This is a genomic window from Citrobacter sp. ANG330, from assembly GCF_047467925.1.
Lineage (GTDB): Bacteria > Pseudomonadota > Gammaproteobacteria > Enterobacterales > Enterobacteriaceae > Citrobacter_A > Citrobacter_A amalonaticus_G.
Map to the genome: position 1 here is coordinate 798862 of NZ_JASJUI010000001.1, position 57671 is coordinate 856532.

Annotated in this window: 51 protein-coding genes and 1 pseudogene (2 of these 52 only partly in view); 18 read left to right on the plus strand and 34 right to left on the minus strand. The window is 55.3% G+C overall.

The genetic code is table 11. From position 1 onward, the window contains the following. From QNN88_RS04005 to gyrA, 4 genes are all read right to left on the minus strand, one after another. Positions 1 to 865, minus strand: the 5' portion of a protein-coding gene (locus QNN88_RS04005; protein WP_414239055.1) for a PTS sorbitol transporter subunit IIB. The gene continues 152 nt to the left of window position 1, outside the view; only the first 865 of its 1017 coding nucleotides appear in the window; it begins with the start codon at positions 863 to 865; its stop codon lies beyond the left edge, outside the window. Beyond that, positions 846 to 1244 (minus strand): PTS glucitol/sorbitol transporter subunit IIA, encoded by a 399-nt coding sequence (locus tag QNN88_RS04010; RefSeq protein WP_414239056.1) that lies wholly within the window; start codon positions 1242 to 1244, stop codon positions 846 to 848. The genes QNN88_RS04005 and QNN88_RS04010 overlap by 20 nt, the downstream gene beginning before the upstream one ends. Before the next feature lie 9 nt (positions 1245 to 1253). Continuing rightward, on the minus strand, positions 1254 to 1775 hold the full coding sequence (locus QNN88_RS04015) for a PTS glucitol/sorbitol transporter subunit IIC (RefSeq protein ID WP_042317872.1): 522 nt from the start codon (positions 1773 to 1775) through the stop codon (positions 1254 to 1256). A 354-nt stretch (positions 1776 to 2129) separates the two neighbouring features. Beyond that, positions 2130 to 4766 carry a DNA topoisomerase (ATP-hydrolyzing) subunit A gene (gyrA, locus tag QNN88_RS04020; RefSeq protein ID WP_414239057.1) on the minus strand — a complete coding sequence of 879 codons (2637 nt, stop codon included), beginning with the start codon at positions 4764 to 4766 and terminating at the stop codon, positions 2130 to 2132. A gap of 146 nt (positions 4767 to 4912) precedes the next feature. Here gyrA and ubiG point away from each other — a divergent pair, with 146 nt between their 5' ends. The 4 genes from ubiG (at position 4913) to yfaE (ending at position 9895) form a co-directional block, all read left to right on the plus strand. Next, positions 4913 to 5641: a bifunctional 2-polyprenyl-6-hydroxyphenol methylase/3-demethylubiquinol 3-O-methyltransferase UbiG gene (ubiG, locus tag QNN88_RS04025; RefSeq protein WP_414239058.1), complete on the plus strand. Its 729-nt coding sequence runs from the start codon at positions 4913 to 4915 to the stop codon at positions 5639 to 5641. A 469-nt stretch (positions 5642 to 6110) separates the two neighbouring features. Next, on the plus strand, positions 6111 to 8396 hold the full coding sequence (nrdA, locus tag QNN88_RS04030; protein ID WP_414239059.1) for a class 1a ribonucleoside-diphosphate reductase subunit alpha: 2286 nt from the start codon (positions 6111 to 6113) through the stop codon (positions 8394 to 8396). A gap of 114 nt (positions 8397 to 8510) precedes the next feature. Further along, positions 8511 to 9641, plus strand: coding sequence for a class Ia ribonucleoside-diphosphate reductase subunit beta (gene nrdB / locus QNN88_RS04035; protein WP_042317865.1), 1131 nt, complete (start codon positions 8511 to 8513; stop codon positions 9639 to 9641). Continuing rightward, positions 9641 to 9895, plus strand: coding sequence for a ferredoxin-like diferric-tyrosyl radical cofactor maintenance protein YfaE (gene yfaE, locus QNN88_RS04040; RefSeq protein ID WP_414239060.1), 255 nt, complete (start codon positions 9641 to 9643; stop codon positions 9893 to 9895). The genes nrdB and yfaE overlap by 1 nt, the downstream gene beginning before the upstream one ends. Before the next feature lie 6 nt (positions 9896 to 9901). Here the strand turns inward: yfaE and inaA are convergent, their stop codons facing one another. The 3 genes from inaA to glpT all read right to left on the minus strand — a co-directional run bounded on the left by inaA (position 9902) and on the right by glpT (position 13206). Then, positions 9902 to 10552 (minus strand): lipopolysaccharide kinase InaA, encoded by a 651-nt coding sequence (inaA, locus tag QNN88_RS04045; protein ID WP_414239061.1) that lies wholly within the window; start codon positions 10550 to 10552, stop codon positions 9902 to 9904. A gap of 214 nt (positions 10553 to 10766) precedes the next feature. Further along, complete coding sequence (gene glpQ, locus QNN88_RS04050) at positions 10767 to 11843, minus strand: glycerophosphodiester phosphodiesterase (RefSeq protein ID WP_414239062.1); 1077 nt, start codon at positions 11841 to 11843, stop codon at positions 10767 to 10769. 4 nt (positions 11844 to 11847) lie between these two features. Next, positions 11848 to 13206: a glycerol-3-phosphate transporter gene (glpT, locus tag QNN88_RS04055; protein ID WP_414239063.1), complete on the minus strand. Its 1359-nt coding sequence runs from the start codon at positions 13204 to 13206 to the stop codon at positions 11848 to 11850. A 272-nt stretch (positions 13207 to 13478) separates the two neighbouring features. Here glpT and glpA point away from each other — a divergent pair, with 272 nt between their 5' ends. From glpA to QNN88_RS04075, 4 genes and pseudogenes are all read left to right on the plus strand, one after another. Then, positions 13479 to 15107 carry an anaerobic glycerol-3-phosphate dehydrogenase subunit A gene (gene glpA, locus QNN88_RS04060; RefSeq protein WP_414239064.1) on the plus strand — a complete coding sequence of 543 codons (1629 nt, stop codon included), beginning with the start codon at positions 13479 to 13481 and terminating at the stop codon, positions 15105 to 15107. Further along, positions 15097 to 16356 carry a glycerol-3-phosphate dehydrogenase subunit GlpB gene (glpB, locus tag QNN88_RS04065; RefSeq protein WP_414239065.1) on the plus strand — a complete coding sequence of 420 codons (1260 nt, stop codon included), beginning with the start codon at positions 15097 to 15099 and terminating at the stop codon, positions 16354 to 16356. Before glpA ends, glpB begins: the two co-directional genes overlap by 11 nt. Then, on the plus strand, positions 16353 to 17543 hold the full coding sequence (gene glpC / locus QNN88_RS04070; protein WP_414239066.1) for an anaerobic glycerol-3-phosphate dehydrogenase subunit GlpC: 1191 nt from the start codon (positions 16353 to 16355) through the stop codon (positions 17541 to 17543). Before glpB ends, glpC begins: the two co-directional genes overlap by 4 nt. 119 nt (positions 17544 to 17662) lie before the next feature. Next, a pseudogene (locus QNN88_RS04075) lies at positions 17663 to 18088 on the plus strand (Rpn family recombination-promoting nuclease/putative transposase); the annotation flags it as partial. A 45-nt stretch (positions 18089 to 18133) separates the two neighbouring features. Here the strand turns inward: QNN88_RS04075 and yfaU are convergent. From yfaU to QNN88_RS04105, 6 genes are all read right to left on the minus strand, one after another. Next, the gene (gene yfaU / locus QNN88_RS04080) at positions 18134 to 18937 is read right to left on the minus strand and encodes a 2-keto-3-deoxy-L-rhamnonate aldolase (protein WP_414239067.1); all 804 of its coding nucleotides are present in this window, start codon (positions 18935 to 18937) and stop codon (positions 18134 to 18136) included. Between the two features lie 25 nt (positions 18938 to 18962). Continuing rightward, positions 18963 to 20252, minus strand: coding sequence for an MFS transporter (locus QNN88_RS04085; protein ID WP_414239068.1), 1290 nt, complete (start codon positions 20250 to 20252; stop codon positions 18963 to 18965). 56 nt (positions 20253 to 20308) lie between these two features. Continuing rightward, a complete protein-coding gene (gene rhmD / locus QNN88_RS04090) occupies positions 20309 to 21514 on the minus strand; it encodes an L-rhamnonate dehydratase (RefSeq protein ID WP_414239069.1) in 1206 nt (401 codons plus the stop codon). Between the two features lie 14 nt (positions 21515 to 21528). Beyond that, positions 21529 to 22311 carry an IclR family transcriptional regulator gene (locus tag QNN88_RS04095; RefSeq protein ID WP_414239070.1) on the minus strand — a complete coding sequence of 261 codons (783 nt, stop codon included), beginning with the start codon at positions 22309 to 22311 and terminating at the stop codon, positions 21529 to 21531. A 211-nt stretch (positions 22312 to 22522) separates the two neighbouring features. Then, positions 22523 to 23719: a nicotinamide mononucleotide deamidase-related protein YfaY gene (locus tag QNN88_RS04100; RefSeq protein WP_414239071.1), complete on the minus strand. Its 1197-nt coding sequence runs from the start codon at positions 23717 to 23719 to the stop codon at positions 22523 to 22525. A 114-nt stretch (positions 23720 to 23833) separates the two neighbouring features. After that, a complete protein-coding gene (locus QNN88_RS04105; protein WP_414239072.1) occupies positions 23834 to 24376 on the minus strand; it encodes a YfaZ family outer membrane protein in 543 nt (180 codons plus the stop codon). A 312-nt stretch (positions 24377 to 24688) separates the two neighbouring features. Between QNN88_RS04105 and nudI the strand changes: the two genes are divergently transcribed. Next, positions 24689 to 25114: a nucleoside triphosphatase NudI gene (nudI, locus tag QNN88_RS04110; RefSeq protein ID WP_414239073.1), complete on the plus strand. Its 426-nt coding sequence runs from the start codon at positions 24689 to 24691 to the stop codon at positions 25112 to 25114. 48 nt (positions 25115 to 25162) lie between these two features. On the opposite strand, the gene QNN88_RS04115 is transcribed toward nudI, so the two are convergent. Next, positions 25163 to 25768, minus strand: coding sequence for a histidine phosphatase family protein (locus tag QNN88_RS04115; RefSeq protein WP_414239074.1), 606 nt, complete (start codon positions 25766 to 25768; stop codon positions 25163 to 25165). Positions 25769 to 26048: 280 nt separating this feature from the next. On the opposite strand from QNN88_RS04115, the gene arnB reads away from it, so the two are divergent. The 7 genes from arnB to arnF are packed head-to-tail and all read left to right on the plus strand — an operon-like array spanning position 26049 to position 33422. Further along, positions 26049 to 27188: a UDP-4-amino-4-deoxy-L-arabinose aminotransferase gene (gene arnB, locus QNN88_RS04120; RefSeq protein WP_414239075.1), complete on the plus strand. Its 1140-nt coding sequence runs from the start codon at positions 26049 to 26051 to the stop codon at positions 27186 to 27188. A gap of 2 nt (positions 27189 to 27190) precedes the next feature. Beyond that, complete coding sequence (gene arnC / locus QNN88_RS04125; RefSeq protein ID WP_414239076.1) at positions 27191 to 28174, plus strand: undecaprenyl-phosphate 4-deoxy-4-formamido-L-arabinose transferase; 984 nt, start codon at positions 27191 to 27193, stop codon at positions 28172 to 28174. Next, positions 28171 to 30153: a bifunctional UDP-4-amino-4-deoxy-L-arabinose formyltransferase/UDP-glucuronic acid oxidase ArnA gene (gene arnA / locus QNN88_RS04130; protein WP_414239077.1), complete on the plus strand. Its 1983-nt coding sequence runs from the start codon at positions 28171 to 28173 to the stop codon at positions 30151 to 30153. Before arnC ends, arnA begins: the two co-directional genes overlap by 4 nt. Further along, entirely contained in the window at positions 30150 to 31052 is a 903-nt protein-coding gene (arnD, locus tag QNN88_RS04135) for a 4-deoxy-4-formamido-L-arabinose-phosphoundecaprenol deformylase (RefSeq protein WP_414239078.1), read from the plus strand. The genes arnA and arnD overlap by 4 nt, the downstream gene beginning before the upstream one ends. Next, on the plus strand, positions 31049 to 32704 hold the full coding sequence (arnT, locus tag QNN88_RS04140; RefSeq protein WP_414239079.1) for a lipid IV(A) 4-amino-4-deoxy-L-arabinosyltransferase: 1656 nt from the start codon (positions 31049 to 31051) through the stop codon (positions 32702 to 32704). The genes arnD and arnT overlap by 4 nt, the downstream gene beginning before the upstream one ends. After that, complete coding sequence (gene arnE, locus QNN88_RS04145; RefSeq protein ID WP_414239080.1) at positions 32701 to 33036, plus strand: 4-amino-4-deoxy-L-arabinose-phosphoundecaprenol flippase subunit ArnE; 336 nt, start codon at positions 32701 to 32703, stop codon at positions 33034 to 33036. The genes arnT and arnE overlap by 4 nt, the downstream gene beginning before the upstream one ends. After that, on the plus strand, positions 33036 to 33422 hold the full coding sequence (gene arnF / locus QNN88_RS04150) for a 4-amino-4-deoxy-L-arabinose-phosphoundecaprenol flippase subunit ArnF (protein ID WP_414239081.1): 387 nt from the start codon (positions 33036 to 33038) through the stop codon (positions 33420 to 33422). The genes arnE and arnF overlap by 1 nt, the downstream gene beginning before the upstream one ends. Positions 33423 to 33425: 3 nt before the next feature. Here arnF and pmrD read toward each other — a convergent pair whose 3' ends face one another. The 9 genes from pmrD to QNN88_RS04195 all read right to left on the minus strand — a co-directional run bounded on the left by pmrD (position 33426) and on the right by QNN88_RS04195 (position 41715). Continuing rightward, positions 33426 to 33689, minus strand: coding sequence for a signal transduction protein PmrD (gene pmrD, locus QNN88_RS04155; protein ID WP_414239082.1), 264 nt, complete (start codon positions 33687 to 33689; stop codon positions 33426 to 33428). 98 nt (positions 33690 to 33787) lie between these two features. After that, a complete protein-coding gene (gene menE, locus QNN88_RS04160; RefSeq protein WP_414239083.1) occupies positions 33788 to 35158 on the minus strand; it encodes an o-succinylbenzoate--CoA ligase in 1371 nt (456 codons plus the stop codon). Then, positions 35155 to 36117, minus strand: a complete 963-nt coding sequence (gene menC, locus QNN88_RS04165; RefSeq protein ID WP_414239084.1) for an o-succinylbenzoate synthase — start codon at positions 36115 to 36117, stop codon at positions 35155 to 35157. The genes menE and menC overlap by 4 nt, the downstream gene beginning before the upstream one ends. Then, the gene (gene menB / locus QNN88_RS04170; RefSeq protein WP_414239085.1) at positions 36117 to 36974 is read right to left on the minus strand and encodes a 1,4-dihydroxy-2-naphthoyl-CoA synthase; all 858 of its coding nucleotides are present in this window, start codon (positions 36972 to 36974) and stop codon (positions 36117 to 36119) included. The genes menC and menB overlap by 1 nt, the downstream gene beginning before the upstream one ends. Positions 36975 to 36988: 14 nt before the next feature. Then, positions 36989 to 37747 (minus strand): 2-succinyl-6-hydroxy-2,4-cyclohexadiene-1-carboxylate synthase, encoded by a 759-nt coding sequence (menH, locus tag QNN88_RS04175; RefSeq protein WP_414239086.1) that lies wholly within the window; start codon positions 37745 to 37747, stop codon positions 36989 to 36991. Then, entirely contained in the window at positions 37744 to 39414 is a 1671-nt protein-coding gene (gene menD / locus QNN88_RS04180) for a 2-succinyl-5-enolpyruvyl-6-hydroxy-3-cyclohexene-1-carboxylic-acid synthase (RefSeq protein WP_414239087.1), read from the minus strand. The genes menH and menD overlap by 4 nt, the downstream gene beginning before the upstream one ends. An 81-nt stretch (positions 39415 to 39495) precedes the next feature. Beyond that, positions 39496 to 40797 carry an isochorismate synthase MenF gene (menF, locus tag QNN88_RS04185; protein WP_414239088.1) on the minus strand — a complete coding sequence of 434 codons (1302 nt, stop codon included), beginning with the start codon at positions 40795 to 40797 and terminating at the stop codon, positions 39496 to 39498. 97 nt (positions 40798 to 40894) lie between these two features. Continuing rightward, a complete protein-coding gene (gene elaB, locus QNN88_RS04190; protein WP_414239089.1) occupies positions 40895 to 41200 on the minus strand; it encodes a stress response protein ElaB in 306 nt (101 codons plus the stop codon). Between the two features lie 53 nt (positions 41201 to 41253). Next, positions 41254 to 41715 carry a GNAT family N-acetyltransferase gene (locus tag QNN88_RS04195; protein WP_414239090.1) on the minus strand — a complete coding sequence of 154 codons (462 nt, stop codon included), beginning with the start codon at positions 41713 to 41715 and terminating at the stop codon, positions 41254 to 41256. Positions 41716 to 41781: 66 nt separating this feature from the next. On the opposite strand from QNN88_RS04195, the gene rbn reads away from it, so the two are divergent. Both rbn and QNN88_RS04205 read left to right on the plus strand, forming a co-directional pair. Next, positions 41782 to 42699 (plus strand): ribonuclease BN, encoded by a 918-nt coding sequence (gene rbn, locus QNN88_RS04200; RefSeq protein WP_414239091.1) that lies wholly within the window; start codon positions 41782 to 41784, stop codon positions 42697 to 42699. A 63-nt stretch (positions 42700 to 42762) separates the two neighbouring features. Next, entirely contained in the window at positions 42763 to 43767 is a 1005-nt protein-coding gene (locus QNN88_RS04205; protein ID WP_414239092.1) for a chemotaxis protein, read from the plus strand. 56 nt (positions 43768 to 43823) lie between these two features. Here the strand turns inward: QNN88_RS04205 and nuoN are convergent, their stop codons facing one another. From nuoN to nuoC, 11 genes are all read right to left on the minus strand, one after another. After that, positions 43824 to 45281, minus strand: a complete 1458-nt coding sequence (nuoN, locus tag QNN88_RS04210) for an NADH-quinone oxidoreductase subunit NuoN (RefSeq protein ID WP_414239093.1) — start codon at positions 45279 to 45281, stop codon at positions 43824 to 43826. Positions 45282 to 45287: 6 nt separating this feature from the next. Further along, positions 45288 to 46817, minus strand: coding sequence for an NADH-quinone oxidoreductase subunit M (gene nuoM / locus QNN88_RS04215; protein WP_043000021.1), 1530 nt, complete (start codon positions 46815 to 46817; stop codon positions 45288 to 45290). A gap of 289 nt (positions 46818 to 47106) precedes the next feature. Then, complete coding sequence (gene nuoL / locus QNN88_RS04220; protein WP_414239094.1) at positions 47107 to 48948, minus strand: NADH-quinone oxidoreductase subunit L; 1842 nt, start codon at positions 48946 to 48948, stop codon at positions 47107 to 47109. After that, complete coding sequence (gene nuoK, locus QNN88_RS04225) at positions 48945 to 49247, minus strand: NADH-quinone oxidoreductase subunit NuoK (protein ID WP_000612644.1); 303 nt, start codon at positions 49245 to 49247, stop codon at positions 48945 to 48947. The genes nuoL and nuoK overlap by 4 nt, the downstream gene beginning before the upstream one ends. Next, the gene (gene nuoJ, locus QNN88_RS04230) at positions 49244 to 49798 is read right to left on the minus strand and encodes an NADH-quinone oxidoreductase subunit J (RefSeq protein ID WP_414239095.1); all 555 of its coding nucleotides are present in this window, start codon (positions 49796 to 49798) and stop codon (positions 49244 to 49246) included. Before nuoJ ends, nuoK begins: the two co-directional genes overlap by 4 nt. An 11-nt stretch (positions 49799 to 49809) precedes the next feature. Continuing rightward, positions 49810 to 50352, minus strand: coding sequence for an NADH-quinone oxidoreductase subunit NuoI (nuoI, locus tag QNN88_RS04235; RefSeq protein ID WP_005129470.1), 543 nt, complete (start codon positions 50350 to 50352; stop codon positions 49810 to 49812). Between the two features lie 14 nt (positions 50353 to 50366). Next, the gene (nuoH, locus tag QNN88_RS04240) at positions 50367 to 51344 is read right to left on the minus strand and encodes an NADH-quinone oxidoreductase subunit NuoH (RefSeq protein ID WP_414239096.1); all 978 of its coding nucleotides are present in this window, start codon (positions 51342 to 51344) and stop codon (positions 50367 to 50369) included. Further along, on the minus strand, positions 51341 to 54067 hold the full coding sequence (nuoG, locus tag QNN88_RS04245; protein ID WP_414239097.1) for an NADH-quinone oxidoreductase subunit NuoG: 2727 nt from the start codon (positions 54065 to 54067) through the stop codon (positions 51341 to 51343). Before nuoG ends, nuoH begins: the two co-directional genes overlap by 4 nt. Positions 54068 to 54148: 81 nt before the next feature. After that, entirely contained in the window at positions 54149 to 55486 is a 1338-nt protein-coding gene (gene nuoF, locus QNN88_RS04250; RefSeq protein ID WP_414239098.1) for an NADH-quinone oxidoreductase subunit NuoF, read from the minus strand. Next, positions 55483 to 55983: an NADH-quinone oxidoreductase subunit NuoE gene (gene nuoE, locus QNN88_RS04255; protein WP_046483003.1), complete on the minus strand. Its 501-nt coding sequence runs from the start codon at positions 55981 to 55983 to the stop codon at positions 55483 to 55485. Before nuoE ends, nuoF begins: the two co-directional genes overlap by 4 nt. 2 nt (positions 55984 to 55985) lie before the next feature. Beyond that, positions 55986 to 57671 carry the 3' portion of an NADH-quinone oxidoreductase subunit C/D gene (nuoC, locus tag QNN88_RS04260; protein WP_414239099.1) on the minus strand. The gene runs 117 nt beyond the window's last position, so the window shows 1686 of its 1803 coding nt (coding positions 118–1803); the start codon falls outside the window, past its right edge — the gene reads right to left on this strand; its stop codon occupies positions 55986 to 55988.

Here is a 57671-nt window from a genome sequence, read left to right on the forward strand (position 1 = left end):
CCACCTGGACGTTAATCGCGAACAGCGCCGGAAGCGCCATCAGCGGTGAAACCACCCCGCTTCCGATTAGCGTTCCCACCAGCACACCCACAACCTGCGCAATCGCCGCGCCGGGAGCCAGAATGGGCGAGATAAATGGCAGACCGCAGATAATCGCAATCACAAACAGTCCGGTTAACGATCCGGCAAGCGGCGACAGCGCATTTCCGGTCCACTGGCCAATCGCCGTCTCCTGCACCAGGGCGATCAGAACCGAGATAAAAGCCATAAAGGGGATAACGTTCTTAATGCACAACTCAACCGATTCACGCGCCGAGGAGTAGAGAAGACTGACAAAGTTACCGATCCCCGTCGCAAAACGCGTCATCAACTCCAGCGCGGTGTTGGTCGCTGAACCACGCGGTTTTACTGCCACGCTGTCATGGGCGACTGCGGGGGTGTCCCCTGCACCAGCGGGCTCAGCGAGTTCAACGATGTCCTCCTCGTTTACCGGTTGATTAATGGTCTCAATCAGCGAAAGCGATTCAAGGCTTACATCCGAAACATAGATATCTTCGGTGATATACTTCGCCAGCGGCCCCATCGCACCGGTAGGTAACACGTTGATTGTTTTGATTCTTTTCTGCGGATAGATGCCGCAGCGCAGTGAACCGCCGCAGTTGATCACCACACAGAGGATTTTCTTATCATCCGGCATGGCATCAAAGCCGTTAACCACCGTCATCTCCAGCATTTCACCCAGTTTTTTCGCTACCGGGTCAATGGTTTTCCCGGTTAGCGACAGGATCACCCTGCCAGTATCGCGATATAAATACATATCATCGCCAATCCCTGAATGACCTTTTTTAATCAGTACAGTTTTCATTGGTTTTCCTCATTATTGTCAATGGGCCAATCAATTCATTTACGGATGGAGAACAATGATTTGTTACGTGTAATGAACCATAGGCTAGTGGTTTTTCAGCCCCGTCAAATACCACCGTCACATGGCCTAACTCGCATAAATTTTGCCACGCGGCCTCCCCCCAGCAGGTTATATTCCACGTCTGGTGATTAATCTGTAAAACATAGTCTGCTGTTTTTTGTAATGGCGTCGCATCACAAACAATATTCTTAATAACCAGCACATAGTCGAGATAATCTTCCGGTGCGCGATCATTAAAGGTGATCAACATTCCATTAAGCAGTCCCTCTTCCACTTTTCTTCCAGCCTTTACGACGTCAGCCGAAAATAGTACTTTCATTGTTATCCCTTATTCCTGATTAAGTTCGCGTTTCTCCAGCCGGGTAAAGATATATTCCGTAAGAAAACCGCGGATAAAGCCAAGTAAAATACCGGCAGCGATATAGCGTAAAGCCAGATCGGCAACCGGCAGATCGAGTCGGGTAAGCCCGGCGGCTACGCCCAGCCAGATAAAGAGCTCCGAGGGAACAATGTGCGGGAACAGAGAAGTCAGCGGGTGTACGGTACTGCCCAGCGCATCCTGATAAGCGGGCTTACAGCGTTCAGGTAAGAATTTGCCCATTGTCAGCGCCCCGGGGCTGCTGAGGAAGAACCAGGCAAAACTGGGTAAAATTCCGTAGGTTAATATTTTTGATTTTCCCATCAGGGTGGCGACTTTTTCCATTCGCTGCTGACCGATTAACTTCATAATGAAATTAACCGTCAAAATTAAGGTTATCAGCATAGGAATGGTACTAACGATCATTCCAGAGAATATCTTACCTGCACTCTGAAAAAGATGGATAAAGCCTTCTGCTATTTCAACTATCATAGTTAACTCCCAAGGTGTAAATATAAGTATATTCATCCGTCAGAAGTGAACTGACAGATGAAGGCAGCCAACGCATTTTTCTTTAAAACTTCAGATTTTTTATGAAATAAATTTTGAGTTCTCCTGCCAGTCATGAATTTTAAATATCGATGTTCGGTAACAGGAAAGTTAGCGGTAAATGGCTGAACAAACAGTGAGCACCTTCACAGAGTTATAATTATTCATTACATTTTGTATTTTTATACATAAAATGCAAAACTCTCCAGACAAGGTTTTTGACGAGGGAATCGTGATATCAGGACGTAAAAAAGGGAGGCAACGCCTCCCTTTTTGTGCAGTATTTAAACCCGCAGATTACTCATCAGCGTCATCGGAAACATCGTCGTCGGTTTCCGCTTCCGGGGCGATATCATCATCCCCTTCTGCTACGCTGCCATCGATGGAATCGAGTTCTTCGTCATCCACGGGCTCTGCCACACGCTGCAGGCCCACGACGTTTTCATCTTCCGCGGTACGGATGAGGATCACGCCCTGAGTGTTACGCCCCACCACGCTGATTTCCGATACGCGGGTACGCACCAGCGTACCGGCATCGGTGATCATCATGATCTGGTCGCAATCATCTACCTGTACCGCGCCAACGACGGAACCGTTGCGCTCGGTCACTTTGATAGAGATAACGCCCTGCGTCGCACGAGACTTGGTCGGATACTCTTCCGCCGCGGTACGCTTACCGTAACCGTTTTGCGTCACGGTCAGAATCGCGCCTTCGCCACGTGGAATAATCAGGGAGACGACTTTGTCTTCGCCCGCCAGCTTGATGCCTCGTACGCCGGTCGCAGTACGGCCCATTGCACGGACTGCGTCCTCTTTAAAGCGCACCACTTTACCGGCCGCCGAGAACAACATGACTTCATCGGAACCGGAGGTCAGATCCACACCAATCAGTTCGTCACCGTCGTTCAGGTTCACCGCGATAATCCCGGCAGAACGCGGACGGCTGAATTCGGTCAGCGCGGTTTTCTTCACCGTACCGCTGGCGGTCGCCATAAAGACGTTCACGCCCTCTTCATACTCACGAACCGGCAGGATAGCGGTAATACGTTCGTCGGCTTCCAGCGGCAGCAGGTTGACGATCGGACGACCACGCGCACCACGGCTCGCTTCTGGCAACTGATAGACCTTCATCCAGTACAGGCGACCGCGGCTGGAGAAGCAGAGGATCGTGTCATGGGTGTTGGCCACCAGCAGGCGGTCAATAAAGTCTTCTTCTTTAATACGTGCAGCCGACTTGCCTTTCCCACCACGACGTTGTGCTTCGTAGTCGGTCAGCGGTTGATACTTCACGTAGCCCTGGTGAGACAGGGTCACAACCACATCTTCCTGGTTGATCAGATCTTCGATATTGATATCGGCGCTATTCGCGGTGATTTCGGTACGACGCTCATCACCAAACTGATCGCGGATCAGTTCCAGCTCTTCGCGGATCACTTCCATCAGGCGATCGGCGCTGCCCAAAATGTGCAGCAGTTCCGCGATCTGTTCCAGCAGCTCTTTGTATTCATCGAGCAGTTTTTCATGCTCAAGGCCAGTCAGTTTCTGCAAACGCAGATCCAGAATCGCCTGGGCCTGCTGTTCTGTCAGGTAGTACTGACCGTCACGCACGCCGAATTCTGGCTCCAGCCACTCCGGACGCGCAGCGTCGTCACCGGCACGTTCCAGCATCGCCGCCACGTTGCCCAGATCCCACGGACGTGCGATCAATGCAGCTTTCGCTTCCGCCGGGGTTGGCGCGCGACGAATCAGCTCAATGATCGGGTCGATGTTCGCCAGCGCAATCGCCAATGCTTCAAGGATATGCGCACGATCGCGGGCTTTACGCAGTTCGAAAATGGTACGGCGGGTCACCACTTCACGGCGGTGGCGCACAAACGCGGAAATGATGTCTTTCAGGTTCATGATCTTCGGCTGACCATGGTGCAGTGCCACCATGTTGATGCCGAAAGAGACCTGCAGTTGAGTCTGGGAGTAGAGGTTGTTCAGTACCACTTCTCCGACCGCGTCGCGCTTAACTTCAATCACGATGCGCATACCGTCTTTGTCAGACTCGTCACGCAGCGCGCTGATGCCTTCAACGCGTTTGTCTTTGACCAGTTCCGCGATTTTCTCGATCAGGCGCGCTTTGTTCACCTGATACGGAATTTCATGGACGATAATGGTTTCACGACCGGTTTTCGCGTCAGCTTCCACTTCCGCGCGAGCGCGAATGTACACTTTACCGCGACCGGTACGGTAGGCTTCTTCAATACCGCGACGACCATTAATGATCGCCGCCGTCGGGAAGTCCGGCCCCGGGATGTATTCCATCAGCCCTTCAATGCTGATGTCTTCATCGTCGATATACGCCAGACAACCGTTGACCACTTCTGTCAGGTTGTGCGGCGGAATATTGGTCGCCATCCCTACGGCGATACCGGACGAACCGTTCACCAGCAGGTTAGGGATTTTGGTCGGCATGACGTCAGGAATTTTTTCCGTGCCGTCATAGTTGTCAACGAAATCAACCGTCTCTTTTTCCAGATCGGCCATCAGCTCATGGGCAATCTTCGCCAGACGGATTTCCGTATAACGCATCGCCGCCGCAGAGTCGCCATCAATGGAACCAAAGTTCCCCTGACCATCCACCAGCATATAGCGCAGTGAGAACGGCTGAGCCATACGAACAATGGTGTCATATACCGCAGAGTCGCCGTGCGGGTGGTATTTACCGATTACGTCACCAACGACACGGGCTGATTTCTTATAGGCTTTGTTCCAGTCATTGCCCAATACGTTCATGGCGTAAAGTACGCGACGGTGTACCGGCTTCAGGCCATCTCGGACATCCGGCAGCGCACGGCCAACAATGACCGACATCGCATAATCCAGATAAGAGTTCTTCAGCTCTTCCTCAATGTTGACCGGTGTAATTTCTCTCGCAAGGTCGCTCATCTAACCGCTATCCCTCTACTGTATCCCGGATTCAAAGGTCGCAAATTATAACACAACCGCAGAGATTGAGGTAAACCAATAAGCTTTATTCACCCGCGTGGACTGATATACTTCTGCAACTAGCCCTATAAGGAGTATATGCACCGATGAATGCCGTAAAACCACCGGTAAACCGTAACGTTGATCCCGAAGAAATCGCCAGGTTTGAAGCCGTGGCGTCGCGCTGGTGGGATCTGGAAGGCGAATTCAAGCCATTGCATCGCATTAACCCACTGCGGCTGGGCTACATTGCCGAACGCTCAGGCGGCCTGTTTGGTAAAAAGGTGCTCGACGTCGGCTGCGGCGGCGGCATTCTGGCCGAGAGTATGGCGCGTGAAGGCGCCACGGTGACCGGTCTGGACATGGGTTTTGAGCCGTTGCAGGTGGCAAAACTGCATGCGCTGGAAAGCGGAATTCAGGTGGAATATGTGCAGGAAACCGTGGAAGAGCACGCCGCCAGACATGCTCATCAATATGATGTTGTCACCTGCATGGAGATGCTGGAGCACGTTCCCGATCCGCAATCGGTGGTCCGCGCCTGCGCCGAGTTGGTAAAACCTGGCGGTGAGGTGTTCTTCTCTACCCTGAATCGCAACGGCAAATCCTGGCTGATGGCCGTTGTCGGCGCGGAATATATTCTGCGCATGGTGCCAAAAGGCACCCACGATGTTAAAAAATTTATTAAGCCTGCGGAGCTGTTAGGCTGGGTGGATCAGACGATTTTGCAGGAACGCCATATGACCGGGTTGCACTACAACCCCATCACCAACACCTTCAAGCTTGGCCCCGGCGTTGATGTTAACTATATGGTGCATACTACCGCCAGGGTTGATTAACCGCTCCTGTAGGCCGGATAAGGCGTTCAACGCTGCCATCCGGCATGCTAATGGCAACACTGCCTGATAGCGCTCCGCTTATCAGGCCTACAAAGATGTGCCTGTAGGCCTGATAAAACATTGATGTCGCCATCCGGCTTACAAAATTTGCGCCAGGTCATAAGAACTTTCTACACCTTCGTTGAAGAAATCAGCACTCGATCAAATTATCTATTTTTTTTATGAATTATTGACATCCCCGCCAGGCCTTATAAGACGTGCACTTAGCGTTTCTTACCCTTTCGCAACCTCAATTTAACCTCAAAATCAACTCTTGTGCTGAAAAGAATCCCTACTAGAATACTCACCATATAGCGTTTACTTTAACACTCAACCCCTACATATAGTATTTATCCACAGAGTTAGTCACAAGGTGGCATTGTGGATAATGCAGGGGATATTTTTTCTTTCACGGACAGGTAAAAACCACATGAATCAGAGTCTGCTGGTGACAAAGCGTGATGGTAGTACAGAGCGCATCAATCTCGACAAAATCCATCGGGTTCTGGATTGGGCGGCAGAAGGGCTGAATAACGTATCGATCTCCCAGGTCGAACTGCGCTCCCATATCCAGTTTTATGACGGTATCAAGACCTCCGATATCCATGAAACCATCATCAAAGCTGCCGCAGACCTGATCTCCCGTGAAGCGCCGGATTATCAGTATCTCGCCGCGCGCCTGGCGATTTTCCATCTGCGTAAAAAAGCCTACGGTGAGTTTGAACCGCCGAAACTGTTCGACCATGTGGTAAAAATGGTTGAAATGGGCAAATACGACAATCATCTGCTGGAAGACTACACGGAAGAAGAGTTCAAGCAGATGGATTCGTTCATCGTTCACGACCGTGACATGACCTTCTCCTACGCTGCCGTTAAACAGCTGGAAGGCAAGTATCTGGTGCAGAACCGTGTGACCGGTGAGATCTACGAAAGCGCTCAGTTCCTCTATATCCTGGTGGCAGCCTGCCTGTTCTCGAATTATCCGCGCGAAACCCGCCTGGAATACGTGAAGCGTTTTTATGACGCGGTATCGACGTTCAAGATTTCGCTGCCGACGCCGATCATGTCCGGCGTCCGTACCCCGACGCGTCAGTTCAGCTCTTGCGTGCTGATCGAGTGCGGCGACAGTCTGGACTCGATCAACGCCACCTCCAGCGCGATTGTGAAATACGTTTCCCAGCGTGCTGGTATTGGTATCAACGCCGGTCGTATCCGTGCGCTGGGCAGCCCGATTCGCGGCGGCGAAGCGTTCCACACCGGCTGTATCCCGTTCTACAAGCATTTCCAGACCGCGGTGAAATCCTGCTCGCAGGGCGGCGTACGCGGCGGGGCCGCCACGCTGTTCTACCCGATGTGGCATCTGGAAGTGGAAAGCCTGCTGGTATTGAAAAACAACCGTGGTGTGGAAGGTAACCGCGTGCGTCACATGGACTACGGCGTACAGATCAACAAGCTGATGTACACCCGTCTGCTGAAAGGGGAAGACATTACCCTGTTCAGCCCATCCGACGTCCCGGGCCTGTACGACGCGTTCTTCGCCGATCAGGACGAGTTCGAGCGTCTGTACACGAAATATGAGAAAGACGACAGCATCCGCAAACAGCGTGTCAAAGCCGTGGAACTGTTCTCTCTGATGATGCAGGAACGCGCCTCTACGGGCCGTATCTACATTCAGAACGTTGATCACTGCAACACCCACAGCCCGTTCGATCCGCAGGTCGCGCCGGTTCGCCAGTCCAACCTGTGTCTGGAAATCGCGCTGCCGACCAAACCGCTGATGGACGTGAACGACGAAAATGGTGAAATCGCCCTGTGTACGCTCTCCGCGTTCAACCTGGGAGCAATCAACAGCCTCGACGAGCTGGAAGAGCTGGCGGTACTGGCCGTTCGCGCCCTCGATGCGCTGTTGGATTATCAGGACTACCCGATCCCGGCTGCCAAACGTGGTGCGATGGGGCGTCGTACGCTGGGTATTGGCGTGATTAACTACGCTTACTATCTGGCGAAGCACGGCGTACGTTACTCCGACGGCAGCGCCAACAACCTGACGCACAAAACGTTTGAAGCCATTCAGTACTATCTGCTGAAGGCCTCTAACGAACTGGCGATTGAACAAGGCGCCTGCCCGTGGTTTAACGAAACCACCTACGCGCAGGGCATCCTGCCTGTCGACACCTACAAGAAAGATCTGGATGCCATTACCAGTGAACCGCTGCATTTCGACTGGGAAGCGCTTCGTGAGTCGATCAAGACCCATGGTCTGCGTAACTCAACGCTCTCTGCCCTGATGCCGTCCGAGACCTCTTCGCAGATCTCGAACGCCACTAACGGTATTGAGCCGCCGCGCGGTTACGTCAGCATTAAAGCGTCGAAAGACGGCATTCTGCGTCAGGTGGTGCCGGACTACGAGCACCTGGGCAACGCGTATGAGCTGCTGTGGGAAATGCCGGGGAATGACGGTTATCTGCAACTGGTCGGGATTATGCAGAAGTTTATCGATCAGTCGATTTCTGCCAACACCAACTACGATCCGTCACGCTTCCCGTCAGGAAAAGTGCCGATGCAGCAGTTGCTCAAAGACCTGCTCACCGCCTATAAGTTCGGGGTTAAAACGCTGTACTATCAGAACACCCGCGACGGTGCGGAAGATGCCCAGGACGATCTGGTGCCATCCATTCAGGACGATGGCTGCGAAAGCGGCGCATGTAAGATTTAATCTGTTGCCGGATGGCGGCGAAAAGCCTTACCCGGCCTACAAAATCAATCGGATGTTGTAGGCCGGATAAGCGAAGCGCCATCCGGCATTACACAGCTGACAGGACTCACTTCAATGGCATACACCACATTTTCACAGACGAAAAACGATCAACTGCTGGAGCCGATGTTTTTTGGTCAACCGGTTAACGTGGCCCGCTACGATCAGCAAAAATATGACATCTTCGAAAAGCTGATCGAAAAGCAACTCTCCTTCTTCTGGCGTCCTGAAGAGGTTGACGTTTCACGCGACCGCATCGACTATCAGGCGCTGCCAGAGCATGAAAAACACATTTTTATCAGCAACCTGAAGTACCAGACGCTGCTGGATTCCATTCAAGGGCGTAGCCCGAACGTCGCGCTGCTGCCGCTGATCTCCATTCCGGAACTGGAAACCTGGGTCGAAACCTGGGCCTTTTCCGAGACCATTCACTCGCGCTCTTACACCCATATCATTCGTAATATCGTCAACGATCCGGCTATTGTGTTTGATGACATCGTCACCAACGAGCAGATCCAGAAACGTGCGGAAGGCATTTCCAGCTATTACGATGAACTGATTGAGATGACCAGCTACTGGCATCTGCTGGGCGAAGGGACACACACCGTGAACGGCAAAACCGTCACCGTGAACCTGCGCGCGCTGAAGAAAAAACTGTATCTGTGCCTGATGAGCGTCAACGCGTTGGAAGCGATCCGCTTCTACGTCAGCTTCGCCTGCTCATTCGCTTTCGCCGAGCGTGAACTGATGGAAGGCAACGCCAAAATCATTCGTCTGATTGCCCGTGACGAAGCGCTGCACCTGACTGGCACTCAGCACATGCTGAACCTGCTGCGCAGCGGCGTTGACGATCCGGAAATGGCGGAAATTGCCGAAGAGTGTAAGCAGGAGTGCTATGACCTGTTCGTACAGGCCGCCCTGCAGGAAAAAGAGTGGGCAGACTATCTGTTCCGCGACGGTTCAATGATCGGCCTGAACAAAGACATTCTGTGCCAGTACGTCGAATACATCACCAACATTCGTATGCAGGCGGTCGGTCTGGATCTCCCGTTCCAGACCCGTTCCAACCCGATCCCGTGGATCAACACCTGGCTGGTGTCCGATAACGTTCAGGTAGCCCCGCAGGAAGTGGAAGTGAGTTCTTATCTGGTCGGGCAAATCGACTCTGAAGTCGATACCGACGATCTGAGTAATTTCCAGCTCTGATGGGACGCGTCACGCTGCGCATCACTGGCACACAGCTGCTGTGCCAGGATGAACACCCTTCCCTGCTTGCTGCGCTTGAATCGCACAACGTTGAAGTGGAATATCAGTGCCGCGAAGGCTATTGCGGCTCTTGCCGCTGCCGTCTGGTCGCCGGTCAGGTGGACTGGATCGCCGAGCCGTTAGCCTTCATTCAGCCCGGCGAAATTTTGCCCTGCTGTTGCAGGGCAAATGGCGATATTGAAATTGAGATGTAACGCGCGTTACAGCGCGTAGTAATACGCTTTCACCTGTTCCCAGTCCGCTTTCGGGATGGGACTCAGGTACTTCTCAAGCTGAGAGAAGTCATGGTGCGCCGCTTTATGGCGACGCAAACGACGACGGCTCTTTTCCAGATCTAAAAACCCGGCTTCCACCGTGCCTTCTGTTTTTACATAGATATGGCGGACGTAGCAGCAACCATGCTGACGATTCACGCTGTGCATCTTTTTAAAGGCCAGCGCGACCGCTTTTAACATCGCATCGCGCACCTCATCAGGATACGGCGTCAGCGTGTGCTGCTGATACCACTCTTCGATGCTCACAAAACCTTTCATATCTTCGGTAATCAACAGTGCACGCCACTCACCGTTAACTTTTGTCGCGTTGCCATAGACAATTTTCGGCACGATCACGCCAGCGCGCTCCAGTTCGCGGATCACTGCGATTTCGCGCACAATCGTCGGGCGTCCGAAGGGATAGCGTACCGAGTGAAACAGGTGTTGTGTCATCCGCTTCACATACAGTTTCTTCCCGTCACGCTCGATGCATTGCACACCGCTCATCCCTTTGCGTCGATAATTCGGTTCTTCAACCCAATCGCCTTCCGTTGCCCACCAGCTCTCAAACTCATTCTGCACTGCTGCCTGCGCCATTATGACCATCCGTAACAGTAACCACATAAATTATTTATCGAACAAATATAAATCTTCTTCTTAAGGAAATCTTAAGAAATTCATGATCGGCTACGGACTTCTTGATCTGACGTGTGATTTCTTGCGTTAAAGCGGCAGGAAAAGAGATAAAAAAACTGCACCTTACTCAGCGGTTGCTCGCCTTTGGGGTGCAGTGGAGAGAATAACGTGGTTATTACTCTTTACGTAAGAACATCACCGCTTTGTCGGGGAAGTCGGTGAACAGCCCGTCCACGCCCGCTTTGTTGTAGAGGATGTCATACAGCTGATTCACATCCGTTGTGTACTCCGGCAACTGATCGGCGCGCACTGTATAAGGATGAACCGTCATCTTATTCTGGTGTGCTTCTTTCACCATATCTGTCAGGACGATATTGCCTTTCGTCGACTTCTCGTCAATCAGCATATGGTAATCCGGACCAATACCGTCCGCATACTCAGCCACCTGCTTCATCGCGCCGGGTTTGAACATCCAGTCATAATTGTAATTCACCCAACTACCGTCCGGCTTCTTCTCCTGCGTTTCATTCCAGTCGGTATACGCGATGAGCTGTACCAGGTTCAGGTTCATCCCCATTTTCGGTTCCAGCTCATTTTTGATGCGCTTAAGTTCCGCCACATCAAAACTTTGCAGATAAACTTTGTCCTGCTTGTCGCTGTAACCGTATTTTTTCAGCACTTCCAGGGTTTTCGTCGCAATGTCCTTCCCTTCCTGATGATGGAACCACGGCGCTTTGATCTCCGGATAGATACCGATGTTCTTGCCAGTAGAATGGTTCAGTCCCTGAACAAACTCGATCTCTTCAGCAAAGGTATGCACGCGGAAATCCGATTTACCCATCGGGAAACGGCCAGGATAGGTTTGCACCTTCTTGCCATTTTCCAGATCAAACCCTTCGGTAAATTTCAGAGATTTGATTTCGTCCAGCGTAAAGTCGATGGCGTAATAACGACCGTCCTGGCGCGCACGATCCGGAAAGCGCTCCGCGACATCCGTCACGCGATCAAGATAGTGGTCATGCAGGACAACCAGTTGGTCGTCTTTCGTCATCACCAGATCCTGCTCCAGATAATCCGCTCCCTGCGCATAGGCCATCGCTTTCGCGGGCAGCGTATGCTCCGGCAGGTAGCCACTCGCGCCACGGTGGGCAATCACGACTTTATCCGTGTTGCTGGCGGCCAGGGCATGGCTTCCCATTACCGCGCCCGCCATCATCAGCGTCAGACTCAGGTTTTTCAGTGCTGTTTTCATTCACTTAGCCCCCGTTGCGTTTCAGTTGCATCTCAGCATGGTGGCGTTTTTCGCCGATCATCACCACAATCAACAGAATCACCGCCAGGATGCTGCCACCGATCATCACCATGAAACCGCCGTCCCAGCCAAAGAAGTCGACGGTGTAACCAACGATGGCGCTGGCCGCCACGGAACCGCCGAGGTAACCAAACAGGCCAGTAAAGCCCGCTGCCGTCCCTGCGGCTTTTTTCGGTGCCAGTTCCAGCGCATGCAGACCAATCAGCATCACCGGACCGTAAATCAGGAAGCCGATCACAATCATACAAACCATATCGACGGTCGGGTTACCCGCCGGGTTCATCCAGTAAACGATGGTAGCGATCGTCACCAGGGTCATAAAGAACACACCGGTCGCGCCACGGTTACCACGGAACACTTTGTCCGACATCCAGCCGCACAGCAACGTGCCTGGGATCCCCGCATATTCATAGAAGAAGTAGGCCCAGGAGGATTTATCCAGTGCAAAATGCTTCACTTCTTTCAGATAGGTTGGAGACCAGTCGAGAATGCCGTAACGCAGCAGATAAACGAACACGTTTGCAATCGCGATGTACCACAACAGTTTATTCGGCAGAACGTACTGCATGAAGATCTGCTTCGCGGTCAGCTCTTCTTCCGCTTTCTCGTTGTAGTCGTCCGGGTAGTCGTTTTTGTACTCTTCGATGGGCGGCAGGCCACAGGATTGCGGCGTATCACGCATCAGCGCGAAAGCGAAAATCGCCACCAGAATGGCGCCGAACGCTGGCATATACAGGGCGGCTTTCCAGTCGTTAAACCAGGCCATCCCGAGCAGGAACAGCAGCGGAGGGATCCCGCCACCGACGTTATGCGCACAGTTCCAGACGGAGACTATCCCGCCACGTTCCTTCTGCGACCACCAGTGCACCATGGTGCGTCCGCACGGCGGCCAGCCCATGCCCTGGAACCATCCGCAAAGGAACAGCAGCACAAACATCACGGCGATGCTCGATGTCGCCCACGGCACAAAGCCCATGAACAGCATCACCGCCGCGGCCAGAATCAGACCGGCTGGCAGGAAAACGCGCGGATTCGAGCGATCCGAAACCGAGCCCATGATGAATTTCGAAAATCCATAGGCAATTGAGATCCCCGACAGGGCGAAACCTAAATCACCGCGTGAAAAACCCTGTTCGACCAGGTAAGGCATTGCAAGGGCAAAGTTCTTGCGCACCAGATAGTACGCGGCATAGCCAAAGAATATCCCCAGAAATATTTGCCAGCGAAGCCGGCGGTATGTCGGATCGATCTCCGCTGCAGGCAAGCGTGCTCTGTGCGCCGCTGGTTTAAATATACTCAACATAATGTAGCCTCCGTGGCCCGTCTTTTATAAGTAGTAAACACCGCAGGTGGTACATGCAACCCCCGCTGCTTCCGGTGTGGTCGCGATGTTATGCAAAGATACAGAACGTGAATGTGAATTACAGCACATATTGTTACAGATTTATGACGAATGTTCAGAAAGGCGCACGAAATCACGTTTCATTTTCGAATCATGAGCGAATATGCGCGAAATCAAACAAACCATGCTTTTTATGTGGCTAAATGATAAAAAACGAACTGTGAGGGAAAACAATGAAAACTCGCGACTCGCAAACCAGTGACGTGATTATCATTGGGGGTGGTGCCACTGGCGCAGGGATTGCCCGTGACTGCGCGCTGCGTGGACTCCGTGTTATTTTAGTCGAGCGTCATGATATTGCGACCGGAGCGACCGGTCGTAACCACGGACTGCTGCACAGCGGCGCACGTTATGCGGTGACCGATGCAGAATCTGCCCGCGAATGCATCAGCGAAAACCAAATTCTGAAACGTATCGCCCGCCACTGCGTTGAACCGACGGACGGTCTGTTTATTACCCTGCCGGAAGACGAACTCTCCTTCCAGGCCACCTTTATCCGAGCCTGCGAAGAAGCGGGCATTCGGGCAGAAGCGATCGATCCGCAACAGGCGCGGATTATCGAACCGTCGGTGAATCCGCAGCTCATCGGCGCGGTTAAAGTGCCGGATGGCACCGTTGATCCGTTCCGGTTGACTGCTGCCAACATGCTTGATGCGAAAGAACATGGCGCCATTATCCTGACCGCCCACGAAGTGACAGGGTTGCTCCGTGAAGGGGCGACCGTCAGCGGCGTGCATGTGCGTAACCATCTCAATGGCGAAACGCAAACACTGCTCGCGCCGGTAGTGGTGAATGCCGCCGGGATCTGGGGACAGCGGATCGCGGAATATGCCGACTTAAGCATCCGTATGTTCCCGGCGAAAGGGTCGCTGCTGATCATGGATCACCGCATCAACCAGCACGTCATTAACCGCTGCCGTAAACCTTCCGACGCCGACATTCTGGTACCTGGCGATACCATTTCGCTGATTGGCACCACCTCAACCCATATTGATTACAACGATATCGACAGCAACCGCGTCACCGCCGATGAGGTCGATATTCTGCTGCGCGAAGGCGAAAAACTGGCGCCAGTTATGGCGAAAACGCGCATTCTGCGCGCCTACTCCGGCGTACGCCCGCTGGTGGCAAGCGATGATGATCCCAGCGGGCGTAACGTCAGCCGCGGTATTGTGCTGTTTGATCATGCGAAACGCGATGGCCTGGACGGATTTATCACCATTACCGGCGGCAAGCTGATGACTTACCGCCTGATGGCGGAATGGGCCACCGACGCGGTCTGCCGCAAGCTGGGCAACATGCGTCCTTGTGTCACCGCGGACACGCCGTTACCGGGTTCGCACGAACCGACGGAAAGTACGCTGAAGCGCGTGATCTCCCTGCCTGCCCCATTGCGTGGTTCGGCGGTGTATCGCCACGGCGACCGTACGCCAGCGTGGCTGAGTCATGGCCGCCAGCACCGCAGTGTGGTCTGTGAATGCGAAGCTGTCACCGCCGGTGAAGTGCAGTACGCCGTCGAAAACCTCAACGTCAACAGCCTGTTGGATCTCCGTCGTCGCACCCGCGTGGGGATGGGCACCTGTCAGGGCGAACTCTGCGCCTGCCGTGCTGCCGGGTTACTGCAACGCTTTAATATCACCACCGCTGCGCAATCCATTACTCAGCTCTCTGACTTCCTCAATGAGCGCTGGAAAGGCGTGCAGCCGATCGCCTGGGGCGACGCGCTGCGCGAAAGCGAATTTACCCGCTGGGTGTACCAGGGATTATGCGGTCTGGAAAAGGAGCCTCGCGATGAGATTTGATACGGTCATTATGGGCGGCGGTCTCGCCGGACTGCTGTGCGGTCTGCAGTTGCAAAAGAGCGGCTTACGCTGCGCGGTGGTGACCCGAGGTCAGAGTGCGCTACACTTCTCCTCCGGTTCGCTGGATCTGCTCAGCGCACTGCCGGATGGACAACCGGTAAATGACATCACTGCCGGTCTGGACGCCCTGCGCGAACAGGCCCCAACACATCCCTACGCCACGCTCGGCACACAACGCGTTCTGACACTTGCAGAACAAACACAGGCGCTACTGGAAGCCTCCGGCGCGCATTTGCAAGGCGATGTCCGGCAGTCACATCAGCGGGTCACCCCGCTCGGCACACTGCGTTCGACCTGGCTCAGTTCACCGGAAGTCCCGGTCTGGCCACTGGCGACAAAACGCATCTGCGTGGTGGGCATTAGCGGCTTGCTCGATTTTCAGGCGCATCTGGCTGCAGCCTCTTTACGTCAACACGATCTGGCGGTTGAAACCGCCGAAATCGATCTGCCGGAACTGGACGTTTTGCGTGATAACGCCACTGAATTTCGGGCAGTGAATATTGCGCGTTTTCTGGATAACGAAGACAAGTGGGCACTGCTCTATGACGCGCTGTTGCCGATCGCAAAAACCAGCGAAATGATCATCATGCCCGCCTGCTTTGGTCTGGCGGATGAACGCCTCTGGCACTGGCTAAATGAACGTCTGCCCTGCGCGCTTACGTTACTGCCCACCCTGCCGCCGTCGGTGCTGGGGATCCGTCTGCATAACCAGTTGCAGCGTCAGTTCGTCCGTCAGGGCGGCATCTGGATGCCCGGCGACGAGGTGAAGAAAGTCAGTTGTAAAAATGGCGTGGTGAGTGAAATCTGGACGCGCAATCACGCGGACATCCCGCTGCGCCCGCGTTTCGCGGTGCTTGCCAGCGGGAGCTTCTTTAGCAGCGGCCTGCTCGCCGAACGTGAAGGCATCCGCGAACCGATTCTGGGACTGGATGTTCAGCAAGCGGCGACCCGTGCCGAATGGTATCAACGTGATTTCTTTGATGCGCAACCCTGGCAACAGTTTGGCGTCACTACCGACGAAGCATTGCGCCCGTCACTGACCGGACAAACCGTAGACAACCTCTATGCTATTGGCTCGGTTCTCGGCGGATTTGACCCCATTGCCCAGGGATGCGGAGGCGGCGTCTGTGCGGTCACCGCGTTACACGCCGCCCATCACATTGCAGCACGTGCAGGAGGTGAGCAATGAGCGATACGAGTTTTGAAAGTTGCATCAAATGCACGGTATGCACCACCGCGTGTCCGGTCAGCCGTGTTAATCCAGGTTACCCAGGCCCCAAACAGGCCGGTCCCGACGGTGAGCGCCTGCGTCTGAAAGATGGCGCGCTGTACGACGACGCGCTGAAATATTGCATTAACTGCAAACGCTGCGAAGTGGCCTGTCCTTCTGACGTCAAAATCGGCGACATCATCCAGCGCGCACGCGCGAAATACGACACCACACGTCCGTCACTGCGTAACTTCGTTTTAAGCCATACCGACCTGATGGGCAGTGTTTCCACACCGTTCGCGCCGGTGGTCAACACGGCAACGTCACTGAAACCGGTGCGCCAGTTGCTCGATTACGCACTGAAAATCGACCATCGCCGGGCGTTGCCAAAATACTCTTTCGGCACCTTCCGCCGCTGGTATCGCAGCGTGGCGGCCCGGCAGGCGCAGTACGCCGATCAGGTTGCCTTCTTCCACGGTTGTTTTGTGAATTACAACCACCCTCAGCTTGGCAAAGATTTGATCAAAGTACTGAACGCGATGGGCACTGGCGTCCAGCTATTGAGCAAAGAGAAGTGCTGCGGCGTGCCGCTGATTGCCAACGGATTTACCGACAAGGCGCGTAAACAAGCGGTAACCAACGTCGAATCACTGCGTGAGGCGATTGGTGTGAAGGGGATTCCGGTGATTGCCACCTCCTCGACCTGTACTTTTGCGTTGCGTGACGAGTATCCGGAAGTGCTGGACGTCGATAACAGCGGGCTGCGGGAACATATCGAACTGGCGACCCGCTGGCTGTGGCGAAAACTGGACGAAGGAAAAACCCTGCCGCTGAAGCCGTTGCCGTTAAAAGTGGTGTATCACACGCCGTGCCATATGGAAAAAATGGGCTGGACGCTCTACACCCTTGAACTGCTGCGCCGAATTCCGGGGCTGGAGCTCACGGTGCTGGATTCTCAGTGCTGCGGGATTGCCGGCACCTACGGCTTTAAAAAAGAGAACTACCCCACCTCACAGGCCATTGGCGCACCGCTGTTTAAACAGATTGAAGAGAGCGGCGCGGATATCGTGGTGACCGACTGCGAGACCTGCAAATGGCAGATTGAGATGTCCACCAGCAAACGCTGCGAACATCCAATTACCCTGCTGGCGAAAGCGTTAGGCTAAATGACTCGCCCGGCGGCACAATCCCCCCGGGCGTTTTTGCGCTTAGCATTCCATAAAATTGAATACGTTACCGTCGTACGTATTTATCTCTCGCCCCTCTTCGCAAAGACTCAATTTCGCGCATAGCTCTGCTGGAACTGATGCAAAAACATATCCGCGATCGTGATTTGCTGGGGCTGGTTGACCGACTGGTCACGCTGTTAATTACAGGTACTGATAATGACAGCCAGTTGCATACGCTGTTTAATTATCTGGTGCAGTACGGCGATGCGCCCCGCTTCAGCGACTTTATCCATGATGTCGCCAGACGTGTTCCCCATCACAAGGAGAAATTGATGACGATTGCAGAAAGGCTTCGGCAGGAAGGCCACCACACGGGGCTGCAGAAAGGACTACAGAAGGGTCTACAGGAAGGATTACAAAAAGGCACAAAGGAGGAGGCATTACGTATCGCGCGGATGATGCTGAAAAGCGGGATCGAATGCGACAAGGTACTGGTAATAACCGGGCTGTCACTCGACGAGATAATGGCAAACAGTCCGTAAAGCCAGACAGATAGCCCGGTGGCGCAGTGCCGCCGGGCTATGGATTTAGTAACTACTTTTCAGTGGCTGCGTGGCCTGACCGGGTTTAAACATCGCCAACCTTTTGTCCAGCGCGTCGGTATACAACATCGTATCGACGCCCACGGCGACAAAGTTTGCCCCCCACTCCAGACATTTCTGCGCCATGAGCGGATCGACGGCGAGAAAACCCGCCGCTTTTCCGGCCGCTCGAATGCGCTGGATGCTCTCTTTGATAATTCGCTGAACTTCGGGGTGTCCTGCATTATCCGGGTACCCCAAAGACGCAGAGAGATCGGCGGGACCAATAAACACGCCGTCAATACCGTCTACGTCCAGGATCGCATCCAGATTATCCAGCGCGGCTTTACTTTCAACCTGCACCAGCAGACAGAGTGACTCATTGGCCTGCGCCATATAATTTTCAATGCGTCCCCAGCGCGCCGCCCGCGCCACGCTGGCCCCGACGCCGCGCTCCCCCACTGGCGGGTAACGGGTGGCGGCGACCACCTGCCGCGCCTGTTCTGCGCTATCGACCATCGGAATCAACAGCGTCTGCGCGCCGATATCCAGCACCTGCTTGATCAGCGCTTTAGCGCCTTCTACCGGACGAATCACCGGCTGGCTGGCGTAAGGGGCAATCGCCTGCAACTGATGATAGAGATCCTGCATCGTATTCGGTGCATGTTCGCCGTCGATCAGCAGCCAGTCATAACCCGACGTCGCGGCAATTTCCGCCATATAAGAGGTGGTCGAACTCAGCCATAGCCCGATTTGTACTTCCCCTTTGCGGAGCGCGTCCTTAAAAGGGTTTGCTAACAATGCGTTCATAATGATCCTTACAACGTGGATAAACTTATTGATGCGCAGCACCCGGTTGCGACGCGGGACGGTTCACGCTCAGCGTGAAGATAATCAGTGAGCCGATAATGGCGACACCTGCCAGCGTCAGCAGTCCTGCGGCATCGCTGGCAAACATCGTTTCTGCTTTAACGCGCAGGATTGGCGCAATAAACCCGCCCACCGCGCCAAACAGGTTGACGAAACCGATGCCCGCCGCCAGCGCTGTGCCAGAGAGCAACTGGGTCGGCATGGTCCAGAACACGGGTTGTACGGCGATAAAACCGACAGCCGCCACGCAAAGCGCCAGAATCGCCACTACCGGAGAGGCCAGACCGGAGACACCGATACCAATTCCTGCCGCCAGCAGCGTCAGCGCGGCGACATTACGCCGCTCACCCGTACGGTCAGAGTAGCGAGGGATAAGCCAGGTCCCGAACAGTGCAGCAACCCACGGAATGGCGGTAACCACCGACGCCGTGAAACCCACTTTGGTTCCCAGCAGCGCAGCAACCTGAGTCGGCAGGAAGAAAATCAGTCCGTACACCGCCACCTGAATCGTCAGATAGATAATCGCCAGTTGCCAGACGCGTCCGTTACGCAGGGCATCCGTCAGTTTTGACGTCGTCTTTTTCTCTTCTTCACTCGCCAGTTGGCTAATGAGCGCCGCTTTCTCTTCTGCACTGAGGAAACGTGCCTGTTGCGGGGTGTCATCCAGCCAGAAGAAAGTGAAGACCCCAGCACCGACGGCTAACAAACCTTCGATAACGAACATCCAGAACCAGCCAGGATGCCCCATGAAACCGTGCATCTCCAGCAGGGCGCCGGAAAGCGGCGATCCCAGCGTCAACGCCAGCGGCGCCCCCATGTAAAACAGCCCCATAATGCTGGCGCGGTTACGTTGCGGGAACCATTGCGAGGTGAGATAGATCATGCCGGGGAAGAAACCGGCTTCCGCCGCTCCCAGCAGGGTACGAATGATCAGGAATTTCACCTCGGTATCCGCCCACGCCATCGCGGCGGAGAGGAATCCCCACAGCAGCGTGGTGGTGCCGATCCAGGTTCTGGCCCCCAGTTTGCGCATTAACAGGTTCGCGGGCACGCCGAGAAAGGCATAGACCACAAAGAAAATTCCCGCGCCAAGCGCATAGGCTTCGTTACTCAACCCGGTGTCAATCTGATAAGTCTCTTTGGCAAAGCCAATGTTCGAGCGGTCCAGAAACGCCAGTACATACAGTGCCAACATAAATGGGATCAAACGTGCGCGGTTTTTCTTCACCACGCCGTCAAGAAGAGTAGTACTCATAGCAAGATCCTCAAAGAGATGAGGGCGTTGCCGACGCTGCGGCAACGCACAGGTCATTAGTGGCTATAAGGCCGTTTCAGGTTGCAGTCGCGGTTAAGCTCGACACCAAATCCCGGTTTATCCAGCACTGACTTATGAATGCGGCCCTGCACCGGCACCGGTTCATCAAGCAGAATCGGGTCAAACTGCGGACGCATAGTTGAGCAATCCGGGCTGGTCATCAGAAACTCACTGAACGGCGTGTTGGTGAAGGTAATCACCGCATGATGCGAATAGACCGACGAGCCGTGCGGCACCACCAGTTGTCCACGCGATTTCGCAATCGCAGCAATCTCGACCAGCGTGGTCAGGCCGCCGCACCAGCCGACATCCGGCTGCATGATATCGATGCCAGTTTCTGCCAGCGTACGGAAGGACTGCAGCGTGCCGTGGTGCTCACCGCTGATGACCATCATGCCTGCCGGCGCATTGCGTTTCAGTTCGCGATAGCCTTCATACTGCTGCGGCGGTAAACACTCTTCGATCCACTTGAGGTTGTACGGCGCGCAGGCGTGGGCCAACTTCGTGGCGTAATTCACGTCCTGACTCATCCAGCAGTCCAGCATCAGCCAGAAATCCGGGCCGCACTTCTCACGCATCTCCGCCACCATCGCGGCATCTTTGCGGATCCCGGCATCGCCATCGTGTGGCCCCCAGTGCGTCGGCATTTTGCCGCCAATAAAGCCCATCTCTTTTGCCAGATCCGGACGAGCGCCAGTGGCGTAGAACTGAATTTCATCGCGCACCGCGCCGCCCAGCAGTTTGTACACCGGCAGTCCCACCACTTTGCCGAACAGATCCCACAGCGCTAAATCCACGCAGGAGATGGTATTCATCACCAGACCGCCAGAGCCTGAGTAGTACATCGTCGCGCCGAGCATCTGATCGTGAATGAGTTTGATGTCGCTGACGCATTTCCCTTCGATAAAGCGATTGAGGTGTTTTTCAACAATAAAGCACCCCATCTCCCCTGCCGTAGAGACCGCAAAGCCCGTCTGTCCGTTTTCGGCTTCGACTTCGACAATCAGCGTACCCAGCACGTTAATGCCGAAGGACTGGCGCGACTGTTCGTACTCACGATATTTACTCATCGGCGTGGCGATATGATCGTCAATCCAGTGATTCGCCCCCTGGTCATGATAATCACCGCCGCCTGCACCTTTTTCTGCTGTTGCTCCACCGGTAAACCAGGCGCGGACATGTTTAATTTTGGGTAGGGTCATGATGTTCTCCATTATTATGATGCGAGTGAATCGAAGGGACTTTTCCATCCCAACAGACGTGAAATACCCTTCGCGCAGGCAATGGCTTTGCCGGCAAGATAATCACGATTCTCTTCGTTGATTTCTAAGCGGGTGCCGACCACCGAAATGGCGGCGGCGGGTTCGTTATTGGCATTAAAAATGGGGGCGGCGACGCAGCGCACATCCGGATAATCTTCTCCGTTATCGAAGCTCCAGCCGCGCTGGCGGATGCGTTCCAGTTCATCGCTAAGTTGTTGAGGTTGGGTGATCGTGGTAGGCGTTGTCTGCTCCCACACCAGCTGTTCAATAATGGCGTTGCGCACGGCGGCGGGCTGCCAGGCCAGCAGACATTTCCCAATACCCGAGCGATACAGCGAAAGACTTTTCCCTTCGTGAGAGCGCACGCTGATGGTCGAAGATGATTCCACCTTCAGGATGTAATACGCGCTTTCATGGTCGATGATCCCCAGATGGCAGAGCAGCCCCGTCTCATCCATCAGTTGCGTCAGGCGTGGGCGCGCCAGTTCACGCAGATCCATTTTGCTGAGCGCATGGCCTGAGAGCTCCACCAGTTTGGTCCACAGACAAAAGTTCTCCTGGTGATCGACACTGATAAACCGCTGACGCTTCAGTTCACTCAACAGCAGATACGCCGTGCTTTTGGGAATGCCCAGTTTTTCAATGATCGTCGCGGCGCTGCAGGGGCCAATCCGCGCAATCAGATTGAGAATATCGATGGCGCGGGTGAGCGCCGGGACTTTGCTTGATTCCAACATACTGGACTCCAGTCTGAGATACTGGAATCAGTGTGATTGGTCGCGGCGGGTAAATTTGTGAAGCACATCATGTCGTCTCTTTCTTCCAACAGAATGGAGAAATTACGCGCAAAAGTGTGAGGTGACGCACGGATTTTTTCGCGGGGAGTACAACCGGTTGGACAAAAAAAGAATCAGCCCGAAAAGCGCAGCGCCTTCGGGCGATTGAAGACTACAACGTCAGCGATTCAACTACGTCAATCCAGCCATGTTCGCTGGCAATATCCTGTTCGTTGAACCAGCGACGCAGCATGTTTAGCGCCATCATCGCACAAACTTCCTGGCGCACCTGCAGACTGTGACGCGTCACGCTGAAATGGACGCGTAGCGCAAATGTGCCGTCTGGCGTGGCCAGCGCAAAATTCAGGTGATCGTTTTCCAGCCCGGAAACCGCCAGCGCCAGTCCGGCGTAATGGTTGCCACGCCGCTCTGCCGTCCAGTGCGCAGTCTGAGCCAACGTCTCTTCCTGCGAAGGCACCACTTCACTGGCCAACAGCGGGGCGCCCACGCGGGAAAGTTGTAATGCCAGCAGCCCGCCGGTGAACTGCTCGCTCAGCGTCAGGCTGAGCTGCCGTTTCTGCAACTCGCGGGCGATTTGTATCGGAAGCCCTTCGGTGCCTTCAAAAATCAGATTTTGTCCGGCAACGCGTTTGACCTCCTGCCACAGGTTGCGCATCGCTTCGCGCTGGGCATACGGTCCGGTTAATTTCAGTTCGATAATTGGCATCGAAGAACGGTAACCCAGCGTCACCCCTTCCGGTAATGAAAGCGAATCGAGGCTTTGCGCCAGGTCGCTTTCCGAACGACCAAAGGTGGTCAGACGCAGACACAGCGGCGGCTCGGTGAGAGAGAAGCGCTCGCGCAAACGCGGCAGGATCTCATGTTCCACCATCACCTTAAATTCTGACGGTACACCCGGCGTAAAGAACATCAGGCAGCGATTAAGCTGTACCGCAAAACCACAGGCGGTGCCGACGGGGTTATTGATAAATTCGGCGCTGGCGGGCAGTTCCGCCTGTTTGCGATTGCTGGGTGCCATCACTCTGCCGCGCTCGCGGAAGAATCGCTCAATTTCAGCAAGCCATGCCTCGTGCAGAACCAGCCCTTCCCCTTTTGCCGTCGCAGCGGCAAGCGCGCTGAGATCGTCACTGGTCGGCCCCAGACCACCGTTGACGATCAGTACATCAGCATGCTGACTGCGCTCGCGCAAAATGGCGACCAGGCAGTCGAGGTTATCGCCCACCGTATTACGACGGGTTAAGGGCAACCCCTGATTAAAGAAAAAATCGGCCAGCCAGGCAGCATTCGTGTCGACGATTTGCCCGTGCAACACTTCATCCCCGGTGGATAACATCTCCACGTTTAACATCGTGTTCTCCTGCTTTTATGATGAAAACACTATAACGCAAAGGCGGAAATGGCGGGGCAAGAAAAAGTCCTGAAGGAAGAAAAAGCGGCGCGAAGAGAAGTCGCGCCGTCTGGATTAGAAGCTGGCGTTAACCCCGACATACGGGCCATCAGCAATAGCGCTATCGCGATTGCCGTCTTTACCGGCCAGATTGAGATAGCGATACCCGGCCTCAATACTCAGCGGACGCATGATGGTCAGGCGCGCACCGGCATTAGCCGCATCATAGCTTTCAATACCGCTGGAGAGTGAATCGGGTGAGTAGTAATACTCCCCGAACAGGCGGACGCTGTCGCCAATCGGCCACTGTAACCCGCCGCCGACCGCTGCCGCATACCCCTCATCGCCATAATTTGGGTTGGTGTAAACCCCTTTGCCGCCCACCGTCGCCAGCAGCGGTCCGAGAGGAATATTCAGCCCCAGGCCGAGATCGGCGGTGTCGCCGTCGTCATCGTTATGCAGCCAGTTACCGCTCAATGCCAGGCCGGTTGACTCTGTACCAAAACCGACGCCAACGTTGGTGTATTCTTTACCCGCCTGACCGCTGATGTTGATTGCACTCGCAGAAGCAGAAACGAACAGCATTCCCGCTATTCCAAATAATACGCTTTTCTTCATTTTTACCCTTTTCCAGCAAGCAAATACATAAAGTTCTCCAAAGCTGCAGGATTGTACTGCCAACGCCAAAGGAATCAATGAGCTAAAAAAGCGATCATCAGGCGTTTTGTAACGAAATAATACCGATGAGGAGTGTAAAGAGCGCCTCTAATCTCCTGTAGTGACCCAATAAGCCTCCAGGAACCATTTTTTATTCAATGCCATTCCTTAAAATATATTTCTCAGATGAATAGAAAATAAACATTTTATCTGTTGTTGCCAGGCGATAAACTTTTCTCCGCTTATTCACCCTCTGCTTCAAGGACTATTACCGTGCGTCAAAGGACTATTGTTTGCCCCTTAATACAGAATGCTGGACATTATCTCCTGTGCCAGATGGCCGACGATCGGGGTGTTTTCCCGGGACAATGGGCGCTGTCTGGCGGTGGCGTTGAACCGGGGGAACGCATTGAAGAGGCCCTGCGCCGGGAGATTCGCGAAGAGCTGGGAACTGAGCTGGTTCTGACTGACATCAAACCCTGGACCTTCAGCGACGATATCCGTACCAAAACCTACCCTGATGGCCGTCAGGAAGAGATTTATATGATTTACCTGATTTTCGACTGCATCGCTGCCAATCGTGAGGTGCATATTAATGACGAGTTTCAGGCGTTTGCCTGGGTCAAACCAGAAGATTTATCTCAATATGATCTTAACGTTGCAACGGTGAAAACCTTAACGCTAAAAGGGTTACTGTAATATCTGATGACAGCCATTATGACTGTCATTCTTTATTCATAACAGGGATTAAGATGACACCAGTTTACCATCAAGGAATAATTTTCCCTTATCGACATGCATCACCAGGCCGTCCAGATAATCCGGGGTCAATTTTACCCCTCGCATATTTTTTGCCAGATATGTCAGACAATGATTATGGGTAAAAATAACCACGTTTTTATTTCCCGACTTATTGGCTAAACGCTCAATGGCCTGATAAGTCCCCCGCCCACAGGCATGCATGCCTTTATCTACCGTCAGTTTTTTATCCGCAGAAAACCAGGTCGCCGACTGAATGGTGCGTACCGTATCGCTGGCATACAAATCGTAGTCTTTTATCTCTTTACCAAACGCGACACCCAACGCACGGGCTTGCTTCGCGCCATGCCCGGTAATGCCCGTTTTATCTGACAGGCAGGTATTGTCTGACCTGTCGCAGCGTTCAGCATGACGAAACAGCACCACCACCGGATGCTGCTTTGCCAGTAGTGCCAGAGTACGGGAATCAATTCTCGGCAGACCGTTACTGCTCCAGGCGAAATGGCTGCTCAGTCCCGCCATTATCGCCAGTGCCGATAGCAGAATAACCGTATATTTTTTGTATTTAACAACCCGCTGAGACAATACAAACACATTTAACTCCACTCAAAACCGACAAACAAAAATATAACGTTGCAGCGTATCGCTTAATGAAAGGCATAATCATTTATGAGGGCAAAATGCCCGAAAACGACGGCCATTGCAAACACAATACGGGTAAAAAAGCCTATATTTTTCTAACGTTAACTTCTTAAGGTTAAATTAATATTCAGCCATTAATATTCGGTTCTAACTGGATAATCCTCATTTAGCCTCCTGTTTATGACTTAATAAATAAGAGGATCTCAGTATCCAACTGGCTAAAGGAAATATAATGTCTGATTTTCTGCCTTTCTCTCGCCCGGCGGTGGGTACGGAAGAACTTGCCGCTATCAAAGCGGTTCTCGACTCTGGATGGATTACGACCGGCCCGAAAAATCAGCAACTGGAACAGGCCTTCTGCACGTTGACGGGAAACCACCACGCCATTGCCGTCAGCTCCGCCACGGCAGGAATGCATATCGCCCTCATGGCGCTGGGAATCGGTGCCGGTGATGAAGTCATCACCCCGTCAATGACCTGGGTTTCCACACTGAATATGATAGTGCTGCTGGGGGCCACTCCGGTGATGGTGGATGTCGACCGCGACACGCTGATGGTCACGGCTGAACACATTGAAGCTGCCATAACCCCGCGTACGAAAGCCATTATCCCTGTCCACTACGCCGGCGCACCGGCCGATCTGGACGCCATTTACACCCTCGCGGAACGTCACGGGATTGCGGTTATCGAAGATGCCGCCCACGCGGTCGGGACTTATTATCAGGGCCGTCACGTCGGGGCACGAGGCACCGCGGTTTTCTCCTTTCACGCCATCAAGAATATCACGTGTGCGGAGGGAGGACTTATTGTCACCGATGATGAGCCACTCGCCCGGCAGTTACGTGCCCTGAAATTTCACGGACTGGGCGTCGATGCCTACGATCGCCAGACCTGGGGGCGAGCCCCTCAGGCGGAAGTACTGACGCCAGGTTACAAATATAATCTGACCGATATTAACGCGGCGATGGCGCTGGTTCAGTTAGACAAGCTTGAAACACTTAACCGTCGCCGGTCCATCATCGCCCACACGTACCAACAGGCGCTGGCCGATCTGCCGTTTCAACCGCTGAGCCTGCCGCCGTGGCCCCACGTCCATGCATGGCATCTGTTTATTATTCGTACCGATGAAGATCGCTGCGGCATCAGTCGTGACGCGCTAATGGAGGCGCTTAAAGCCCAGGGGATCGGGACCGGTTTGCATTTCCGTGCGGCACATACGCAAAAATATTACCGCGAACGCTTTACTACCCTGTCGCTCCCCAATACCGAATGGAACAGCGCGCGTATCTGCTCGCTACCGCTGTTTCCCGATATGACCCCGGCGGATACCGCTCGCGTCATTACCGCTCTTCGCCAGATTGCAGGAAAATAACCATGTTTGAAGCCCTTCCGATTACGAAAGTGTCGGTGGTGATCCCTGTCTACAACGAACAGGAAAGCCTGCCGGAACTGCTCAGGCGAACCACTGCGGCCTGCGAGAGTCTGGGAAAAGACTACGAAATCCTGTTGATTGATGACGGTAGCAGCGACCACTCCGCCCGGTTGTTGATCGACGCATCAGAAGCCGAAGGCAGCCACATCGTTTCGATTTTACTCAATCGCAACTACGGGCAGCATTCCGCCATCATGGCGGGATTCAGTCACGTCACCGGTGATCTGATCATTACGCTCGATGCCGATCTGCAAAACCCGCCGGAAGAGATCCCGCGTCTGGTGGCAAAAGCCGATGAAGGGTATGACGTCGTTGGCACCGTACGCCAGAATCGTCAGGACAGTCTGTTCCGTAAGACCGCCTCGAAGATGATCAACCATCTGATTCAGCGCACCACGGGCAAAGCCATGGGCGACTACGGCTGCATGCTTCGCGCCTATCGCCGTCACATTATCGATGCCATGTTGCACTGTCATGAGCGCAGCACATTTATCCCGATTCTGGCGAATATTTTTGCCCGGCGCGCCACGGAGATCCCCGTTCATCACGCGGAACGTGAATTTGGTGATTCTAAATACAGCTTTATGCGGCTGATTAACCTGATGTACGACCTGGTGACCTGCCTGACGACGACGCCTCTGCGCATGCTGAGCCTGCTCGGCAGCGTCATTGCCGTTACCGGATTTACCCTGTCGATTCTCCTCGTCATCCTCCGCCTGACGCTGGGACCACAATGGGCGGCAGAAGGGGTATTCATGCTGTTTGCCGTTCTGTTTACCTTTATCGGCGCGCAGTTCATCGGCATGGGATTACTCGGCGAATATATCGGTCGAATTTACAACGATGTTCGCGCCCGTCCCCGCTATTTCGTCCAGCAAGTTATTCGTCCGCAAAGCCCGCACTCTACAAAGGAAAATCAACAATGAAAGCCGTTGTCTTCGCGTATCACGATATGGGATGTCTGGGCGTTCAGGCCGTACTCGACGCCGGCTATGACATTGCCGCCATTTTTACACATGCGGATAATCCAGCAGAAAACGCGTTTTTTGGCTCCGTTTCTCGCCTGGCGGCTGAGGCGGGGATCCCGGTCTATGCCCCCGATGACGTCAATCATCCTGTCTGGACTGAACGTATCAGCCAGCTTGCTCCCGACGTGATTTTCTCTTTCTACTACCGTCATCTGCTCAGCGATGCAATTCTGGAACAGGCTCCGGCAGGCGCATTCAACCTGCACGGTTCACTCTTGCCAAAGTATCGTGGTCGCGCCCCGCTGAACTGGGTATTAGTGAATGGCGAAAGTGAAACCGGCGTGACGCTGCACCGCATGGTCAAACGCGCCGATGCAGGCGCCATTATCGCGCAACAGCGTGTCGCTATTTCGCCTGACGATACGGCCCTGACGCTACATCATAAGCTTTGCCAGACCGCCCGACAGGTGCTGGAACAGGCATTGCCCGCTATCAAACGCAGAGAGACGCGTGACGTTTTACAGAACGAGAGCGACGCAACGTACTTTGGTCGTCGCACGCCTGCAGACAGTTTCCTGACGTGGGACCGACCGGCAACGACGCTGCATAACATGGTGCGGGCGGTCGCTGCCCCCTGGCCGGGCGCGTTCTGCTATTCCGGAACGCAAAAATTTACCCTCTGGTCATCCCGCGTCCACGCGCAGAACAACAGTGCGCAACCGGGAACCGTAATTTCCGTTTCCCCCCTGCTGATTGCCTGTTCCGAAGGCGCGCTGGAAGTGGTAACGGGGCAGGCAGACAACGGCATCACCATGCAGGGCGCACAGTTAGCGCAGGTTCTCGGTCTGGTTGCGGGTTCTCGTTTAAACAGTCAGTCGCTGGCCACCAGCAAACGCCGTACCCGCGTGTTGATCCTCGGCGTGAATGGTTTTATTGGCAACCATCTCACCGAACGCCTGCTGCGCGAAGACCACTACGAAATCTATGGTCTGGATATCAGCAGAGATGCGATTGATCGCTTCCTTAACCATCCGCGTTTTCATTTTGTGGAGGGCGACATCAGCATTCACTCTGAATGGATCGAATATCACGTTAAGAAATGCGACGTGGTGCTGCCGCTGGTGGCCATTGCCACGCCAATTGAATATACCCGCAATCCACTGCGCGTCTTTGAACTGGATTTTGAAGAAAACCTGAAAATCATTCGCTACTGCGTGAAATACCGTAAGCGGATCATTTTCCCATCGACTTCTGAAGTGTACGGGATGTGTACCGACAACGTGTTCGATGAAGACAGCTCGAATCTGATTGTCGGGCCGGTCAATAAACCCCGCTGGATTTACTCGGTATCCAAGCAGCTTCTCGACCGTGTCATTTGGGCCTATGGTGAAAAAGAAGGGCTTCGCTTTACCCTCTTTCGCCCCTTCAACTGGATGGGGCCGCGACTCGACAGCCTGAATTCCGCGCGAATTGGCAGCTCACGCGCCATTACGCAATTGATTCTTAACCTGGTGGAAGGCTCACCGATTAAGCTTATCGAAGGCGGAAAACAGAAACGCTGCTTTACGGATATCCGCGACGGCATCGAAGCGCTATATCGGATCATTGAAAACGAAGGGGGGCGCTGCGACAGTGAAATCATCAACATCGGCAACCCGGAAAACGAAGCCAGCATCAAGGAACTGGCGGAAATGCTGCTGGAGAGTTTCGACAAACATCCACTTCGCTATCATTTTCCACCGTTTGCCGGGTTACGGGTGGTGGAGAGCAGCAGCTATTATGGCAAAGGCTATCAGGACGTGGAGCACCGTAAGCCCAACATCCGTAATGCAAAACGTTGTCTGGACTGGGAGCCTGCCATCGATATGCGCGAAACGGTTGACGAGACGCTGGATTTCTTCCTGCGCAGTATAGATCTCACGGAACATTCATCATGACAAAAGTCGGCTTGCGTATTGATGTCGATACCTTCCGTGGCACCCGCGAGGGCGTGCCGCGCCTGTTAGCGTCATTGAGCCGATACCACATCCGGGCAAGTTTTTTCTTTAGCGTTGGGCCTGACAACATGGGGCGCCATCTCTGGCGTCTGATTAAACCGCAGTTTCTGTGGAAGATGCTGCGCTCAAACGCCGCGTCTCTTTACGGCTGGGATATTTTGCTGGCCGGTACCGCCTGGCCGGGTAAAGAAATCGGCCGCGCAAACGCAGAGATTATCCGTGAAGCGGCGCGCCTACATGAAACGGGGCTGCACGCCTGGGATCACCACGCCTGGCAGTCCCGGAGTGCTCAGTGGAGCGAACCGCAGCTGATCGCCGATATTTCACACGGAATCACCGCCCTTGAGGCCATCACCGGCCAGCCAGTGACCTGTTCAGCCGTTGCGGGCTGGCGCGCTGACCAGCGTGTGGTGCTTGCCAAAGAGACATTTCCTCTGCGTTACAACAGTGACTGCCGCGGCTGGGCGCCGTTCCGTCCGGTTCTCGGCGGGGATGCGTTCGCTACGCCACAAATTCCGGTCACGTTGCCCACGTGGGATGAAGCGGTGGGTCGCGAGGTTCAGGCAGAGGATTTCAACGACTGGATCCTCTCCCGAATACAGCGGGAAACCGGTACACCGGTGTATACCATTCATGCCGAAGTCGAAGGCGGGGCCTGGCACAGCCAGTTTGAGGAACTGCTCCAGCGTGCGGCCGATGTGGGCATCAGCTTCTGCCCGCTTGGCGATCTCCTGCCTGAGGATCGCAACACCTTACCGCCGGGAGAAATTATTCGCGGAAACTTCGCGGGAAGAGAAGGATGGTTAGGCTGCCAGCAAGCAATGAGTGTCATACGATGAAAAACACCCGTTATTATCAGATACTGGCCGCGCTCATCGCGTTCTGGTACATCATCCCCATCAACCTGCGTCTGCTGTGGCAACCTGACGAGACGCGCTATGCCGAGATCAGCCGGGAAATGCTGGCATCCGGCGACTGGCTCATCCCCCACTTTTTGGGTGTGCGTTACTTTGAAAAACCGATTGCCGGGTACTGGATCAACAGCATCGGGCAGTGGTTGTTTGGGGCGAACAATTTCGGCGTTCGCGCGGGCGCCATTTTTGCGACGCTGCTGACCGCCGCGCTGGTGGGATGGCTTGCCATGCGCCTATGGCGCGATACGCGTACCGCCCTGCTGTCGGCCATCATCTTCCTGTCGTTGTTTATTGTCTACGGGACTGGCACCTATGCGGTGCTCGATCCGCTGATTGCGCTCTGGCTGATGGCGGGACTGTGCTGTTTCTGGCAAGCAATGCAGGCCACCACCTGGCAAGGGAAAAGTGCAGGATTCCTGCTGTTGGGCGTCACCTGCGGGATGGGCGTCATGACCAAGGGTTTTCTGGCGCTTGCGGTACCGGTGCTCAGCGTGCTGCCGTGGGTCGCCACGCAGAAACGCTGGAAAGATCTGTTGCTCTACGGCGGATTAGCGGTCATCAGCTGCGTCGTCGTCGTTCTGCCGTGGGGACTGGCGATCGCCCAACGCGAACCCGATTTCTGGCACTACTTTTTCTGGGTCGAACATATCCAGCGTTTCGCGATGGATGACGCCCAGCACAAAGCGCCGTTCTGGTACTATCTGCCGGTGCTGATCGCCGGAAGCCTGCCGTGGCTTGCGCTGCTTCCTGGAGCGTTAAAAACCGGCTGGCAGGCGCGCGATGAATCGCGCAGCGCCCTCTATCTACTGGGTTGGATCGTGATGCCGCTGGTGTTCTTCAGCATCGCAAAAGGCAAATTACCCACCTACATTCTGTCGTGCTTCGCCCCGCTGGCGATACTGATGGCGAGATACGGGTTGAACGCGGCAGAAAAAGGCCTGGCTGCGCTGCGCATCAACGGCTGGATCAATATCCTGTTCGGCATCTTCGGAATAATCGCCACGCTGGTCGTTTCGCCGTGGGGACCGCTGAAATCACCGGTCTGGATGCACGTTGAGGTGTATAAGGTTTTCTGCACGCTGGGGATTTTTTCTCTGTGGACTTTTTTCGGCTGGTATACGCTGACTAACACCGCGAAAAGCTGGGTTTACGCCGCGCTGTGTCCTGTGGCGCTGGCATTGCTGTTTGGTTTTTCCGTTCCGGATCGGGTCATGGAATCCAAACAGCCACAGTTTTTTGTCGAGATGACCCGGGAAAACCTGATACCGAGCCGCTACATTCTGACCGATAGCGTCGGCGTCGCCGCCGGGCTGGCCTGGAGTCTGAAGCGCGACGATATTTTCATGTATGGGCAAACCGGCGAACTGAAATATGGCCTTAACTATCCCGATGCTAAGGGCCGGTTCATTCGCTACGACGACTTTACGGACTGGCTCAACCAGCATCGTCAGGAGGGGATTATTACGCTCGTGCTCACCATCGCCAAGGATGAAGACATCAACCGCCTCGCCATTCCCCCTGCCGACACGATTGATAATCAGGGGCGTCTGGTGCTGATTCAGTATCGTCCCAAATGATCTGGCTGGTGTTAGTACTGGCCAGCCTGCTCAGCGTTACCGGGCAGTTATGTCAGAAGCAAGCGACGCTTCCCGTGTCGACAAGCGCGCGAAGACGCCATATTACCCTGTGGCTGGGGCTGGCGCTCGCCTGCCTCGGCCTGGCGATGATCCTGTGGTTACGGGTATTGCAGAGCATTCCCGTGGGTATTGCGTATCCGATGCTCAGTCTGAATTTTGTCTGGGTCACATTACTGGCATGGAAAATCTGGCGCGAACCGGTGGCGCTTCGTCACTGGCTGGGTATCGCCTTGATCATTGGCGGTATTTTTATTCTGGGGAGTGCGGCGTAATGGGATTACTCTGGGGACTGTGCAGCGTGATCATCACCTCTGCCGCGCAACTTGGCCTGGGCTTTGCGATGGCAAACCTGCCGCCGATAACACAGTGGCAGACGTTTTTTTCGGCGCTGTTCTCCCTTCATACCGGCACACTCGTGCTAGTCACCAGTTTAGTGGGCTATCTGCTGTCGGTTTTCTGCTGGCATAACGCGCTGCATCGCCTCGCGCTGAGCAAGGCTTACGCGCTGCTCAGCCTGAGTTACGTGCTGGTGTGGGTGGCGTCGATAATCTTACCCGGCTGGCAGGGCACGTTTTCCCTGAAAGCGCTGTTGGGCGTAGTGTGTATCATGACCGGACTGATGTTCATTTTTCTGCCCGCACCGCGGAAAACGCGCTGACGTTTATTTGTTCCCCAGCAGCGTCTTCAGGCGCTCCCACTCGTCGCAGGTATAACTCCTGGCATCCAGAATCTTCACCGTTCGCCCACTGTCACGGTTGACGGAATACAGCGCATCCTTCTGCGGGGAAAGGATATCACCGGCATTCACCACAATGTCAGACTGGACTTCAACGATCATTTTCAGTGAACCGCCGGCATCACTTAACACTAATGCATGCTTCCCTGACTTTTTGTCATAGCACGACTTCTTCACCTGCCATTCCATTGCATACCTTTACGTATCGGGAACTTTTACATTACGTTACACAGTAGCAGATAAACAAAGTGGCAATGAGCGTCGGATGGCAAAATGGCGAGATGCAATTAATGCTTTCCTAATGTTTCATTCACCCAATCAACCATTGCTCGCCGGGAAATTTTTATCCCACCATTTTTCAGTTCGCCAGGCAGAGCGAGCCAGCGTACCGGCTGCTGAAAGCGCGCCAGTTTGTCTTTCACCCATTCGCTGAGTTCTGTCTCTGCGACGACGGCGTCACATTCCACCACCGCCACCGGTCGATGACCAAATTCGGCATCCTCGACTGGCACGATAAACGCCTGCAGCACGTGAGGATGCGTAACGATGACCCGTTCGACCTCTTCCGGCTGAATCCCCTCTCCACCACTAAAAAAGAGATTATCCAGACGCCCGACGATGGTCAGTTTTCCTTTATTCAGTACGCCGCGATCGCGTGTGGCAAACCAGCCTTCATCGTTAACCAGAGGAACCAGATTGCCGCTTCGCCAATAACCTTCCGCCATACTGGCCGCCCGCAGCCAGACTTCATCGTTGACAATTTTGACTTCTCTCCCCGGTAAGGGCATACCGACATCAGCCAGACCGTCCGCCTCTTTCGCACATACCGTTGAGGCAAATTCCGTCAGGCCGTAACCGCACCAGCAGCGAATGCCCTGCGCGCGCGCCTGTTCGGTTAACGCCACCGGAATCGCCGCACCGCCTAACAAAACGGCTTTCAGCGCCACCGGTGTCTGGTTCACCAACAAACGCCAGAGCTGTGTAGGCACCAGCGAGGCATGGGTGCACCCGGCGAGCATCTGCTCCAGCGGTTGTTTTTCCCGTACGGTTATCCGAGCGCCAGCCAATAACCAGCGCCACAAAATTCCCTGCCCGGAAACATGAAACAAAGGCAGAGAGAGCAGCCAGTCGTCATCTTTTGCCAGCGGCATCAACGACAGCACGCCTTCAGCGCTGGCAAGATGCGCCTGACAGGTATGAACTGCCGCTTTCGGTAGACCGGTCGAACCGGAGGTCAACGTCATGGAGCTCAATCGCTGCGGCTGCCAGTCGACGGCATACTCTCCTGCGCCCTCCTGCATGGCGAGCGAACGCAGAAAGGGAAAGGCATTCTCCCCCTCCAGGTCCAGCGCAAACTGCAACGTGAGTTCAGGTAACAGAGTCGTCAGCAAGGCGTGAGGAAGCTGTGGATTGACCGGCAGGATCCGTGCACCGCACTGCAACAGTGCCAGCCATGCCAGCAGGGTCTGCGGATGATTCCAGGCGCGGAGCATAACGCCGCGGCCTTCGGCAACGCCCTGCGCGGCAAAACCGCTCGCCAGAGCATCAACCCGTTGACAAAGCGCGCGCCAGCTTAACACCTCATCATTCAGGCGTATGGCTGGCGCGTCTCCCTGAACCTGCCGCCAGTACCGCCACGGCCAGTCAGGAAAGGTCATCGCAGTCGTTCCAGTGCAGATTCTTCAATACAGGGTAATGTGCTGCCCGTCCAGCGACGAATCTGCTGCGCCTGCATCAGGCTCAGCGTGTCCAGCCCTGGAATGGTGTCTGGCGTCAGCCACGCGGCAATACGCGCCAGTTGTGTCAGTCCCAGGCTCGATTCGATGGACGAACTGATCACCGCCGTCAGCCCCTGCGCATGCGCGGCCTTCACCTGCTCACACACTTTTTCCAGCGACCCGGTCAGCGTCGGTTTGATGACCACTGCGCGGACACCCTCTTCTGCTTCAAAAACAAAATCCGCGTCACGCAGGCTTTCATCCCAGGCGATAGCAATCCCGGTTTCACGGGCAAAGGCGCGCGAGTCGTCCCGTGTTTTGCACGGTTCTTCGAGGAAGGCGATGCGGTTACGGTAGTCCGGGTTCACGTACTTCGCGAACTGCTGGGCCTTCAATGGCGTCCAGGCACGGTTGGCATCCAGACGCAGGCGCAATTCCGGGATCGCTTCCAGCAGCAGGTTGACCACCATGCCGTCGCGCACGGCTTCGTACAGTCCGACCTTTACCTTCGCGACTTTTTCGCCGGGCATGTCCGCCAGTTGCAGCACCAGATCGTCTGGATCCCCGGTACACAGCGGCGCCGCCCGATAGTCTGCGGCTTCAGGTAATGTTCCGGCTATTTCCGCCAGCGCGCAGCTTACGCCGAAGGCCACGGAAGGCATATCAGGCAATGCGTCATCGCCCTGCAGCCAGCCGTCAACCCAGACCAGCAGCGCAGTCTGCGCCTCTTCCCAGGTTTCCTGGCTGAAGCCCGGCAGAGGGGAGATCTCTCCCCATCCCTGACGCTCGCCGTCCTGCAGACGAACATACAGCCCGTCACGCGTTTTTAACCGCCTGTCGCGCAGAACCACCCCCGCGTCCATGGGGATCTGCCAGCGGTATACCTGCGCGCTACGCATTACGGATTCCGCTTGAATTTGCTGAAATCAGGCTGACGTTTCTGGTTGAAGGCGTTACGACCTTCCTGACCTTCTTCCGTCATGTAGAACAGCATGGTGGCGTTACCCGCCAGCTCCTGCAAACCGGCCTGACCATCACAGTCAGCGTTCAGTGCGGCTTTCAGGCAACGCAGCGCCATCGGGCTGTTTTGCAGCATTTCACGACACCAGCGGACGGTTTCTTTTTCGAGATCGGCCAATGGAACCACGGTGTTCACCAGCCCCATATCCAGCGCCTGTTTAGCATCGTACTGACGGCACAGGAACCAGATTTCCCGCGCTTTCTTCTGCCCAACGATACGCGCCATGTAGGAAGCACCCCAACCGCCGTCAAAGGAGCCGACTTTCGGGCCGGTCTGACCGAAGATAGCGTTTTCCGCTGCGATAGTCAGATCGCACATCATGTGCAGCACGTGGCCGCCGCCGATGGAATAACCCGCCACCATCGCGACAACCGGCTTCGGGCAGGTACGGATCTGGCGCTGGAAATCCAGCACATTCAGGTGATGCACGCCGGAGTCATCCTGATAGCCGCCGTAGTCGCCGCGAACTTTCTGGTCGCCGCCGGCGCAGAAGGCTTTATCGCCTGCGCCAGTCAGAATTATCACGCCGACGTTATCGTCGTAACGGGCATCAGCCATCGCCTGAATCATCTCTTTGACGGTCAGAGGACGGAATGCGTTGCGCACCTGAGGACGATTAATGGTGATTTTTGCGATACCGTCGGTCGATTTCTCATAGCGAATGTCGGTGTAGCCTTCGGAGCAATCGTGCCATTCTACCGGTGCGTAAAGCATTGTTTCATCTGGATAGATCATAGTGTGTCCTTTAGTCAGAGACGCAGAATCTGCGCCAGACAGTCCACTACGCCTGCGGGATTTTCCCGGTGCGCGTTGTGTCCGGCGTTACGAATCACATGGCGGGTCGCCGCTAATTCCATCGCGAGAGCGCAGAATTTGCTGTCACGTTCACCACATAAATAATAAAACGGAATGGCGAGCGCATTGAGCGCATCGCGTAAATCAGGCTGGACCGCCAGCGAGGTGGCTTCCAGCATTGCCGCCAGCGTTTCGCCGTTATTCTGGCTACGCAGCGCGACCCATTCCTCACGTTGCCGCGTATTTAACGAGGCAAAGACCGGCTGCTGATACCAGTCTGTAAAAACGTCACGCAATGATTCATGGCGAAAACGCGCAGCCCAGTGCTGGTCTGAACGCGCACGCGCCTCGCGTTCAGCGTCGCTTCGCAGACCCGGATGACCACCTTCAACCACCAGGCCACAAAGTCCCGGCATCTCCTGACACGCCGCCATCATCGCCACTCTGCCGCCGAGGGAATACCCCACCAGCCAGTAATTAAGTATGTTGTAACTAAGAAGAGTGTTACGCAATAAGGTGATCACATCGGTAAATCCGCTGACGCGAATATCCGCCGATCCGCCGTGGCCGGGCAAGTCGACATACAGCCGGGAAAAACCCGTAAGCTGCTCGCCAACCGGCTGCCACTCCTGGCCATCGCCGGAAAAACCGTGCAGGAAAACCAGCCAGGGTGAACCTGACTGCGCGTCTTTTGCCTGCGCGTGCAGGATCATAAATGGCTCACCTGCGCCAGTAGCTGTTGCAGCGTTTGCGCGCCGTCGGTGTCATTGACCACCAGTTCAATCACCGTGGTCGCAGGCGTACGCCACGCGCCCGCCAGCGCCGCCTCCAGTTCATCCCAGCTTTCCGGACGATGATACTTGAGGTTGAACATTGCGGCCGCGTGTTCGAAATGGACGTTCTGCGGCATCAGATAGAAGCGTTCGCGTTCGCTCTGCGGCGTGGGCAGCAGCGAGAAAATCTGCCCGCCGTTATTGTTCACCACAATCAGTACGAACGGTGCGGAGACCTGGCGCAGTAAGGCTAGCGCATTGAGATCGTACAGCGCCGATAAATCGCCCACGATGGCCAGCGTCGATTTCGCGCTGGCACGCTGCACGCCTGCCGCCGTTGATAAGAGTCCGTCAATGCCGCTGGCGCCGCGATTGCTGTATACCGGGTAACCTGCCGGAAGCTGTGACAGGGCGTCAATCAAGCGCACCACCAGACTATTGCCGACAAAAAGCTGCCCCTGCTCGGGCAGATACTCGCAAATGCGATGCGCCAGTTGCGCCTCGCCAAAAGTGTCACGCCGCGCCGCTACGGCCTGCCAGGCCTGCTGTGCAAGACGCGGGATATCTACACACCACGGTTGACGTTTTTCCGCCGGATGCAGTTCCAGCCAGTCGCCAGGTTTCGCCACCAGACGACGACCGCGGTGGTGGGCCGGATCCAGCCGTCCTTCGATATTATCGACAATCCAGTACTCTTGCGGCTCACAGCTTGACTGCCACTGGAGCAGGCGTTTCCCGGTCAGGCTGCTGCCAAGCTGCACCACAATCTGCGCCTGCTGCAGTTCCGTTACCGCCTTCGCATTGCCAAGCCAGAGATCGGCACACGGAAGCGGCTGTCCGGTTTGTGACAGCACATCGCCAATCAGCGGCCAGCCCAGCGTCTGCGCCCACTGCGCCACTTTTTTGCCTTCCTCTGCGCTCATTCGCCCGGCCACCACAACGCCACGCTTTTGCCGCCAGAAGAACCAGTCGCGCTGTTTGTCGCTCTCCAGCCGACGCGCTTCACGTAGCCAGGGCTTGTCATCCTGCCACCAGTCGCCGAGGCGCTGCTGCCAGGCCAGACCGGTTTCGTCCATCTCGCCATACAACGGCTCGGCAAACGGACAGTTGATATGCACCGCCCCGGCATGCAGCGAGGCCAGCGCATTGTCAATGGTCGATACCAGCCATCGGGCCGGAATATCCTGCGTCGGACGCGGAAGCGAGAGCGTTTGCGACGGATGTGACGCAAACATGCCTGCCTGGCGAATCGCCTGATTCGCGCCGCAGTCGATCAGTTCAGGGGGACGATCGGCAGTCAGTAAAATGAGTTTTTCACCGGTTAATCCTGCCTCAATCAGCGCCGGATAAAGATTCGCCACCGCCGTACCAGAGGTGACAATCACCGCCACAGGCTGGTTACTTACCTTCGCCAGCCCCAACGCCAGATGCCCAAGGCCACGCTCATCAAAATGCGTGTGGTGAATAAAGGCGGAATTTTCCGCCGCCGCAAGCGTGAGCGGCGTGGAACGAGAGCCAGGGGCAATGCAAATATGCCTGACGCCATGGCGAGTTAATGCTTCCAGAATGACCGCCGCCCAGCGTCGGTTAAATGCGCTTACTGACATGAGATTGTCCGGTATCAATATTGCGACTCAGTATAAAGAACGGAAAAAATGGATTATTGATATGAGTCGGAAATCTATGACTCATTGGCCTTCCATTTGTAATAAAGTGCGCAGCCCTGCCGCTTTATTGTCTATTTCTTGCCACTCTTGCTCAGGATCTGACCCACGAACAATCCCCGCCCCGGCATACAGCCGTACCACATTACCGCTGACCTTTGCCGAGCGTAGCGAGACGCAAAACTCACTTTGGTGTAGTGATAAATAGCCCGCCGAACCGGCGTACCATTCCCGTGCAAAGGGCTCATGCTGCTGAATAAACGCCCGCGCCCGCTCACGCGGGATCCCGGCGACCGCAGCGGTAGGCTGGAGCTGGACCAGGCACAGCGTGTCATCCGCCTGATTTAACGCCGTCCAGATGCAACGTCTTAAGTGCTGTACTTTTCGCAGTCTCAGCACCTGCGGGGGCAGGACGTCCAGTGAATGCGTGTAGTCCTGCAAACGCTGACAAATATCCTCAACCACCAGCATATTTTCACGCTGATTTTTGTCGTCTTTCATGAGCCATTCGCCCAGTTGCCAGGCTTTGAAATCATCGGGATGATTGGCGACCGTTCCGGCCAGCGCCTCGGTGCGAAGCGCGGTATCCCGACGTCGCCAGAGACGCTCCGGAGAAGAGCCGAGAAACGCACTCTCTGCGGAAAAGGCCATAAAAAAATGGTAACAGTTGAGATTCAGACGGCGACTGGATGCCATAACGGCCGCGGCGTTGACCGGGCGAGAAAAGTGCAGATCGCTGGCGCGCGCCAGAACCACTTTCTCAAGCGCATCCTCGGCAATGGTGCGGGTGGCCTGTTGGATCAGGTTAATCCACCCTGCTTTTTCCGGCCAGTGCTGTTCGCCTGTCAGGGTGAGGCGCAGCGTCGGCAGTGGCTTCACGCTCGCCAGCGAGGCGAGAAACGTCAATGCATGGTCTGCGTCATCGCGCAGAGAAATGTCACTCCACAGATGCAGACGCAGTACCGCCACGCCCGCGCAGCGTCGCCACTCCAGGCGGGGTAAAAACAGATAGCCCTGCTGCGGATCAAAATCGTTTAACCCCCAGATGCGGAGATCGGCTTGCTGCGGATGTTGACGAAGAAAGCGTTGTGCCTCATCAAGTGAGGAAAATGGCGCAACGACACCCAACACAGCGGCCTCTTCATCGCCGTTGCGCTGCTGCCAGTAAAATTGCGGATAAATGGACTGACTTGCCAGCCAGCTTAGCGCGTCAAACGCGTCATTAAGGGGAAAAGGGACGTCGAGAACCCGAATGCCTGGTGCCGCCGGGATCTCTTGCGACAAAAGACGCGTCAGACCTTCCAGCGCAGTAGTGAGTGAATGCACGCGGACCTCTCCCTGTTAAAAACCTCACATTATACGGGGTACTGCACAAAAAAAGCAGTACCCCAGTTTAGGGAGTAAATGCGATCCCGGTTAGACGTTAGCGGCGTGCCAACAGTAAACCGAGCACCAGTCCGACCGCAGCCCCTACGCCAATCCCCTGCCACGGCTTTTCATGCACATAGTCATCCGCACGATAGACCGCCTGTTTGGCGCGATAATAGTAGTTATCGGAGGCGTGGCTCACGCGATTTTTGACCTCTTCCAGCGCCTGCTCCGCCCGCGCTTTCAGCTCAATATATTTCTGATCGGCAGGATCCCCTGAGGAGCGCAACACTTCCTCCAGCGTTTCACTCAGCAACGTCAGATCGTCATCAATACGTGAGTCACCAAATTGATAAGACATTCTCGTTCTCCATGTTAGTAAACCTGTCCCTAACTATAGACAACGACGCGGGATTACGCCTGAACGACCTCGCGCGCCATGCCAATATGCGGAATACCATCTTCCTCATACACGTCGGTCACCGGTGTAAAGCCGAATCGACCATAGAAAGCCTGCAAGTGTGCCTGCGCCCCCAGATACAGCGCCTTTTCCGGCCAGTGTTGCTGACAGGATGCCAGCACCTGCGCCATTAAATGTTGACCCAGCTTTTCACCGCGTAGCGCTTCACTGACGATCACCCGTCCAATCACGACAGGTTCCAGATCTTCGGCACTTTTCAGAATCCTCGCATACGCCACCAGTTCCCCCTCATGCCAGCCGAGGATATGGCGGTTTTCACCCACCAGGTCGTCGCCGTCCACATCAAGATAAGGGCAGTTCTGTTCCACGACAAACACCGCGCAGCGCAGTTTTAACAGCGCATAAAGCTGAGGGACGGTCAATTCCGAATGATGCAAATCTTGCCAGGTAATCATCGTGCGCTCCTTTCTCCATAAACGTTTTATACTAGCCAGAATATTTTGCAAAAGTGTAATGAAATAATGGAATTTCTCTTTTTAGGCACCTCAGCAGGCGTTCCCACACGTGCACGTAACGTGACGGCCATTTTGCTGCATCATCAGCATCCAACGCAGCCGGCGCTGTGGCTGTTTGACTGCGGCGAAGGCACCCAGCATCAGATGTTGAGTACGCCGCATCATCCCGGCAAAATTGAGCGCATTTTCATTAGCCATTTGCATGGCGATCATCTGTTCGGTTTACCGGGTTTACTGTGCAGTCGTTCGATGGCGGGTAATGCTCATCCGCTGACGCTATACGGTCCAAAAGGGCTACGCGAATTTACGCAAACCGCCCTGCGACTGAGCGGTTCCTGGACCGATTATCCGCTGGAGATTATTGAAATCTCAGCAGGAGAAATACTCGATGACGGGCTGCGTAAAGTGACCGCATACCCGCTTGAGCACCCGCTGGAATGCTATGGTTTTCGGGTTGAGGAGCATGACAAACCCGGCGCACTGGATGCGAAAGCGCTCAAAACTGCTGGCGTGAAACCTGGCCCCTGGTTCCAGGCGCTGAAAGCCGGTCAAACGGTCACGCTCGAAGACGGCAGCGTGATACGCGGCGCTGATTTTCTTGCCCCGGCGACGCCTGGCAAAAAGGTGGCGATTTTCGGTGATACCGCCCCCTGCGCGTCAGCGCTCGAACTGGCAAAAAGTGTTGACGTCATGGTGCATGAAACCACGCTGGATGCTTCAATGGAGGAGAAAGCCAACAGTCGGGGACACAGTTCAACCCGCCAGGCGGCGCTGCTGGCGCGAGAAGCTGGCGTCGGTAAACTCATTATGACGCATGTCAGCTCACGCTATGATGAAACCGGCTGTCAGCGGCTTTTGGCGGAGTGCCGCGCCATTTTCCCCGCCACCGAACTGGCCGACGATTTCGCCATTTTCACGGTTTAGCGCTCCACTTTTTGCCCTCAGTGCCGATAACAGTAAAAACGCAGTATTCACACTGAGGACAGAATGGATAATTTCCAGAAAGATATCGATGACAGGGCGAATCTGACCCTGTCCAACCGCTTTGAACTGCTGCTGTTTCGTCTTGGGACCTCCCTGAACGAACAGAAGTCTGAGCTGTTTGGCATTAACGTGTTCAAGCTGCGTGAAATTGTACCGATGCCGACGTTCACCCGACCTGCAGGGATGAAGGCGCCGCTGCTCGGCATGGTCAATATTCGCGATCAGGTGATTCCGGTCATTGATCTCCCCGCCGTCGCCGGCTGCAAGCCGGAGAATGGACTAAATATTTTGCTGATCACCGAGTACGCCCGCAGCGTGCAGGCTTTCGCCGTTGAGTCGGTTGAAAACATCATGCGTCTGGACTGGAAGCAGGTGCATACCGCTGAGAAAGCGGTGAATGGTCGTTACATCACCAGCATCGCCTGTCTGGATGAAGACAAAGAGACTAACAATCTGGCGCTGGTGCTCGACGTAGAACAGATCCTGTATGACATCGTGCCGTCGAATCACGATCTGCGCGCAACGGAACTTAAAACCAATAAGTTCAACATCACCCCCGGCGCCGTGGCTATTGTTGCAGAAGACTCTCGCGTAGCCCGTGCGATGCTGGAGAAAGGGTTGACGGCCATGGACATACCCCATCAAATGCACGTCACCGGTAAAGATGCATGGGACAAAATTCAGCAACTGGCACAGGAAGCGGAAGCGGAAGGCAAAGCGATTAGCGAGAAGATCGCGCTGGTGTTAACCGACCTCGAAATGCCGGAGATGGATGGCTTTACCCTGACCCGAAAAATCAAAACCGATGAGCGGCTGAAGAAAATTCCGGTGGTGATCCACTCTTCTCTTTCCGGCAGTGCCAACGAAGATCACGTCCGCAAAGTGAAAGCCGATGGCTACGTGGCGAAATTTGAAGTGAATGAACTGTCATCCGTTATTCAGGAAGTAATGGACCGCGCGGCGCAAAACATCAGCGGCCCGCTGGTCAGCCGTCAGTTGATTGCCTGAAAATTCTTCACCCATAAAAAAACCCGCCGAAGCGGGTTTTCGTTTTTGCTTGTCGCTTACATCAGCGGGGCAGCTAACTGCACAATACTGATCAGCGGCTGCGGGTAGATACCCAGCACCAGCACCAGCAGCGCGGAGATCAGTACCACAATACCGCCTGCACTGTACTGCCAGTTAGACGGCGCATCGCGGTTTAGCTGCTGCGGCGCGCTCAGGTACAGGCTCACGGCCACGCGCAGGTAGTAGTACAAACCAATCGCGGAACCGACGACAACCGCGGCAACCAGCCACCACAGATGCGCCTGGACACCAACTGCCAGCACGTAGAATTTACCGATAAAGCCCAGCGTCATCGGGATACCCGCCAGAGACAGCATCATCACCGTCATCACCGCCGCGAGAATCGGACGATGCCAGAACAGCCCACGGTAGGAGAACAGAGAATCAGCATCCGGACCACGGTACGGGCTGGACATCAGGCTGACCACGCCGAACGCGCCGAGGCTGCTGAACAGATAACCGGCAAGATAAACGCCGACCGCTTCCATCGACATCTCGCCGCTCTGCAGAGCGATCAGCGCCACCAACAGATAGCCGAGGTGAGAGATAGACGAGTAACCCAGCAGACGCTTAATGTTGGTCTGGCTCAGCGCCATCAGGTTACCGAAGATGATCGAAGCAAAGGCAATCACGCCCAGCACCACGCGAACCGCTTCGCTGTCGCCAACCGGCGCATACAGGAACAGACGCATTACCACGCCGAAGATAGCGATTTTGCTCGCTGTCGCCAGGAAAGTAGAAACCGGAGCCGGTGCGCCCTGGTAAACGTCTGGCGTCCACAGGTGGAACGGCACCAGAGAGAGTTTAAAGCCCAGACCAACAATCATCATCCCGAAGCCCGCCAGCAACAGCGGTTCGTTCAGCATACCGTCGCCAAGGCTCTTACCGAGCGCGACATACGACAGGTTGCCAGACTGCGCATACACCAGCGCCATACCGAACAGCAGGAAAGAAGACGCGGCGGCAGACAGAATGGTGTACTTGATACTGGCTTCCAGCGAACGTTTCTGACGGAACGCGTAGCCCACCAGACCAAACAGCGGCAGGGAGATCAGTTCGATACCCAGGAACAGCGCCGCCAGATGGTTGGCGTTCGCCAGCAGAATGCCACCCAACGCGGCAATCAGCACCAGCAGGTAGAACTCTTCGCGGTTATCGTCATAACCTTCCAGCCACGGATAGGCAAAGGTGCAGGTCGCCAGACTCGCCAGCAGAACCAGCCCGGTGTAAAGCATCGCGAAACCGTCAACCCGCATCAGCGGGGTGACGTCCATCGCGCCAGCCTGGCCTACAAACCAGAGCGAAACCAGCGCGGCGTTAAGCCCAATGACCGACAGCGTGGCATTGAGGAAGTGATTGCGTCGCCACGCAATGGAGAGCATCACAACCACCACCGTCAAGCCGACGATCAGCAGCGGTAGCAGCGCAATCAGGTGTTGTGGAGTTATTGTCATGGCGATTTACGGCCTTGTAGTAGTAACGGAATTAACAAACCACTGCTGGATGTTGCTCATCGCAGAATGCGAAGTATCCAGAATCGGCTGCGGATAGAAGCCAAGCAGTACCAGAAGCACGACCAGCAACAGGATGATAAACAGCTCGCGCAGCGACATCCCTGGCAGTTCTTGCTGTGCAATCTGGCTCTTCGCCTTACCGAAGTAAGCGCGATGCAGCATCGCCAGCGAGTAAACAGAAGCAAACACCAGACCAAAGGTCGAAATCACGGTGATGACCGGAACCACCTGGTAGCTGCCGAACAGGATCATAAATTCGCCAACGAAGTTACCGGTGCCCGGCATACCGAGCGTCGCCACGGCGAAGAACATCGACAGCGCCGGCAACCATTTCATTTTGCCCCACAGGCCGCCCATCATACGCATATCACGGGTGTGCAGACGTTCGTACAGTTGACCACACAGAATGAACAGACCCGCAGCGGACAGGCCGTGCGCAATCATCTGAATCACCGCGCCCTGGTACGCCAGCTGGCTACCGGTGTAGATGGCAATCAGCACGAAGCCCATGTGGGAAACGGAGGTGTAAGCAATCAGACGTTTGATGTCGTACTGCGTGAACGCCATCCACGCACCGTAGAAGATACCGATGACGCCAAGCCACATCGCGATAGGCGCGAACTCCGCCGACGCGTTCGGGAACAGCGGCAGGGAGAAGCGCAGCAGACCATAGGCCGCGGTTTTCAGCAAAATACCGGCGAGGTCAACGGAACCTGCGGTCGGTGCCTGGGAGTGTGCGTCCGGCAGCCAGCCATGCAGCGGAACCACCGGCATTTTCACCGCAAACGCGATGAAGAAGCCCAGCATCAGCAGATATTCAACACCGTGCGACATCGGGGTTTTCAGCAAGTCTTCATAGTTGAAGGTCCACACGCCGGTCGCATTGTGGTGAACGAACACCAGCGCCAGAATGGCAATCAGCATTACCAGCCCGCTCGCCTGGGTGTAAATGAAGAACTTGGTTGCCGCCGTGATACGCGTTTTACCGTCGGACGCCTTGTGGCCCCACAGCGCGATCAGGAAGTACATCGGCACCAGCATCATTTCCCAGAAGAAGAAGAACAGGAACATGTCGATGGCAAGGAACACACCGATCACGCCGCCCAGGATCCACATCAGGTTCAGGTGGAAGAAGCCCTGGTATTTTTCGATTTCTCGCCAGGAGCAAAGTACCGCCAGAACGCCGAGCAGACCGGTCAGCACCACCATCAGCAGCGATAAACCGTCGATTGCCAGATGAATCGAGATGCCAAAGCGCGGGATCCACGGCAGAACAAATTCAGACTGCCACTGCGGAATGCCAGCAGACTGCGTCAGCGAATAACCGCCCTGTAGCCACAGTTGCAGGCCAAGCGCGAGCGTCAGTCCCATGGTGATCAGCGCGATCCAGCGCGGCACCTTCACGCCAAAGCGTTCGGTCTGCCAGCACAGGAAGCCACCGATAAAGGGGATTAGTATCAACCAGGGTAATAACATAGCTAAGTATGTCCCTTATATTTACTCCTGCTCAGGCTATCTCACTCGTCAGCCCAAATCCCGGCAGTGCTCACAATCCTCACGTATTTCAGTACGCTCCGGTTGCTCTGCGCTGGCGGTCTCCGGTCTGACTTCGCCGATGACGCCTGTACATCAGGAACAGATTTTCAACGAATTCTAAAAATTATTTTTGGGTTTGTTGTGTCGGGCGGCACTAATGCTTAACCGACCTACGGTCTCGTAGGCCCGGTAAGCACAGTGCCACCGGGCATAATCCCGACCCGCAAACTCAACGCAGTACCATCAGCAGTGCCAGCACGACAACCGCACCAATGCTCATTGACGCGACATACCAGCGCAGATAACCGTTCTCGCTGAACAGCAGGCCTTTGCCTGCGAAGCGGGAAAGGATTGCCGGTACGTTCATCAGCGCATTGAGCGGATCGCGTTTAAGCAGCCAGGCGACGCCGAGGAACGGCTTAACGAACACTTTATCGTACAGCCAGTCGAAGCCCCAGGCGTTATACCACCAGGTCCCCAGCAGGCGGCCCGGCGCACTGTTGGCAATTGAGGTCACCAGAGTACGTTTACCCAGCCACAACCATGCGGCAATCAGGATGCCCGCAATCGCTACCACGCCAGAGGTAATTTCCAGGGTCATCACGCGGCCATGCGCAAGTTCAGTTGTCTGTGGCAGTACACCCTGTAGCGGCGGCACAATCAGCGCACCAACAAAAGTGGACAGGATCATCAGGACAATCAGCGGCAGGTGGTGAGTAATCCCCTTCCCTGCATGCGCGTGAATTTGTTCTTTACCGTGGAACACGATGAAAATCATACGGAAGGTGTACAAGGAGGTCATAAACGCACCGACCAGACCTGCCACCATCAGATTGATATGACCATTCGCCATCGCGCCGGCCAGAATCTCATCCTTACTGAAGAAGCCAGCGGTAATCAGCGGCAGTGCCGACAGCGCCGCGCCACCGACCAGGAAGCAAAGATAAACCAGCGGAATGGATTTACGCAGACCACCCATCTTGAAGATGTTCTGTTCGTGATGGCAGGCCAGAATGACGGAGCCGGACGCCAGGAACAGCAACGCTTTAAAGAAGGCGTGCGTCATCAGGTGGAAAATCGCCGCATCCCACGCCTGAACGCCCAGCGCCAGGAACATGTAGCCAATCTGGCTCATGGTGGAGTAAGCGAGTACGCGTTTGATGTCGGTCTGTACCAGTGCCGCAAAACCAGCCATCACCAGCGTCACCGCACCGACGATACCGACCAGATGCAGAATTTCCGGCGTCATCAGGAACAGGCCATGCGTACGGGCAATCAGGTAAACGCCTGCGGTCACCATTGTCGCGGCGTGGATGAGCGCGGAGACAGGCGTCGGGCCCGCCATCGCGTCGGCCAGCCAGGTTTGCAACGGCAACTGAGCCGATTTACCGACCGCGCCACCGAGCAGCATCAGCGTCGCCCAGGTCAGCATGTTATTACCGGCTTCAAAATGCGCCGGCGCCAGTTCAACCATTTCGCGGAAGTTCAGCGTGCCCAGCTCGTTGTACAGAATGAACAGAGCGAACGCGAGGAACACGTCACCCACACGGGTTACGACGAACGCTTTCATTGCCGCTGCGCCATTCTTCGGATCGGTGTAGTAGAAACCGATCAGCAGATAAGAGCACAGGCCCACGCCTTCCCAGCCGAGGTACATCAACAGCAGGTTATCGGACAGCACCAGAACCACCATGCTGGCGATAAACAGGTTGGTATACGCGAAGAAGCGGGAGTATCCCTCTTCACCACGCATGTACCAGGAGGCGAACATGTGGATCAGGAAGCCGACACCGGTTACCACGGAAAGCATGGTCAGCGACAGGCCGTCCAGCACCAGATTGAAACCAATGTTGAAGTCACCGACGGACATCCACGTCCACAGCGGCTGGCTGAACGCCTGCTTACCGTTAGCGAAGAAATCAACGCCGACAAACGCCGTGACCAACGCCGCCAGACCGATAGAACCCACGCCTACGGTTGCGGAGAGGTTTTCTGACCAGCGGCCGCGAGAGAACGCCAGCAGGACAAAGCCAATCAATGGCAGAATGATAGTTAAGGCAAGCATGTTCATCCACGCATCTCACTTACTGAATCGATGTTCAGGTTCTGGCGACGGCGATGAAGTTGCAGCAACAGCGCAAGGCCGATGCTCGCTTCTGCAGCCGCAAGGCTGATGGCGAGAATATACATCACCTGACCATCGGTCTGGCCCCAGTAGCTACCGGCGACGACAAAGGCCAGCGCGGAAGCGTTAATCATGATTTCCAGCCCAATCAGCATAAACAGCAGATTGCGGCGGATAACCAGACCGGTTAAACCCAGAACGAATAAAATCGCAGCGAGGATCAGTCCATGTTGTAAGGGGATCATGCGTGCTCCTCCGTTTTTCTTTTCGCGCTGTCGTCTTTACGGTTGCTCAGCACTTCACCCGAACGCTCTTCGCGTCCAACGTGGAAGGCGACGACCAGACCGGCCAGCAGCAGCATCGAAGCCAGTTCAACCGCCAGGACATAAGGCCCGAACAGCGTAATACCGACCGCTTTCGCGCTAATTGGCGTACCGTCGATACCCTGATCGTTGACGCCCAGAATGGCGTAGATGATCACCGCCAGCATGATGGCCGACAGAATCGCCGGGCCAATCCACACCTGAGGTTTCAGCCACTGACGTTCCTGTTCGATTTCCGAACCGCCAAGGTTGAGCATCATGACCACGAACACGAACAGCACCATAATGGCGCCCGCGTAAACGATGATTTCCAGCGCACCTGCGAAGTAAGCGCCCAGCGAGAAGAACACCCCGGAAATCGCCAGCAGCGAAATAATCAGGTACAGCAGCGCGTGCACCGGATTGGTATGGGTGATCACCCGCAAGGTTGCGAGAATGGCGACCAGGCCACAGATATAAAAAGCGAACTCCATTGCCCCTCTCCTTACGGTAACAGGCTCTTGACGTCGATAGGCTTGGCTTCGTTCTCTGCTTCGCCCTTATCTTTGCCGTCGATTGCCATACCTGCCATCCGGTAGAAGTTATATTCCGGGTATTTGCCCGGACCGGAGATAAGCAGATCCTCTTTCTCGTAAACCAGATCCTGGCGCTTATACTCACCCAGTTCGAAATCTGGCGTAAGCTGAATCGCGGTTGTTGGACAGGCTTCTTCGCACAGACCGCAGAAAATGCAGCGTGAGAAGTTAATGCGGAAAAACTCCGGATACCAGCGACCGTCTTTGGTCTCTGCTTTTTGCAGAGAGATACAGCCTACCGGACACGCTACGGCACACAGGTTACAGGCAACGCAGCGCTCCTCGCCGTCCGGGTCGCGCGTCAGAACAATGCGACCACGAAAACGGGGCGGGAGATAGACCGGCTCTTCCGGGTACATCTGCGTTTCGCGTTTGGCGAACGCATGCAGGCCGATCATCCAGATACTGCGTACCTGGGTGCCGAAGCCTACTAACAATTCTTTTAAGGTCATGGTCTTTGTGTCCCTTATTGCGCCTGCCAGAGAATGACAGCCGCCGTTACCAGCAAGTTGATGAGCGTCAGCGGCAGGCAGATCTTCCAGCCGAAGGACATTACCTGGTCATAACGAGGACGCGGTAACGACGCACGAATCAAAATGAACATCATCATGAAGAACGCGGTTTTAATCGCGAACCAGATGAATGGCGGTAAGAACGGGCCCTGCCAGCCACCGAAGAACAGGGTAACCATCAGCGCAGAAATGGTGACGATACCGATGTACTCACCCACAAAGAACAGACCGAATTTCATCCCGGAGTATTCAATGTGGTAACCATCGGCCAGTTCCTGCTCGGCTTCCGGCTGGTCAAACGGATGACGGTGACACACCGCCACGCCCGCGATAGCGAAGGTGACAAAACCAAAGAACTGCGGAATAACGTTCCAGATATCAGCCTGGTTGTTGACGATGTCGGTCATATTGAATGAACCAGCCTGCGCCACCACGCCCATCAGGGAAAGCCCGAGGAACACTTCGTAGCTGAGCGTCTGCGCAGACGCACGCATTGCCCCCAGCAGCGAGTATTTGTTGTTGCTCGACCAACCGGCGAACAGCACCGCATACACCGCCAGACCCGCCATCATCAGGAAGAACAAAATCCCGATGTTCAGATCCGCAACCACCCAACCCGGACTCACCGGCACGATGGCAAACGCCAGCAGCAGTGAGGTAAAGGCGATCATCGGCGCAAGAGTAAAGATGACGCGGTCCGAGAATTTCGGGATCCAGTCTTCTTTAAAGAACATCTTGATCATGTCCGCGACCAGCTGGAGCGAACCGCCCCAGCCTACACGGTTCGGTCCGTAACGGTTCTGGAACAGACCCAGCAGACGACGTTCGCCAAAGCTCATGAATGCCCCGCAGGTGACCACCACCAGCAGAATCACCACCGCTTTGAGGATGGTCAGCAGGATTTCAATCAGATCCGGTGTAATCCAACTCATTGTTGTGCCTCCTGCAGATCCTCAAGACGCGCACCCGCCAGAACAGGGGCAATGCCCGGCATGCCCATCGGCAAGCCAACCTGCCCTGCCGTCAGCCCTTCGGCGATTTCAACCGGCAGCGTGACCGTATTGCCATCGTAGCTAAAGGAGACGCGGGTACCGGCATTCACACCCAACTTCGCGGCATCGGCCGGGTTGAGTTTGATGTACGGTTGCGGCATGCGGCTCTGGAAGACCGGTGCACGCTGGGACAATTCGTCGCTACCAAACAGATGGTAGTACGGCGCGATACGCCACTGACCGTCCTGAGCCTGGAAGCTTTCAGGAACCGTCGTGAAGTAATCCAGACCGCCCTCTGAGGCTTCAATCAGACGCACGCCCGGATCGCCATGGCGCAGTTTCCCGCCCACTTCATCCTGGAACTTGTTCCACGCCTGTGGAGAGTTCCAGCCTGGCGCCCAGGCAAATGGAATCTGTGAACGCGGCGCAGACGGCTGGTTGTTCCCTTCCATTGAGAAGGCAAACATCGTGTCTTTATCCTGCGGCTGACGCGGTTCGTGAACGCTGATGTTCGCGCGCATCGCCGTACGACCGCTGTAACGGTGCGGCTCACGCGCCAGTTTCTGTCCACGAATGCGGAAAGTGGCATCCGGCGCAGCATTTTTAATACCGGCCAGTTCAGGCATCGCGGCTGCAACAGCGTCGATCACGTGGTCAAGCTGCGTCCAGTCCACTTCGCGGTTCTGTACGGTGCTGTGCAGCGAATGCAACCAGCGCCAGCTTTCCAGCATAATGGTGTTGCTGTCGTAGTACGCCGGATCGTAAACCTGGAAGAAACGCTGAGCGCGGCCTTCGTTGTTGATGACCGTACCGTCGCTTTCGGCAAAGCTGGCGGCGGAAAGCACCAGATGGGCGTTTTCCATGATCGCCGTACGCTGATGGTCAACCACCATTACCAGCGGCGCTTTTGCCAGTGCAGCGTTGACGCGCACCGCAGAAGCATGACGATGCAGATCGTTTTCCAGCACGACCACCGCATCAGCGCGGCCAGTTTCCAGCTCGGTCAGCGCATCGTCGAGCGAACCACCGCCCATAATGCCCAGACCCATACTGTTCACCGAACGGGTAATCATCGTGATGCCGACGTCAGCACCACGACCTTTCAGCGCTTTCGCCACGTTGGCAGCCGCCTGAATCACTTCCGCGCTGCCGGCGTTGGTGCCGGAAATAATCAGTGGTTTCTTCGCCCCGGCCAGCGCCTGAACGATCACGTCGATTTTGTTTTGCAGATCGCTGCTGATGCCGTCAACGGCTGGCGCCTTGTTGTCCAGCGCATGGGCAATCGCGAAACCTAAACGCGCCTGATCTTCAACCGGCGCACGGTAGGTCCAGGCCGCGATATCGTCCAGACGGGTGTTATCCACGTTGGTCACGAAAAGCGGATGCTTCGCGCGCTGACCAATGTTGAGGATCGCCGCAATTTGCCAGTCGGCCACTTTCTGTGCCGCGGCCATTTCGCGTGCTTTCCCTTTCACCGCCTGGCGCACGGCCAGGGCAACGCGAGCCCCGGTCTGCGTGATGTCTTCGCCCAGCACCAGCACCGCATCGTAAGATTCGATATCGCGCAGCGCAGGCGTATGCACCCCACCTTCACGCAGCACTTTCAGTGCCAGTTGCAGACGTTCCTGCTCGGACTGAGCAATCCCGGTATAGAAGTTTTCCGCCCCGACCAGTTCACGCAACGCGAAGTTGCTCTCAACGCTGGCGCGCGGAGAACCAATACCAATCACTTTCTTCGACTGACGCAGAATATCCGCCGCACCCTGCATTGCCTGTTCGGCGTTAAGAGTGATCAGGTCATCGCCACGGCGCTGTACTGGCTGACGCGGACGATCTTTCAGGTTCACATAACCATAGCCAAAACGACCGCGGTCGCAGAGGAAGTAGTGGTTAACGGTCCCGTTATAGCGGTTTTCGATACGACGCAGTTCGCCGTAACGCTCTCCCGGGCTGATGTTACAGCCAATGGAACACTGCTGGCAGATGCTCGGCGCAAACTGCATGTCCCATTTACGGTTATAGCGTTCGGAATGCGTTTTATCGGTGAATACGCCGGTCGGGCAGATTTCCACCAGGTTACCGGAAAATTCGCTTTCAAGCGTACCGTCTTCCGGACGACCAAAGTAGACGTTATCGTGCGCGCCATACACGCCGAGATCCTGACCGTCTGCATAATCTTTGTAGTAACGCACGCAACGGTAGCAGGCGATGCAGCGGTTCATTTCGTGAGAAATGAACGGCCCCAGATCCTGATTGCGGTGGGTACGCTTGGTGAAACGGTAACGACGGAAGCTGTGCCCGGTCATCACGGTCATATCCTGAAGATGGCAGTTACCGCCCTCTTCACAAACCGGACAATCGTGCGGGTGGTTGGTCATCAACCACTCCACCACGCTTTCACGGAACTGTTTTGCTTCTTCGTCGTCAATGGAAATAAAGGTGCCTTCGGTGGCCGGTGTCATACAAGACATCACCAGGCGACCACGCGTATCTTCCGCGTTTTGGTATTGCTTCACCGCACACTGGCGGCAAGCACCAACGCTTCCCAGCGCCGGATGCCAGCAAAAGTACGGAATATCAAGGCCAAGGGACAGACAAGCTTCTAACAGGTTGTCCGCTCCGTTAACCTCATATTCTTTGCCGTCTACATGAATCGTAGCCATAGTCAGCATGCTTCCAGTTGTCTTAGTCAGAGACTAAGCGTTAATCGAATGACTTATCGCGATGCAGGGGTAAACCCGCAATTACCAGCGCTCTTTCAGCAGGTTCGGTTGAATCCCACCAATCGAGTGGGTATTGCTGAACGACTGCTTGATGCCAGCTTCGAATTCTTCGCGGAAATATTTAATGGCGCTCTGTAACGGCTCAACCGCACCCGGTGCGTGTGCACAGAAGGTTTTACCCGGTCCGAGGAAACGACACAGTTGCTCAAGTGTCTCGATATCCCCAGGCTGGCCTTCGCCGCGCTCCAGCGCACGCAGAATTTTTACGCTCCACGGCAGACCGTCACGGCACGGCGTACACCATCCGCACGATTCACGGGCAAAGAACTCTTCGAGGTTACGCACCAGCGGCACCATGCCTATCTCGTGGTCAACCGCCATCGCCAGCGCGGTACCCAGACGGCTTCCGGCTTTACCAATGCTCTCAAATTCCATCGGTAAATCGAGGTGCGCTTCGGTCAGGAAGTCGGTTCCCGCACCGCCCGGCTGCCAGGCTTTAAACTTCAGCCCGTCGCGCATGCCGCCCGCGTAATCTTCGAGGATCTCGCGCGCGGTGGTGCCAAACGGCAGTTCCCACAGTCCCGGATTCTTCACGCGACCGGAGAAGCCCATCAGCTTGGTGCCAGCATCTTTGCTCTTCGAAATATTCTGGTACCACTCCACGCCGTTAGCGAGGATAGCCGGAACGTTACACAGCGTTTCCACGTTGTTGACGCAGGTCGGTTTACCCCAGGCGCCGGAGGTCGCCGGGAACGGCGGCTTCGAACGCGGGTTAGCACGACGGCCTTCGAGGGAGTTGATCAGCGCAGTTTCTTCGCCGCAGATATAACGCCCTGCCCCGGTATGGACAAACAGTTCGAAATCAAAACCGGTGCCCATGATGTTTTTACCGAGCAGACCGGCTTCGGTCGCTTCCGCAATCGCACGACGCAGATGCACGGCGGCTTCAATGTATTCACCGCGCAGGAAGATGTAGCCGCGGTACGCTTTCAGCGCGAACGCGGAGATCAACATGCCTTCCACCAGCAGGTGCGGCAACTGTTCCATCAACAAACGGTCTTTATAGGTGCCTGGCTCCATTTCATCGGCGTTACACAGCAGGTAACGGATATTCATGGATTCATCTTTCGGCATCAGGCTCCACTTCAGACCGGTAGAAAAGCCTGCGCCGCCGCGCCCTTTCAGACCCGCGTCTTTCACCTGGTTGACGATCTCGTCCGGGGACAGACCAGTCAGCGCCTTACGCGCGCCTTCGTAGCCGTTCTTGCTACGGTATTCGTCCAGCCACACGGGCTGTTTGTCATCACGCAGACGCCAGGTCAGCGGATGCGTTTCGGGAGTACGGATAATGTCTTTCATTTATACCGCTCCAGCAGTTCAGGAATGCCTTCCGGGGTCAGGTGAGCGTGAGTATCGTCATCGATCATCATGTTCGGCCCTTTATCGCAGTTCCCAAGGCAACAGGTCGGCAGCAGCGTAAAGCGACCGTCGAAGGTCGTCTGCCCCGGCTTGATGTTGAGCTTTTTCTCCAGCGCAGCCTGAATCCCCTGGTAACCGTTGATATGACACACCACGCTGTCGCAATAGCGGATCACGTGGCGGCCTACCGGCTGGCGGAAGATCTGGCTGTAAAACGTCGCAACACCTTCGACATCGCTTGCCGGGATCCCCAGCACATCCGCAATCGCATGGATCGCACCGTCCGGCACCCAGCCACGCTGCTTCTGAACGATTTTCAGCGCTTCAATGGACGCCGCACGCGGGTCTTCGTAGTGGTGCTTCTCGTGCTCAATGGCTTCACGCTCTGCCGCACTCAGCTCAAAAGCCTCGGTTTGTGGTTGTTGATTCTCGTGCATAATTAGCGGTCCACATCTGACATAACAAAATCGATACTACCCAGATGGACGATCAGGTCGGACACCAGGCTGCCACGTACTGCCACCGGGATCTGCTGCAGATGCGCATAGCTCGGGGTACGAATACGGGTACGATAACTCATGGTGCTGCCATCGCTGGTCAGGTAGTAACTGTTGATACCCTTCGTCGCCTCAATCATCTGGAAGGATTCGTTGGCCGGCATTACCGGGCCCCACGACACTTGCAGGAAGTGAGTAATCAGGGTTTCGATATGTTGCAGCGTGCGCTCTTTCGGCGGCGGCGTCGTCAGCGGGTGATCCGCTTTGAACGGGCCTTCCGGCATGTTGTTGAGGCACTGCTCAAGGATGCGCAAACTCTGGCGCAGCTCTTCGACTTTCAGCATCACGCGGGTGTAGCAGTCGGAAACCCCGCCGCCCACCGGCACTTCAAAGTCAAAGTTTTCATAGCCAGAGTAAGGGCGTGCTTTACGCACGTCGAAATCAATACCGGTCGCACGCAGCGCCGCGCCCGTACAGCCCCAGTCCAGCGCTTCTTTCTTGCCGTAAGCGGCCACGCCCTGCGAACGCCCTTTCAGAATGGTGTTTTGCAGTGCGGCTTTCTCGTAAGAAGCCAGACGCTTCGGCATCCAGTCAAGGAACTCACGCAGCAGTTTGTCCCAACCGCGCGGCAGATCGTGCGCCACGCCGCCGATACGGAACCATGCCGGGTGCATACGGTAGCCGGTGACCGCTTCCACGATGTCGTAGATTTTCTGGCGGTCGGTAAAGGCAAAGAAGACCGGCGTCATGGCGCCGACGTCCTGAATAAAGGTCGAGATATACAGCAGGTGGCTGTTAATGCGGAACAGTTCGGAGAGCATGACGCGGATAACGTTAACGCGATCCGGCACGGTAATGCCCGCCAGTTTTTCCACCGCCAGCACGTACGGCATCTCGTTCACGCAGCCGCCGAGGTATTCGATACGGTCGGTGTACGGAATATAACTGTGCCAGGACTGACGTTCGCCCATCTTTTCAGCCCCACGGTGGTGGTAGCCGATGTCAGGCACACAATCGACAATCTCTTCGCCATCGAGCTGAAGAACAATACGGAATGCACCGTGCGAAGACGGGTGGTTCGGGCCGAGGTTGAGGAACATGAAGTCCTCGTTTTCGGTACCGCGCGACATCCCCCACTCTTCCGGTTTGAAGGTCAGCGCTTCCATCTCCAGATCCTGCTTCGCTTTGGTCAGCTCAAACGGATCGAATTCGGTGGCGCGTGCCGGGTAGTCTTTACGCAGCGGATGCCCTTTCCAGGTTGGCGGCATCAACAGACGTGTCAGGTGCGGGTGTCCGTCAAATTCAATACCAAACATGTCCCAGGTTTCACGTTCATACCAGTTGGCATTCGGGAACACTTTGGTGAAAGTCGGCACGTGAAGATCGTTTTCAGACAAGGCCACCTTGAGCATGATATCGCGATTGCGTTCAATGGAAATCAGGTGGTAGAAAACGGAAAAATCCGCGGCGGGTAACCCTTCGCGGTGAGTACGCAGACGTTCGTCCATGCCGTGTAAGTCAAACAGCATGACGTAAGGTTTCGGCAATCTCTTTAAGAAATCGCCCACTTCCAGTAATTGTTCACGTTTGACCCAAACAACGGGTACCCCGGTGCGAGTCGCCTGAAC

Excerpts from the sequence above, each read along its gene's own strand:
- arnD (WP_414239078.1), top strand. The coding sequence starts at position 30,150 with ATGACAAAAGTCGGCTTGCGTATTGATGTCGATACCTTCCGTGGCACC.
- menD (WP_414239087.1), bottom strand. The coding sequence starts at position 39,414 with ATGTCAGTAAGCGCATTTAACCGACGCTGGGCGGCGGTCATTCTGGAA.
- QNN88_RS04015 (WP_042317872.1), bottom strand. The coding sequence starts at position 1,775 with ATGATAGTTGAAATAGCAGAAGGCTTTATCCATCTTTTTCAGAGTGCA.
- glpB (WP_414239065.1), top strand. The coding sequence starts at position 15,097 with ATGAGATTTGATACGGTCATTATGGGCGGCGGTCTCGCCGGACTGCTG.
- yfaE (WP_414239060.1), top strand. The coding sequence starts at position 9,641 with ATGGGACGCGTCACGCTGCGCATCACTGGCACACAGCTGCTGTGCCAG.
- nuoL (WP_414239094.1), bottom strand. The coding sequence starts at position 48,948 with ATGAACATGCTTGCCTTAACTATCATTCTGCCATTGATTGGCTTTGTC.
- nuoI (WP_005129470.1), bottom strand. The coding sequence starts at position 50,352 with ATGACCTTAAAAGAATTGTTAGTAGGCTTCGGCACCCAGGTACGCAGT.
- nuoK (WP_000612644.1), bottom strand. The coding sequence starts at position 49,247 with ATGATCCCCTTACAACATGGACTGATCCTCGCTGCGATTTTATTCGTT.
- rhmD (WP_414239069.1), bottom strand. The coding sequence starts at position 21,514 with ATGACCCTACCCAAAATTAAACATGTCCGCGCCTGGTTTACCGGTGGA.
- QNN88_RS04105 (WP_414239072.1), bottom strand. The coding sequence starts at position 24,376 with ATGAAGAAAAGCGTATTATTTGGAATAGCGGGAATGCTGTTCGTTTCT.
- pmrD (WP_414239082.1), bottom strand. The coding sequence starts at position 33,689 with ATGGAATGGCAGGTGAAGAAGTCGTGCTATGACAAAAAGTCAGGGAAG.
- QNN88_RS04205 (WP_414239092.1), top strand. The coding sequence starts at position 42,763 with ATGGATAATTTCCAGAAAGATATCGATGACAGGGCGAATCTGACCCTG.
- arnC (WP_414239076.1), top strand. The coding sequence starts at position 27,191 with ATGTTTGAAGCCCTTCCGATTACGAAAGTGTCGGTGGTGATCCCTGTC.
- nuoF (WP_414239098.1), bottom strand. The coding sequence starts at position 55,486 with ATGAAAGACATTATCCGTACTCCCGAAACGCATCCGCTGACCTGGCGT.
- elaB (WP_414239089.1), bottom strand. The coding sequence starts at position 41,200 with ATGTCTTATCAATTTGGTGACTCACGTATTGATGACGATCTGACGTTG.
- menB (WP_414239085.1), bottom strand. The coding sequence starts at position 36,974 with ATGATCTATCCAGATGAAACAATGCTTTACGCACCGGTAGAATGGCAC.
- menE (WP_414239083.1), bottom strand. The coding sequence starts at position 35,158 with ATGACCTTTCCTGACTGGCCGTGGCGGTACTGGCGGCAGGTTCAGGGA.
- nuoG (WP_414239097.1), bottom strand. The coding sequence starts at position 54,067 with ATGGCTACGATTCATGTAGACGGCAAAGAATATGAGGTTAACGGAGCG.
- glpQ (WP_414239062.1), bottom strand. The coding sequence starts at position 11,843 with ATGAAAACAGCACTGAAAAACCTGAGTCTGACGCTGATGATGGCGGGC.
- nuoJ (WP_414239095.1), bottom strand. The coding sequence starts at position 49,798 with ATGGAGTTCGCTTTTTATATCTGTGGCCTGGTCGCCATTCTCGCAACC.
- QNN88_RS04195 (WP_414239090.1), bottom strand. The coding sequence starts at position 41,715 with ATGATTACCTGGCAAGATTTGCATCATTCGGAATTGACCGTCCCTCAG.
- glpA (WP_414239064.1), top strand. The coding sequence starts at position 13,479 with ATGAAAACTCGCGACTCGCAAACCAGTGACGTGATTATCATTGGGGGT.
- QNN88_RS04010 (WP_414239056.1), bottom strand. The coding sequence starts at position 1,244 with ATGAAAGTACTATTTTCGGCTGACGTCGTAAAGGCTGGAAGAAAAGTG.
- nuoN (WP_414239093.1), bottom strand. The coding sequence starts at position 45,281 with ATGACAATAACTCCACAACACCTGATTGCGCTGCTACCGCTGCTGATC.
- gyrA (WP_414239057.1), bottom strand. The coding sequence starts at position 4,766 with ATGAGCGACCTTGCGAGAGAAATTACACCGGTCAACATTGAGGAAGAG.
- nuoE (WP_046483003.1), bottom strand. The coding sequence starts at position 55,983 with ATGCACGAGAATCAACAACCACAAACCGAGGCTTTTGAGCTGAGTGCG.
- QNN88_RS04085 (WP_414239068.1), bottom strand. The coding sequence starts at position 20,252 with ATGAGTACTACTCTTCTTGACGGCGTGGTGAAGAAAAACCGCGCACGT.
- arnF (WP_414239081.1), top strand. The coding sequence starts at position 33,036 with ATGGGATTACTCTGGGGACTGTGCAGCGTGATCATCACCTCTGCCGCG.
- rbn (WP_414239091.1), top strand. The coding sequence starts at position 41,782 with ATGGAATTTCTCTTTTTAGGCACCTCAGCAGGCGTTCCCACACGTGCA.
- menH (WP_414239086.1), bottom strand. The coding sequence starts at position 37,747 with ATGATCCTGCACGCGCAGGCAAAAGACGCGCAGTCAGGTTCACCCTGG.
- arnT (WP_414239079.1), top strand. The coding sequence starts at position 31,049 with ATGAAAAACACCCGTTATTATCAGATACTGGCCGCGCTCATCGCGTTC.
- QNN88_RS04100 (WP_414239071.1), bottom strand. The coding sequence starts at position 23,719 with ATGTTAAACGTGGAGATGTTATCCACCGGGGATGAAGTGTTGCACGGG.
- yfaU (WP_414239067.1), bottom strand. The coding sequence starts at position 18,937 with ATGAACGCATTGTTAGCAAACCCTTTTAAGGACGCGCTCCGCAAAGGG.
- arnE (WP_414239080.1), top strand. The coding sequence starts at position 32,701 with ATGATCTGGCTGGTGTTAGTACTGGCCAGCCTGCTCAGCGTTACCGGG.
- nrdB (WP_042317865.1), top strand. The coding sequence starts at position 8,511 with ATGGCATACACCACATTTTCACAGACGAAAAACGATCAACTGCTGGAG.
- arnB (WP_414239075.1), top strand. The coding sequence starts at position 26,049 with ATGTCTGATTTTCTGCCTTTCTCTCGCCCGGCGGTGGGTACGGAAGAA.
- ubiG (WP_414239058.1), top strand. The coding sequence starts at position 4,913 with ATGAATGCCGTAAAACCACCGGTAAACCGTAACGTTGATCCCGAAGAA.
- QNN88_RS04095 (WP_414239070.1), bottom strand. The coding sequence starts at position 22,311 with ATGTTGGAATCAAGCAAAGTCCCGGCGCTCACCCGCGCCATCGATATT.
- nuoM (WP_043000021.1), bottom strand. The coding sequence starts at position 46,817 with ATGTTATTACCCTGGTTGATACTAATCCCCTTTATCGGTGGCTTCCTG.
- arnA (WP_414239077.1), top strand. The coding sequence starts at position 28,171 with ATGAAAGCCGTTGTCTTCGCGTATCACGATATGGGATGTCTGGGCGTT.
- glpC (WP_414239066.1), top strand. The coding sequence starts at position 16,353 with ATGAGCGATACGAGTTTTGAAAGTTGCATCAAATGCACGGTATGCACC.
- nuoH (WP_414239096.1), bottom strand. The coding sequence starts at position 51,344 with ATGAGTTGGATTACACCGGATCTGATTGAAATCCTGCTGACCATCCTC.
- nrdA (WP_414239059.1), top strand. The coding sequence starts at position 6,111 with ATGAATCAGAGTCTGCTGGTGACAAAGCGTGATGGTAGTACAGAGCGC.
- glpT (WP_414239063.1), bottom strand. The coding sequence starts at position 13,206 with ATGTTGAGTATATTTAAACCAGCGGCGCACAGAGCACGCTTGCCTGCA.
- menC (WP_414239084.1), bottom strand. The coding sequence starts at position 36,117 with ATGCGTAGCGCGCAGGTATACCGCTGGCAGATCCCCATGGACGCGGGG.
- inaA (WP_414239061.1), bottom strand. The coding sequence starts at position 10,552 with ATGGCGCAGGCAGCAGTGCAGAATGAGTTTGAGAGCTGGTGGGCAACG.